Below are 57,671 nucleotides of genomic sequence, written 5' to 3'. Positions count from 1 at the left end.
GCAGATGGCGTTGGTGTTTCAGCCTAATGCAACTGATTTTGCCCAGGCGCCGATGCAGCAATTATTCGGACTATTACCCAGACTTGCGCTTGCCAGCCTGACGGCCTATGCGGTTAGCCAATTGCTGGACGTTCGTCTATACTCATGGATTCGCAAGTTTTTCCCGGAACGCCACCAGCTCTGGATTCGGGGCAATGGCAGTACGATGATTAGCTCGTTTATGGATACGCTCATTTTTTGCAGCATCGCCTTTTACGGCTATGAATGGGGAATATGGCTGGAGCTACTGTTCACCACCTATATCTTAAAATTTGTACTAACCGCGGCGGGTACACCGATATTGTACATCGCACGCAACTTCCGCTTTGCAGAAGAGGAGGGGCAAACGCTCAAGCCGTAATTTGGCTTGGGGTTGCTCCTCCTTTTTTTGTATAACTAATGTACTCGTTCAATGAAGCTTACAGTTGCTTATATTGAAGTATGGTGGTTCTTCTAATCAAACCTTGTACTATAAAGGAGGCTATAGGAAAGATGCAGTTTACCCCATGTATCCGGTGTGAATTTCGTTATGTGACGCAAAGGGCCAGAGAAATTTTTATGGCAGAGAAAATGGCAGGAGAACCCTTGCTATGTCTGCATTGTATCGGTGAGCTTGCAGGTAAACCAATGAATCAATTCGGTAAAAATGTTTATTCTCATGAAGTTGAACAGTCTAATCGGCAGCATATTCCGAGGTCGTCTATTGAGGGGTGTAGACCCTGTATGAAGAAACGAGGACGATGAAGAGATTAAGTACGTCGCTACAGTTAAAACATCCAATACTTCACTTATATTGAGATCGTCAGGAAGGTGGTTTGCTCCAAGGTCAAGTTGTCACGGGTTCAAATCGCCATAAACATTAGAATGGAATAATAAACTGGAGGTTTTTAAGAATGGGAATGACGAAAAACAAAAAAATGTTGATTAAAGGCGCAGGCAAGTTTATGGCTAAAATTCCAAATAGTGATGAACTTATCACGATTGGAACACTGAACAACATGCTTTTGGACATCCAACTGGATATGCAGGATATTGAGGGTGGTGATTCCAGTGTGCCCCTGGATGCATTGCTTCGTAAAAAAACCATTGATATTACAGCTCAAGATGCCAAATTTGACTTAAATCTGGTCCGTCTCGTCCTCGGTTCCAAGCTTCGTGAAGGTGTTAGCGGAGCGTCTTACCGACTGACAACGGAAACCGTGACGGTTCCAGGGGAATCCCCATACCAGGTGCTGCTCACAGAAGCCGCAGCGACAAGTCCTGCTATGAAGGCTTACGAGAATGTAATTACAGGCACAGATGTAACTACGGAAGTTACCGTGATGGGTAATAAGGCAGTGTTCGATACAGCATTGGCCGGAAAAAAAGTAGTGATGGTCTATCCTGTTGCTTTGAGTGGAATTCAGCAGGATGATGATGGATTTGTATGGGAGCTGGAAGAGAAGCACGTTATTCAGGAAGTAAACGGGAAGTGTGAGGCAGAGCTTGTCTTTGGTACCTCGCTGCATACCACGCCTGAAATTTCAGTGCGTACGCTAAATGGAAACAAGCTTCTCAAACGTTCGCTCACCGGAACCCCTACCGAGGAGCAATACCTTGTTGAAGGGGGAAAGCTGATTTTCAATGCAGCGTTGAAGGATGTAGCCATTTATGTAAACTATAAACGCAATGAAGTGGTGGATGTTCTGGATATTTCGAGCAGGGATTTACCGTTGACGGTTCACCTGGTTCATGATGGCCGTTTTGAGCAAAAGGACGGTTCTGTGCAAGGATACCAAACGGAATTGTATCAATGTCGTGTGAAATCCAATTTCACGATTGATGCTCAGCGCCAGCAGGCGTCTACGCATAGTGTAACCTTGACGGTCATTGACCCGGAGCGCTTTGATAACAAGCTCGGCACGATCAAGCGTTATGAGATCGCAACAACATCTGCTAACAACTGATACGTAAGGATGTGTTTTCGAAATGAATGAAAGAGAGTTCACCGTTCCATCTAAAAATGAGCCTTCCAAGTCAGATGCGGTGGTAGAAAGTACAAAGAAGGTTTTGACAGAAGAGGAAGCACAGATCAAAGAAAAAGCTTTCTTTGAAGAGGATGAACAGGTGCGTCTCCGTGACGGTAAAACGTATTATTTGCCTCCGCTTGGGTTAAAGGATGCGCGTAAGCTGATTAAAAAGCTGAACGCTATTGATTCCGGCATTATTATTGCAAATCTGATTCCAGATGACCCGGAAGGTGCGGATCGTTATCATGAGCTGATAGATGTGCTGATGATGGGCTTCAAGCCTTATTATAGCTGGATGACTCCTGAGCATCTGGAGGAGTATGTTGACCTCGAAACGGCCAAGCAAATTATTGATGCCATGATCGGACTGAATGGAATAAAAAAGTCCATGTAGCCACTGAGGATGAGGAGCTGGAGTATGACCGGCAAGCTCCAGTTGACTGGGCGAATCTTTTTTTTAAGCTGGCCCATTATTGTCACCTGGATAAGCATCAGGTTTGGGACCTTACGCTCCCTCAGTTGGGCTACTATCTGGAGCAGTGTCATGACCATATCGAATTTACAATTAAAGTATCCTCCATGTCTGCCGGTGGGCTATGGAACGGGACTGACCCAATGGATCGTTCGGATACCCGCCATACAGGCCGTGAAGAAGTCAGGGAAGACGGCTCATATATGGGCAGCTATAAGATAGCGGACGAAGAAGATATGGCATTTCTGGCTAATATGCTTGGATGAAAGGCACTCCTGCTCTGCTCCGTATGGAGGGGCGGGAGTTTCATTTTATAAAAGGCGGTGAATGTATGGGCAATATAGAGACTGATGTGCTTGTGGAGCTACAGGCATTTATTCAGACACTAAGGCATTCTTCTAATGAAGAGAAGCAGGGGCTGGCTTTCCCCATGAATGAATACATGAGCAAGGTGCAGAGGGATCAAAGCAGAAAGACGCTAAACGCTGAAACAGCAGATATACGAACAGGCTCTATGAAGTATATCCGTATGCGCAGGCACCAAGCTCAGGACTTGCAAAGTGTACTCCGTCATCAGCGTGCATTTCATATGCCAGAAGTCATGACGGAGCTGACCAGAAATGAATATCTGACACATGCAAACATACACCCTTCCTACACGATCAACTCCGGTGACGTCATCGTCCATGTGACATTGCCTAATGTCACGAATAACGTAAGTCCGACCCAACTGGAAGCGATCGGTCACGGACTGGGAAGAGGTCTTAAAAACGGTAGAGCCGGAAGCTTACGGGATCAGCTTCTTATGAATCCGACCACCGCTTATCGTAGCAGTACATCATATTAATCCATACTCCGTTGTACCGGAGTAAACATCATTTTTAATGACAGGAGGTATACATTTGACTCAGCAAAGCCCCAATCAATCAGAAGATGTGATCTACAAAAAGCGACTATTTTACGATAACGGAATTCGTTTTGTCGAGGTTAAGGCCAAGCTAATCAGCGAATACAAGCCACCGGCTCCCCATCTGAAATCTCATGTTCATGAAACGTTTTCCTACTCAGCAGGCTTGGTCAACCGTGGAACCTCACATTATACAGCGAGCCTAACGCTGCTATTCTACAGTAAAAAGGAATACGCGGACTGGCTATCTTTTATAGGCTCAGAGCACAAATACTATGATGAAAAAGGCACGATCTATCTGGGCGTTGTGACAGGTAAACCAGATATTCAAACGGCGGAGCTGGAGACTAAATATATCATCCAGGTCCAAATGTCACTTATTCGTAAGCAAGGTGATGAATATCGCTGCAAAAGTCAATTCATCGACCTCAAGGGCCATTGGGCATCGAGCTATATTGAGGAAATGGAGCAGCGTGGTATGGTGCCCATCCCTGCGGATGAAGGCGAAATCAGTCCTTATTTCAGACCGGACGAGGGTTGTACCCGGGCAGAGGGAATCACCTTTTTGATGAGATCCTACAGGTATGTGGACCGGATTCTAAGGGGGTATTGAGATGAAACGCTGGATTGATGTAGATCCACTGGATTGGTTTTATAGAGATATGTTAGATATGGCACGTTTGGGTCTGGATGCCCGCAACGAGCACAGCTTTATCGAGGGGATGCCCTACGACACTTTTGAACAAGGACATGAACGCATTGTCAAGCGCTTTGTCACATTCGATGGTCAGCAGGAATTTGCCATTCCCGGCTATCAGATGCATATTGACAATCCAGTTTCGGTTTTCGTCGCTGGAGCTCAGATACAGCCTGAAAGAGTGGACAACGGAAAAATAACGATGCCCCAGCCTTTATCCGGCGGACTTGAGGTGGTATGTATTGCTTATGGCAGACCCGCTTATCAGGAGGATGGGTGTGTTCATAGGCCTTATGTTGAGAAGGATGAAAGTGCGATTATCCTGCCATCTGCGACCTTGTCCATGGCGGCTGAATATCAGAGCCCAACGAAATATCAGCCGGAGACGGTCACGGTTCTGGGAACCAAGCTCAAGCGGTTGTCTGTGAAAATCCAATCGGAAGAAAATCCAAAGGAAGTGATTAAGAAAGCATTCGGCTTCAGGCAGGATGGATTTGCGATTCATCAAGGAATTGTGTATCTCCCCTTCAACTATAACGGATTTCCCGCGACTGTCGGATATAACTATCGTGAAGCCGGGAGTGTGCAATTTAAACAGGAGACGGTCGTTGTCAGCACTGCACATGCTCGTTATCATGACCGTTTCTTTCCGAATGTTCGTATGAAAAGAGCACAGTTTCTTGTTCTTCTTCAACAGATGCGGGTGGATATCTATAACAGATATACCGACCGTGGATTGGAGAGCAATACGTATCCACCGAGAACCTTGCAGGATCGAAGCTCTTTCTCAGGCCAATGGTATGAGCAGGCTGTTATGGACTTAATGAGTGAGCAGTTTCTAGACGAAAGCTATGTATTTCCACTCTATGAAAACAATATGCTGGAGCCAGAAAAATGTATTACACGTGCGGAAGCTGTCGTATTTTTAAACCGATTCATAGAATGGGCCCTAGAAAAATTCAGATAGGTGATGAAAAATGACTTTTGAATCCATGAATAAGCACGGACAGGCTCGGGGTCATCAGCCACGCGTCATTGTAGAGCTGGACAAAATGTCCTATGTCCGCAGCTTGCGGCCAAACCAAGACGTTGTTCAATATGTAAAAGATACGGTCGTTAAAGACTTTTTGTCCATTGATGGTGTGACACAACTAACAAGTGAAAAGGAAGCAACAAAGGCTAGCGAGATAGCCCGCCTCTCCAATTTGCCCATGTCCATGCCTATTCTTTCTAGTTCGAAAATGCGTGGGCTTGTTACCGATTCGAATCATATTCAGGGCTTACGGATTACCAGCCGTCACCGTTCAGTGAATCCCAAGCGCCCTCTTCACAAGGGAGTGGACCTGGATTGTGACAAGGAGGATACTATTCATGCCGTATGGGATGGGAGAATTACTGCGGCTGGTGCTGTAAAGGGCTACGGTCACGCTGTATATATTCATCACGGCAACGGCTGGACGACCCGGTATGCTCATTTGAAACCCAATGCGATGATGGTCAAGGTTGGAGATCATGTGAAGGCTGGAGATCCGATTGCTATAGGATGGAACTCGGGTCACAAGCGTAGTAGTGGGGATGGGGATGGAGATGGAGCACATCTTCATTTTGAGGTTCGCAAGGATGGCGAGGATTTGAACCCCGAAGCTTTCCTGCGCGGGGAAAAATCCATACAATTGCCCATTCGATTGCTGGATGCAGCTGTTCAGAATAAAAGCACAGTCACTCCATCGTTGGCAGCTAGCGCCGTCGAATCCTACACGGAATATAGTATGGAAGCGTGGGCTTATTATGTAAATGCTGCAAACTCTGAAGGCATTACAAGAGGCGGAACAGATGTACGGCAGTGGAAGGATTACAAAATTATCGCTGTCGATCCCTCTGTCATTCCGTTGGGAAGTAAGGTTGAGCTGTTGGTAGACGGGAACAATTGGGGCGAATATGTGGCTGATGATACGGCTGGCTCCACGAAGGGCAAACGTATTGAAATTTTAATGGAAAATGCGGAGCAATGCCTCCAGTTTGGACGAAAACCTGTCATTGTGAAAATCAAGCAGTGGGGGGACGGAAGAACTCGCAGCGCAAATTCAGAAGTAGATCAATCCATTCCATCCTACCAGATCGACCGGACCACGGAGAAGGTATCGTATAGCAAGGATTTTACGGCCCAAAAAACAAGTCTGGACCCTTTGAAATACGTGGATATCGTGGGTGCTACACAATTTTTCACCAATGAAACGCCTAATCAGGTCCGTAATGTTTTAGGTTTTCAACGAACAGACGGGGCAGGTCAGGTGAAGAAATTCATGTTTGTGCATGACTGGTTCAAGCCGGGTTGTTTAAGCTGGGCCTATGTGTCGGATATGGATATCCAGGACAGAGTAGAGGTGAAGGTGGACGACCATATAGTTGCCACCATTGAAGGGGTAAATGCCAAAAACGGACTGGCTTATCCTCCCTCTATTCCGGTGCCTGGTGGGCACCACAAAATCGAATTTTCCATGTCCAATCCTTCTAAGGCGTCAAGAGGCAATTTCGGGATCACTTTCCTGAAAGCCAGAGAATTTGATGTGAAATCCGTCTCAGCCAAAACAGTCTGGACGTTCGAAGACCCGATGAGCACAATAAATGATTGGACTCCCGATCAGCAGGTAGTGGTGACGGATCTGGGGGATCAGCAGAAGATATCCACAGCACGGGAAGAGGCTGGTATTGAACGGACAGGGAAGATAAACAAATTTCCATTTACGATGCAGTTCCGAATTAAGGCCGATCAGGGAACACAAGGGAAAATAATAATGTCCAATGGCTCCAAAGCCTTTGTGGTCAAGGTTACAGATCAAGGGGTTTCTACGAATGTCAGCTCCTATAGCCATAACCATATGAGCGAGTACACCGATTATGTAGTAACCTGCCATAACGAAACGGATATGGATGTATATATAAAAAGCATACTGCCGGGGGGAAACGAACAATGGGAAAATACCCGGGTACGCGGCGTATCCGAGGATGATACGACGAACAGACTTCGATTTTCCGTATTCAGCGGTGGTCTGTATATTGCAGAGGTAAAATATGCCTTTCATGATTACTCTATTGAGCAGTTTGCCACCCGTATCGCAGATACGTATAAGGAGAAATGGTATGACGTCGGAGGGTTTCAGTATGAGGATACCGCTTCACTGGAACGGGATGTGATGAACTGGGAGGTTCATTCTCACATGGATATGTCCTCGACGTCAGCCACCGTAACTTTAAATAATGCCAAAGGGATCTACTCCCCATCCTTGGAACGGTACGCTGCATTTTCGGATGGGAGGAAGCAGCCACCTAACGAGTTTACCTATTGGGAGGAGGGGGAGCGACGACATCTGATTAGTGAAGGGACCCCCATCCGTATTTATGCAGGCTACGGCGATGAGCTGGTACGTGTATTTACAGGCATGATCAAGGGTGAAATTGAGGAAAATGCCGAAAGAAGAACGCTTACGTTTCACTGTGCAGACCGTTATGACATGCTGGAGGAATTTATATTTTATAAGGATATGATTTACCCTCCAGAGGAAGCGTATGCCGGGGACGGCGGCGCCTTTGCCTGGATGAAATCCAGTATTGTAAAGGATATGGTGGTCGCAGCCGGCCTTGATTCATGGCGTGTGCACGGTGAAGATTGCCAATATCCCAATTGGGATATAGACGAAACGGTATATGCTGATGTGCAGAAGGGCAAGCACTCCTACATGAGATTTGATCCCAAGTCAGGAGAGCTTCAGACGATTCCCCAAGATCAAGATCGTATGAAAACAGCAGAAGGCTGGGAAAATCCTTTCGTAGCAACGGTTTCCTTCAAGGCGGGAACAAGGGCATCAGATGCTATACAATCGCTCATACAGGATTTGCCCTATGATGTCAGATGCGATCGTTACGGAACGTTTAGATTGAAACGAATGAATTTTCTGGATACTCCGGATTGGGATCAGATAGCGCGTTCCAAGTGGGAATTTACAGAGGATCATTTGCTTGAAATGACGTCTTCTACCGACTACTCGCGTGTTCGCAACCATCTGATGATTTCTGGTTCTGAGGGGTTAACGGAGCATTTTCTGGATAAAAGCCTGATTGTCGCCACCAAAGGGAATATGAGAACCGCCGGATTACAGCTACCGTGGATTGAAGAGCAGGATGGTGCATCCATGCGTGATCTCAAGCAGCAGATAGCGAATAAAGTATTTTTTGATATGAAAAGACAAGCCCGTACCAAAAACATTGTTATTCGCGGTAACCCCCTCATAGAGCTTTTGGATGGGTGTTATGTGTATGACAACCATACCTCTAATGCAGGATATTATCTGATTAAGGGCAACAGGCTGGTGGGTAATGAATGCGGTATGGTCAACTATCTGGAGCTAACCTGGTCCGCTCTGCCTGCAACATCCTGATTTTGGGGGTATGATCCATAACATAATAAAAGGAAATGGCATTACGCAGCCTGCGTTAATTGTCATTTCTTTTTTCTTATATTGAAGGAGAAGGTGAGGTGTGAGCTTTGGAAAACCAGAATTTTACGAACTCCAACGAGGTATTCCCGATTATTGATCTGATCCGACGTGAAGTACGCAAGGAAAGGGTACATGCGGGTCAGACGGACGACTTGTTGGAAAAAAAGGCTCCGGAGGAGCCCAATGTCATGACCATCGACGTGGCCCGTGAAATGCTTCAATATCCTGCATTGGTAACGTCAGTGCTATACACCTATGATAACGGCTTGCTGGAACGGCTAACGCTGTACCGGGACGATCTGTTGCAGGTGACCGGATTTTTCATTGAATTTGAAGCCTCCACAACCCTGAATGCAGAAATGGAAGAAGAGGCTGATATTCCATCGTTAAACGCTATACGTGGAAGCATTATTCGTGAAAATGGTTTGTTCAAAAATCTGACTCTTGATTATGTAAGGGCGGTGTAGTCGTTGTCCAGTGGTGCTAATTTTGCAAGCTATATGGTAGGAGGACGTTTGGACCCGCCTTTTATGCCAACGAAGACCCAACCGTACATTGTGGGCAATCGGATTGAATCCCGAGGAATTGGCAAGGTAGAAAGCACAATGCAAGTCAGCCATGATTGCGAGCTGCTTGCGGTAGCTGTGGGAGCATCCTTTTATGAGTCCAGCGATTATTGGAATCTGTATGTAGGGGATAAGCTGGTATGCCAACGTATCTTCACGAAGGATCTACCTGAGGGGATGTATTTTACAGCCGTTATTCCTTGTCCGACAGGGACGGAATTTCGTTTTGAGTTTTTTAATGAAGGCGGCAGGAACAAGGATATATGGGTGAATTATCAAATGCTCCAATAGAAAGGAGGTGAAACATCATGCCAGAGGATAGTCCTTGGTTGGAAATGCTCGTTAACGAAGATCAGCTATTGAGCCAAATCGTTACCCTGTGCTCTCAAAACGGATGGGATATTGTGGATGAATTTCATAAGGTCGTGTATTCGAGCCGACTGGTCAAACCCACGATTCAGCGATTCTCTCTTCCACTCGTCAACTCCTATGTAGATATTCCCAAGCTTGCGCATAAGGGTGACTACTATGTGTATTTGGATGGCGAGCTTATGCCTTCTTCCTATTATTTGGCAGAAGAGAAGAAGGATGGCGGACAACGTATTCGCTTCGCGTCAGGGGTTTCAGGAGAGGCGGCTGTTTATTACAGTGATCTGAATGGCTCGGAGGAATTTGAATTTGTCGTAGCCAAGCACTACATTTTGCGAAATGTATCAGGGCATCTTTTTGGCATGGCTATGCTGGGCAGTGTGAAGGAAAAGCTGCACAATACAGGCTCAAAAATCCCGTTTGCTGTTTACAGAAACCATGCCGGTTGGGGAACGCAGTTGGAGCCACAATCTGACGGGATATTCTCTTGGGCTGTTCAGAAGATCGAAGAGGACAATCTGTTTGAGCGTCATACGATGTATTTTTATCAATTGGAAAAGTTCGTGAATACGAGCAGAATGATTGTAGGCTGGGATAAATCTGCTGATTTTAAAAGGCTCGCTTTGGATGTAGAGATTCAATCTTCGATGTGGGGGCTGCACGATGAGACCCAAGCGCTTCAATTTATGATTACGCATCAATTCCCTCAATTCTACCAATCTCCTTACGTTGCTTCGCGGACGCGGATTCCGCAAATGGATCGCTATGAACAGGTAGCCTCCATGAATGTGAAATTCACGAACTGGTGGCAGGACAGCAAGGTGCAGCTTAGAGGCTACGTGGATGCAAAGACTGTCATGTTGGTTTTGCTGGCAGATACAGCACCTGCCTGGGAACGTAATGCAGTACCTTCGATCCCGATCTATATGGGCGATTTTGATGTCAAGGGCAATACCCATTCGATAATGAACGAGAGTTGCGTTTTTGAACTGAATGGCGGTGAAGAATCTCGCAAAGCAACCTTTTTCTCCGATAGTCCTATGGTTCATACCAGATCGACGATGAAGGTGTGGTTATCGGGAGATGTGGCTGCGGAATCAAACTATATCTCTCTACGTATTGCAGGTCACGAGCTTGTAAAGCTACGAACGACGGAAGCCCTCACCCCCGCCCGTTCTAAAGATCAGGCAGAGTACCTTGGAGAGTTCTCTGTTTACGGGGTGGATGGTAAAAATTCATTTGACTTGGAAGTGTTCTCTTCTTCCGGAGTTGATGGCTTTAGTCCTGTTTCCGCAAGAGCCTGGGTGGAGCTTCAAATCTATACAGAAAACGCGGGGGCTACAGCCGCTCTATTCGCAGGGACTGCATTTGCAAAAGACGGCTTAAGTTTAGAGAGTGCGCTCAGTCAATCGGCCCGGTTTGACTATGATGATGCAGATCCAAAACGTTATCAGGATACGCTTATGCCGATGTTAAAAGAATATCCTGTTCATCCGAGTAACGGTATTGATTCTGTCATGGTCAAGAGAACAAAGTATGGTGCGCGTTATCAATCGTACTATTTTGCCTGGACTGTTCCGTCAAACAGGATGCCTCCCTTGCGGGAGGACACGACTGGAGCCAAGCACGTCCGAGCCTGGAACAACAGCGATATGAGCAGTGCCTATCAGTATCAGTTTAATCCATCCCGCTACACGGAGCAGGTACATTCTTCGAGAGCTATATTAATACATCCGGAAGATGGTACACACGGAACACTACGAAATGTTATTTTACTGTCGCCCCTAACTATAATGAACGGGGATGAGCTGGAGGCCGTTGATGAACACTGCACCGATGGAGAGGTTCCTAAGCATCAGACGTATTCTTATTATCTGACAGAGGGCATATCACCATTAACCAAGCGGGCAGCGACACCTTATCGTCCAGCGGGCATCGGTATTCTGAAGGCGGGGAATCTTCGGAGGCCAGAAAAAACGTTACCTGTCTCGACGCCTCCGCTCGCTGTATCCCTGACACCTTCCCATATTTCGGTCCATGCCGGGGAGGGAGTGGAATTGATGTCTTCCTATAACAAGCATTCTCCGGTATTGATCTCCAACTGGTTTGCATCAGGTGGTGCGAATCCAGAAGGCCATACGGTGAATAACGCCCGCTTTACTTTTCAGAAAGAGGGGAAGTATACCGTAACCTTTACCTTAACGAATGAGCTGGGACAGACAGGAACGGCGACAGCGGACATTGACGTAGTTAAGTAGCAAAGAACACAATCGTAGTTCAAAGAAAGGGGAGAAACAAATGTCATTCATTGATACGACAGCAGCAGCATTTACTCCAAAAGTAACGGAAGCGGACCTGCAACCCCGTTTGGGAGAGTTGCTGGCTACCGCAGGCTGGAAAGTCGCAGCCAATTATAAAAGGGTCATTTTCGACGCCAATATAACTCATCCCTCAGATGTAGTGAGGAATTATACAAATTTCCGTATTACGGTTGCCGAGCATTTTATATATGCCAATAAGGATAATCAATGCTTTGGTATCGCCATCGCCGGAACATGGTACCCTCGATTGGCTGATTATGTGAAGCGTCCGGATAAAGACACCTACAAGCAGTTTGGGGAATGGGCAACAAATGAATTCCGCAAATACCGACTGTCCCATACTTTATACGTGTACATGCTGGAGGATTTGAAAGGATTGAAGCCAGACGGTTCGGATGTTGTACTGGCCTGGAACGATAATTCTGAAGCTGGACAGCTTCGAGCAGCGTTAGATATCGAGGTAGAGGAATCTGCCTGGAAAACATCGGCTAGCGGTCCTATGTTTACAGTTACCAAAGCAGAAGGTGCGCGTATGCAGTCTCCGATTATGCAAGCAGGTCTGCGCTACAAGCTGATGGAGTCTTATTACAACAACTCTTTTAATTATCCTGTCCAAAACACAAACTGGTGGAGTGATTCTGAAATTTCCGTGAAGGGGACTCTTTCGGACACGAATTTCTTTTTCACCATTCAGTGTGATAATGTACCTGCTCCAGAAAACAATCTGGTTCCGATCATTCCACTCTATTTTGGCAAGCTGGACCCCGTCGAGGAAGGTGATAACGTTTATGCTTTATTTGCAGGAACGGTTCCGATCAGGGATACGGTGAATGGAGTCGCTACGTATGACTTTGACGATACTACCAGCAGACAACCCCATATTATGCCTTTATTAAAATCATATCCTAACTTTCCGGCTAATGGTTTGGATAATATTATGGTAAATCGCGCCAAGCTGGGTGCTAGATATCAAGCCCATTATCTTTCCTGGAATTCGCCACCCAATCTCATGCCGCCAGCCAGAACCTCTGTTGACGGTAAGAAAGATTACCCGCGCGCCTGGAATCATGCTGAAAATCCTTTGTACAAATACACTTTCAATCCTTCTCGTTACAGTGGGAAGGTGCATACCTCCAAGGTATACGTTATTCACCCCGAGGAGGGTGTGCGCGGTACATTAAAAGATACGATCTCTTTGGCTGCCTTTTCGTTTAATGCCAACAAATTAAGAGTCAAGCGGGCCAACTGTCCTGATGAATTTGATGTATACCGTTACTTCTTGATCGAGGGGATTTCCCCACTGACCAAAAAACCCGGTACTCAATTCAGATCCGCGGGCATTGGCTTGTATGTGAACACCGTAGATGATGAAGGAAATGAAATAAAACCAACTACCCTGTAGTGTAGCTTGGCTAATCTAATAGTAGAGGTGATTGATTGTGTCGTGGTTTGATGGAGATGCTACTTTTCAACTGTTTCCGCAGGAATTAGAGAAACAATTCAATGCTCATGGCTGGAACACGTTTATTAAATACCGGGCCGTAACCGGGAACCCTAGAAATACGGCGACCAAATTCGCTGACGTCCGATTGTTCAGGTCCATGGGCAGTGACGGTCAGATACGTAATTTCGGCATGGCTTTTGGTTACGGTGGAACGGTCAAACAGCCCGGGGAGATGGACTTTATCTCACAAAACTCCATGCTTGGAGAAGCACAACGGGTACAAGGTAGTGACACGCAATTGCAGGTTGTCGTACGGCCTGTAGAGGCGGACTCGGAGATGCTGTATAAGAATGGCGTATTCGTTCAGAAGACAGAATATACCTTTGAGCCTTACAGTGGCGTGTTTAAGCTGAACAAAGCTGCACTGGCAAGCGATCAATTTACCGTATCCTATGCACCTGCTGCTAATGCTCCAAGTCTGCCCAAACGTTTATTTTTCTTTACCTTCGATGATGTACGTTCGGAAAAGATCGTAGAAGCTGTAAATAACGGAGTAAGGGTAGGCGATCCTGAATCCCTTCTTCCTGACGGAGATGGAACTCGTCGAGAATTTAAAATACCTGCTGACACGACCATCAAGGCAGGAAGCGTCCGGTTATATATTAATCAGGTAGAGGTTTCTCCTACCGATTTTACGGTTGACTACGATACCAATACGATTAAAATCCCAACCACGGTTAAGGCGCCGGATGCCGGCAGTGAGCTTCACGCTTCTTATATCAGGGTATTGGCGGGTACAGGAACAGAAATGATTAATTTCGGGGATGTAACTACCCGGAATTTTGACCCGGATTCCGGAACAAGCTTAATGGACGCTGTATACTCCTGCATATACTATATCTATCCTTCGTTGCCAACAGCTTTGTCCTTTACTTCACTGGATAACTATACTCGGGGCTGGCAGCGCGATTCCAGCATATATTATTGGGGAAACTTCAACAAAGACCGTATTGTCATGTTTCTGCGTCCTGACCCTACCTCGGGTCCAGAGAACACATACTTTGCACCACTTTACATTGGCAAAATGACCACGCTTGGCAAATCGCCAAGAAAAAATCACGTTCTGATCTCCGGATGCCGGGAAAAGGACGAAGTGAAATGGAAAAAGGATATGAAGCTGGGTGCCACCTACGTAGACTATGGACTGAATACCTCGAATGGTAACAGCTCCGTACAGCTTCAACAGTCTATTGGCGGAACGTATTATCAGCAGCATTATCTCGCCTTCATTACACATGATAAACAGGTGGATGCGGGTGAGTCCCGTTTCAATCCTTCGGTCTACAGCGGAAAATACCATATTTCTCCTATGTATGTGGTTCATCCCAATGACGGTTTTGTCGGTAAGCTGGATGAATGCTACGCTGTTCATCCGAAAAATATCTCTCAGCTCGACGAGCTGGAGGTCGTAGAAACGACAGATCATGAAATTCTGGGCACAGGTAATGGGAAAAATAAGGTGTTCCATTTATCTCATCAGCCTTCATTAAAAGATGATGGTACACCCTTCAATCTGGTGATCAAAGTCAATTGTGTCGAGGCCAAATTTGGCACGGATTACACATTGGATCTGGAAACCAAGCAAATCATGTTCCTGGACGGTAAAGCACCGAAGGCGGATGAAGAGGTTCTGGCCACCTATGAGTACAAACAGATTTACCGTTATACCTTGGCGGATACACCTGTGAGTCCGTTCACGCTGGCTACCATCAGTCCATTCGCTCCGATCGGCTTGGGTATTCTGAAGGAAACGCTTGTTAAGAACAGTTAACCTACAGGGTTAAAGGAGGTCGGCGGTGACATGCTGGACGGTAAAAAATCTTACCTGATCAGTATCACCGCCCTTTTTTCTAAAAAGGGCTATGAACTGTCATTTGGTACAGACATGATCTTGGATACACAGCGGGATACGCGTTACCATCTGTCTGCTCCTGTGAATAGTACGTACCGAACGCTGAGGCAGGATACGTTAAAGAATGCATCCAAAGCTCCCTATTCCGCTACAAGTTTATTCGGGAGCGATTGGAGAGAGGCAGCGATTGCTGGTGAATTCGAGGGTCAAACCGTGGAAGCCGTTCACTCGACCATTGTATCTTACCTATCCGATATTCACAGGCATTTTAGAGGAGAAATCAGACAGAATGCGCAGCAGCCTTCACGTTCCACAGCGTCAGATGCGCGTTGGAAAATGGGTAGCAAGATCCATTCCATGGAACATGCAGATTCTGTACAGCAGGGATATAGGCAGGAGTCCATTCAGGCTGATTCTATTTTTAATGCGGTGCAGGAAGAAGACGCTGTTTCTGAAATGAGGCAGCAGGTAGAGGCTTCAAGTGATGCATATGAATCCGGGAGGGATTTCTTCATCTATGAGGGACTTCTTGATGCAGGCTCTGGATCTGAGCAGCGTCAGGGTAAACGATCGCCTTCTTCAGAATCTGCAATTCACGGAGAAACGGTGAAGCAGGGAGACAACGTTGAACAACAGACGGTTATTCACCAGATATTTCAGGATCGAGAAGTAGTGGTAGAACAGCAAAACGCGGCAGAAAGCCTTGCGATGGAAACTCTCTTCCAGCCAGCAAGTGAGGCGTTGCGCTATCGAACCGATATTCGGGATGCCCTGATTGAGACATCAGAGTCCAGTGTGAAGGAACAGATTTTGGATTCGGACGAAATCAACGATTTAACAAAAGCCGGGAAGCTTGAACAGGTAGTCGGGACTATTCCCGATGATTTGATAGAGACAGAGGCTAGAGCCAAGGATGATAATGCTCCCATGGAAGCTCGTATGGCGAAGTCCGACAAAAGCAAGGATGTCATCATAGATTGGCAGGTGTCTGTCAATCAGCGCCAATTTAAGGATTCCACCGACGATCATAGCACTGCTGCATCGATGCGTTCTGGCACCGATACTGGACATGAACGAATGAGCGCAACGGAGCTGAACCAAGACAAGTCCATGATGATTCAAGAGTCTGCCACAGGTAATCTTATATATCTTCAAGAGGCTACGGAGTCTCAAGGCATGCTGGCTAAAGAGATCCGCTCTGTATATGGCGAACAAGCGATGGGATGGGTTGAAGCGGGAATGGAAAGTAGCCTGCCAGAGGGCTTGCATCAAGTTGACGTACCAGCCACACCAAGCTCGATTGAAAGTGTAATTCATCGAATGCAGGAGACTTTGAACGGCGGCTCACTGGAGGGGGTTCAAGGGCATTCGATGACAGGAAACATGGAATCATCTAATGGCACGATAGGTGTGCAGACAGAAACGGTTACAAGCGGTCTCACATACTCAGGCCGAGACAGTTTGAACGAGCCTGCGAGCGTGGCTAGCTACAATAATGAACAAGTCTATTCTACCAGTCTAGATCAGTATAGAGCAGCTTCTCCATACGACGACTCTAAAGTTCTGCCAGTGGAGCAGAGCAGTACAGCTTATATTCATGCCTCCACAGATGCCGACAATGAACAATTAGGTTCAGCATTATCTGAACATCACGCAACGTTAGACGACTCTCAGCGTGGAGAGCGGATATATGTCAGTGAAGAAGGAGAGTTGGACGATCTTGGTTCTGCCCGTTTTAGTGGCTTGGAGTTGGATGGGCAGCATGGAGAGTTACTTGCAGCTCATGTTCTGAGAGAAATGATTGCGGAATTCCCTGAAATCAGCAAGATGGCTCGAATGCTCCGAATTATGTACGGTGAGCAAGCGATGGAAATGATTGAAGCAGGCATTGAAAATATTGTGGCAGAGGCTGTGAAGGAAGGGACAACTCAGGCTTCGGTTAATCTAATTACAGATAGCGTCATTCATCATTTGGAAACATCATTGGGTGGTGGTTCGCTGGAAGCTATCCAGATTCGTTCGGATCAAGCCAATATTGAGCATACCGAAGGAACGTTACAAACAAACGCTGAACAAGGAAGCAAGTCTTCCGCTGAAAAGGGACAGCTTACGAATTCCGAATCCGGTAACTCCTATTCTTCCAAAGAAGGTGCGTATCATGCGATGGAACATGCAGAAAGACGCATGTCTACCGAAGCTGAAATCCAAGCGTTGGGTAAAGCACTTATTAGCTCGGATTGTGCGAATGTCATGATACAGGGCACGCAAACAGGCAGGACCTTCTCCAGCACTACAGGTGTTACGGATTCCATGGAACAGGGCGTTCTCCAATCGTTTACGGATGGTGAATACAGTCATTTGGAGAGTGCAGCCATGAGCAGTGGAAACTTTGATGCAACGGAGTCAGGGCCGCTGGAAAGTGCACAGTATATTGGCGAAATGGAAGCGGAGAAAGTCGCGTTGGTTCCGTCGGAACGGATAAGCGCAGAAAGCTTGGAAGCGGAGAAAGTTGCACTGGTTCAGTCAGAGCGAATAAGCGTAGAAAGCATGGAAGCAGAGAAAGTTACGTTGGTTCCATCGGAACGTGTAAGCATTGTGAGCGTGGAAGCCGATCGGCATGAGGTTAAAGCTGGCGAGCTTTTAGAACAGATGAAGGAAGCTGACGTGACTTCATTGGAGCACGCTTTGGTCTATCCGGATATTCAAGCGGGCATTATCCATAGCGGCATTTGTGCTGACAATCAAGAGAATAATCAGCTCTCCGATGCTGTTCTCGTTGACGGAGAGCGAGCAGCCTCTATGGAATCCGTTCGCGAGACGATTACAGATGAGATCGATCAGGCAAACAGTATCATGAGAACGAATGAGGCTGTGATCGAGCAGATGCATGGACAAGGTAACAACGTTGAAAATGTACTTGAAGCCATATGGGTTCACGGGGAAGGCTCCAGTGGTGAAAAGCAGACCTACACGAGTATCCGAGACGATTTTGAAATAGCTACGCCAGGAGATATCAGCAGAATGGTGGATATGCAGGAGTTGGTACAAGGCCAAGCCAACGAAAAAACGTTGGAGGCGGTGATGCCTGCTCATACCGATGCAGAGTCTATTTTAAAAATAGAAGAAACCGACCTGCATGCTATATCTGAAGGAACTCGCAAGAAGAAGGTCATGTCTACAAATATTGAGGATGAACACCAACAAGCTAGCAGAAAGAAAAAGGTAATAAAAACACAGATTACAGATGCAGAAGAGGGTACACGTTTGAAAAAAACAGCTACTGTTCGTATCGAAGCTCCAGAGTCAGCCAAGCGGCATAAAACCCTGAAGACGGTGATTGAGACTCCATCCGAAGCTACGAATCAATCGTTACCGGGCATGCCTAAACGAAAAATATGGATGATTATGGGCAAGATCGCTTCTTGGAACATCTGGAACTGGAAGAAGACAAGGTAGGTGATAGAAATCTCATGGGGATTTACAAGAAATGGAGTGGATTGATTTTTGATGATGCGTTCCTAAGTGGAGAAATCCATTCCCGCTACCAATTATCTCCGACAACGGCTTGTACCCTGGATACAGGCTTGCAGCAGTTAATCATGTCCCACACAGAACCGGAAACCATGCTTTTGTTTGATGCACCAAAGGATGAGCCTACCCTGCTGTTAGAAGTTACTGCTGACTATGTTCCTATTGCATATGGTGACGAGGGGGGGATTGTCATCTGGCAGGATGGCTACCATCGGCTGGAATTCCTGGAGAGTAAGGATACGACAACCCGGGAGTATAGCCGATGGCGGGCAGAGAAAAAGGGCAACCGATGGATTTTTTATGCTGATCGCGGATTGGGGTGGGAGCTATTTGACTCGGCTGATCTGTCGGCTGAAAAAATAGGTGTCCTCTTAAAAAATCCACAGCGTGATGAATATGAAAAACTTCGTTTAGACAGGCTTGTGTTATGTAAAAGCAACAAAATAACGATGGGGAATTTGCCGGAGGGCTATTCCGTGTTTTTATGCGATTCCGACGGATATGCTATTGCTTCCTCTAAAGTAGAGCCCACATGGACAGGGGCTCATCTGGAGCTTCCAACGATGCCCTTTAGCGGAATACTGAGGGTTTATGATGAAAATGGAGTTCTTTTATCGAGCCTTGGGGCAATGGATATGTACGGTGGTGATCTGTATCTGTATGGTACCGATCTTCGTGTGCTGTGGAAGGATAAAGAGCTTAGTTTAAGCGGGGAAACCTACCTGGGCACGATGTATGACAATACCATACAGGTTCAGATGGAGCTATATAATCCCTCAAAAAATAAGAAGGCCGAGCAGATCTCCATGGGTATCCTGAAATATCTGGAGGAATTTGGTTATGAATGGGCGGACTTGAGCCATGATGATGGATCAGATCATCCTCAAGGGGATTATATGCAGCGACTCCCTATGGGAACTCTCCCCCCCGACGGCAAGATGAAATTCTGGATGAGGATAGAGCGCAAAAATGAGCACTTTGGCATCAAGCCTCTTCATTTTATTTTGGATATTACTCATATATAAGGAGGTGTTGGATTTTGGCTGGTACGAAGATGACGTTGCGCAGATATGGAAATGAACTAATCTATTGGAACGAGCAGGAGATTATTGTGGATCAGGCCTACCTGGACAAGAATAAAGACTTGTACATCCGTCTGACACATCCTTATATATTGGGTACAAAGATGCTGGACGTATATCTGAATGGGCAGCATTTGCTGGTTCAGGGTGGATATGAGGAAGTGGACGAAAACACGATTCGTCTCGATTTGGGTACTTATCCGCTGGAGCATCCCTTGGCAGGACAGCACATTCCTCTCGTGATTAATGATGAAATATATATCCGCACCTGGAAGCCTGAGTATCGTCAAGGGGGCGGAAGCGGTATTGATGATCTCAGGTTCAAAAGACTGGAGGAAGAAATTGCATCGGCCCGTAAATATACGGAGCGTGATGTCCAGTTTCACCGCCTAGATGACAGGCTGGATTATATTCAGGAGCGGGCAGAGGTCAAAACGATGGTATTTGTGCTGGAACGAATTCCGCTGGGTCCCTGTAAATATGAAATGAGGTTCCCCTTCGAAGGTAAGATCAGAGAAATATATGCTTCTTGCGGAGTGTACGGGACGAGTAAAAGTGAGTTTTCCATTGAAAAATGCTCACAGTATGACTATGAAACATTGCCGCGATGGACTAATATTTTCAGCCGCAACCTGACCATTCATGCAGGTGAGAAGTCTAGTAATACGAGCAACTTACCCTATGTTCTGTCCGATCCTCTGATTCAAAAAAATGATCATTTTCGTATTTACACTCATGTGGCAGGCGAAGGCTTAAGAGGCCTGACCCTAGAAATTGTCGTTACTATATAAAATAGAAAATAAGGTAAAAATTAATGATTTAAAATAAAATATGACTACAATATCGGATAAGAAGGCATCAAGCAAACTTATACTGCATTCGTAACAAAACATAAAAGAGGATTTTGTAAAATCCCGACAAGGAGAGGTATGTTATGGCAGAAACAAGAGGTATTGCGAGATTTCGTGGTGAACAGTTGAATAACAAGCTGTTGCGGAATCAACATTTTGACGAAGCGAACAAGATTGCAGAGAAGTACATTGACCTCCAGTTTCATAATCACCGTGAAATTTTGGAAGACACCAAGATTGATGTATTTGTACAGGTTAATGAAAAAGCGGTTGCTGGCAGCACACAACTGGATGTATCGGGCGATATCGGTACAAGAGCTGTCTCGACCGGAGCCAAGGTGGAGGGTGTCGTACTGACCGAGAAGGTGCAGCTTCGCGCCGCTGGTACAGATAGCCCGATTGGAGACAGCGATTCTGACGTGGTATACGGTCGTCTTGAAGAAAGTAAAGGCAGCTACCTTTTGAAATTTTATAGTGTAGAAGGGGGCAAAGAGCAGCCTTATACATTTGATGCAAAAGCGGGCAAGATTGATTATCGTTTCGTGATTCGCACGAATTTGTCTGTCATTCCTTCGGATGCGATCATTCAAGGTGGTAGCGGATTCGTGGAAGGGGCCACCGATGCCAAGGCCTATATGAACCTGATTCAGCTGATGAAGGATGTATATGGTTCGACGGGAACGCTGGATAATGACGGTAATTCGAATCTGGGCGTTTCAATTCAAGACCAGATTCGCCAGGAGGTACAAGATCGCATAGATGCGGATCAGGCTATCCGGGATCGGTTGGCGTCTGCTACGGGCGGACAATTGATTGGGGTTGCGACAGATCCGAACTATAGCGGAGTGACTTTACAGTTGGCTCTCAGCCATTTGGCGCAGCGCTTGAAATCTTCTGAGGATTTGATGAATGGAATGAATGACCGGGATGCAGATTCTTCAAATGGTTACTTCAAAGCAGGTGCTTTTGGTCATGCGGAAGGTCGTATTCTTGATTTGGAGAAGGCGGCAGATGCTGCGTTCAAAGCATTAAGTGTGAAAGTGGGCACGATCGAAGCTGCGGATGAAGAAGAGGTATTTGAAGCAGTTGGGGGCGAGACGGAATACACTCTAAAAAAGGGAAAAGCCAAAGACAAAACGGTACGTCTGGCCATCAATGGGCAGCTCCAAACACCAGGTATTAACTTTACCTATATCAAGGATGTCAGCGGATTGATTACAGGCTTTAACTTTACGCCGGATACGTTGAAGGTTGTCGGAGATGTACCGGATGTCTTGTTCATTCAGTATAAAAAGGCTGAATAAGTAATAGCAGCACCCCTTAGAAGCGTGAACGAGTATATGCTCATTCGCAGCAGCTAAGGGGTGTATTTATGTCTACCTCTAAAGAGTTTGTAGGTTTTATTTCCGCAGAATGTTAGTTTTCGATTCTAGTTACTTATATTGAGTATGCCATGAAGAACGTGGCGAAGAGTTTTATTTTATCTTTTCTAAAATGAAGGAGGAAAAAACATGCCAGCACCAGCAGTATCATGGCTTAAAACAGACAACGTAACAACATTGTCAAAATGGGAGATCGGGACGATAGACGCAGGATCTTCTTCTCCATCCCTGGGTGTACTTATTTGGAACAACCGGGGAAATGTAAACACTGACTTCTCTACGATGACCAATTGCACCATTACGACCAAGGATAGCTCAGGTGGGGATAGTGGTGAGCTGGTCCTGAATACATGGATTCAGGTACGTGTGGATAGTATGGCAGAATCCAGCTTTACTTCAATTGGCGGGACAGCGACGAAGGTCATTCAGGCGGGCGGGAACACGGTCAATTCCAAGGGAACCTTTTCGCCGGGAAACAAGGAAATTCTGGGCGTTATCAACGATGGCTCCGTAGGGAACTCCAAAGGCAATTACACACAAGTGACACTACAAGCAAGCGTTCCAGCTACAGCTACGGCAGGAAACGTTAACTTTCTGACACGTGTGGCCTATCAATACGTCTAACAACTGATATCCGATACAATGGGAGGAAGAATATCTATGTTTGCACAATGTAACGGATATTCTCCTGTGTCACAGGATTTTATTTGGCTAGGTGAGTACACGGACGGTACTCACCTTTCTGAGTATGATTTTGTCACTCAGGCAGAAAACAGCTTTTACGCCATTCAAAGAGATAATTTGATTCGCTTTGGCATGGTAGGGCATGGCCAAACCTTTTTTTTTGAAAGTGACGGTATTTTCAAATTAGCTGGCAGGATGGTGGAACTGGTATATTCAACGCCGGACAAAGACTATAACCTGACGGGTAATGTGTTTCAATCCTACAGAGACATTATTTCATATAAGGATGCGGAGGCATCTGGATTACCCAACTACAGTCCTGCCGCCGCTGGAGAAAAAGGTGTAATGAGCAGTACGATTACCCAATTTAATTTTGGATATAAGGCGGCACTTCTGATTGACCATGTTGAATTTCATGTCAAAGCGATCTGTAAGATTCCATTCAACGCACCCGTTCATATGGCATTGAGACTCGTATCCAATACGGAACTGAATGGTAAATTACAGATCAAGGTAAACGGCCTGGTTACACAGGAATTCAGTGCTCCATTAAAACCCGATATCGGAGGTGAATTGAATTGGCTGGTTCAGTAATTCGTAATTATACGATTGAAGTGGATAACATCAATAAAAAGTCAGTTTTCAGTATATACCCATATCCTGTAGAAGTTCTCACTCCAAATGGTTGGGAAAGTATTAAAGAAGAATTTGAAGAGCTGCAGGAAAAAAAGCTGGATGTCAATGATACATTAACACCTGATGAAGAGCAGATGTATCAGGAATATAAGGAATTGGCTGATTCCTTTTACGAGAATAAAATAGCTTCCACGATTATTTTGGATACCGTCGATCCGACGGGAATTGACATCGTAGGCAGAGATCGGGTGCAGCATGTATTGGATGCGGAAACCCGTGAACAGATTCCGTTTGGCCGTGAGTTCGCTTATGTGCATGGAGCCTCCAACCTTAGCGGAACGATTATTTTACCCTATGATGATTATTCGGATGTGTATGTGGTCAGTGATACGGATGAAGACGGTATTGCTGAGTTGGCCTATGTGAAGACGAAGGAAGAGACGGACGGCGTAAGACCCTATTATGAAAAGGTCGATGGTCAGACCTATATTTATGTCGATCATTTCTCCGGTGGTGGTGGTACGCAGGCAGATCCTTATATTGTTTCTACCGAACAGGATTTGGATGATGTACGAAAGAAGCCTGGAGCCTGGTATATGCAGGACAGGGATATTGTCATGGGCAGCTTTCAAACCGGAGAGGGATTTACGCCAATCGGTAGTGGCAGTTCCAATCTCATGTTTACAGGTGTGTATGATGGAAATGGGTATTCAATAAAAAGCTTGTTTATGAATCAGGATAGAAATTATGTTGGTTTATTTGGATATACCAGGTCTGCAACAATACGTAATGTAAGAATGATTGATCCTAGCATCACTAACAAAAAGGGATATACAGGAGCTTTAATAGGCTGTGCAACTGATACTTCAATATATAACTGTAATGTTATTTCAGGAGTAGTAGAAGGTCAGAATGGATATGTTGGTGGGTTAATCGGTTATCTATATCAAGATATCCGTAGTTATTCAGGAAGCTCAATCATTAATTACTCATATAATTATAAGTGTAACGTTCGATCAGCAGGCAATATTGCCGGAGGGTTCATTGGAGATGTAACCCACCAATCTGGATCACTTTCGATAGGATATTGTTACTCTACAGGCACGGTTGAGGATATCACATTAGCTCGGGAAAGAAGCAGTATTGGAGGCTTTATAGGTAATACTAATATTTCTTCTGCAATAACAAATTGTTACTGGGATATAGAAACCTCCGGAATTCAAACAAGTGCAGCAGGCGTAGGGAAATTCACGTTCGAATTAAAGACTATCTCCACATTTGAGAATTGGGATTTCACTATTTATTGGTACATGAGCCAAGATTACAATGGAGGGTATCCTGAGCATCGTCAGTTCATTCGATATCAAAGTGGAGCAGGTACAAAGGCGGATCCTTTCATTATCCTGACGGAGTTTGATCTTTCCCAAATGCGTTGGTTCCGTAATGGATTTTATTTTAAATTTGAAGATGATATCAAAATGACACAATTCCAGGCGGACGCCGGATTTTACCCTATTGGCTTTAATCTTGTGGGGAAAGAGTCATACTTCAAAGGGTATGTTGATGGTGGAGGGCGCTGTGTTGCTAACTTATTCATCTATCGTCCCAATGATCAATTTGTAAGTCTGTTTGGCTACATGATGGGCGGATGGATCAAGAATCTGGATATTATTGATTGTAATGTTACAGGTAATCATTATACGTCGGCATTAGTTGGTCAGCTTTCCAAATCTACTATTAGCAATTGCCATGTCGATACCTTTTCATATTGCAAAGTTACAAGTACAGGAAGTCATGGAGCCGGTTTGGTAGGACAAATAACTACGGATGGAATCGTAGAGGACTGTAGTGTAAATGTAACTGCTACAGGAGTAGATTATTGTGGAGTGTTTGCAGGTTATATAACGGGTAATGGAATGATACGCAGATGCTATGCTTCTGGTAAAGGCGAAAGTACAGGGGATTACTTGGGTGGATTTCTAGGTTACGGTATTAGTTCTTCTATAGTGGAGGATTGCTGTACAGTTGCGGAGTTAAATGGAAAAACGGTGGGTGGATTTGGTGGAAATACGGCTACCCTCTCGATCAGACGGTGCATCGCGTTAGGCAAGGCATTTGCTTCCTCCGGATTGAATGGATTTATTTACACAGGAAGTGGAGTCTTTTCACATAATTACTTTGATAAGGAATTGTATAAGACTACTTCCGGTACAGGGGGATCAGGTCTGACCACCCGTGAAATGAAGTACAGGGGAACCTACTCCAATACGGCCTGGAATTTTGATGATATATGGATCATGGACCCTAAATACAATGACGGTTATCCCGCATTAAGGAAGCTCCTGCCTCTTGATCTACCGTTGCTCGGCTTCCGTAATGAATTTGGTAAATACTATACGGATAATGCAGGAGAGCGGCTGCGTTACCTGGAGTTCGGTACATTAATCGCAAGCCAAACCTCTTCCCCCAAACCAGTATGGTTGCAAAATAATGCTGATTTCCCGGTGAATCAACTTAAAACATGGGTAGATAGTACGACAGTAGCTAAAGGGATGGAAATTGACTTAAGTATGTCGGATACCCCATTTTTGCCTGTTCAGGAATTAGCCTTTAACGGCACATTGGCAAGGGGGAGCGCTGAAAAGCTCTATGTAAGAATCAAGTCGGATATTGCAGTGAAGACGGGTGGAACGTTTGATCTAAGGGCGAAGGCAAGCCCCATGTAATGATGTTCCAATACAATGGAATAGGGCGTGATGTTCATGTTTAGTAAGAGAGGATTAATCCTTTCCCTTCACGCTTCCCTTGCCGATCAAGGTTTGGAGGTTGGCTCCAACTCAAAACCCACTTCGCAATGGTATGATTTGAGTGGTAAAGGAAATCACGGCATACTGAAGGGCTTCCATTTTACGAAAGATGATGGTTGGGGAGGCAGAAACACTCTCGCCGATCCCTATGCCCTGTTTTTTAACGGGACGAGCCATTATATCCAATGTACAGGCGCGGATACCTCTAGGACTGTCGCCAGTGTTACCTTTGAAGTGTGGATATATTATATCGGGGGCAACGTTGTTTTGTCTTCCGGGGGATGGTTGAACGATACCCAGGGCATTTTGGTCATGTTTAACCCTGTGGGGGAATTGGAGCTTCAGGTTGCGACCCGTACGAGAAAAGCATATGCCAACTTAGGGAAGTTACCCAGAAATGAATGGTATCATATTGTTGGCGCATATGACGAAATTACAGGCAATCTATCTACTTTTCTGAACGGCGCTCCTCAGGGAAACGTGCAAGCTGAAATTACTGAACATACCAAACAGCCAGATGGACTTTTTATTGGTAAACACAGTATAGAGGATAGCCAAGGGTTTCGTGGATATATTCCTGTTGTACGGATGTACAATGCTGCGTTAACGATGGATGAAATCGTTACAAACTATATGTCTGGTTACCTTTTGGGGACAGGGCATTCTGACATGCAGATTTATATGAGAGTACCAGAAAGGAAAAATCTCACTGCATCCCTGCAAGTGGGAATTAGCGGGGAAGTTCAAGGGAAGCAGACCATTATTCCTACCGACATGGCTGACATGTCTTCACATATAACCGTTAAAAAGCCTAGTCATATAGTAAGCAATATGCATATTAATACTCATGTTTCTGTAAAAGCGCACTATGCGACCCGCCCTGCGGATCATGATGATGTACAGAGTACTATTGAAGTTAAAGTAGCGGATCATCTTGCAGCCGTGCTGGGTGTTAATACGTCAGGGAAAGCAGCAGTAAAGGCTCGCTACGGTATCCTACCTGCGGATAACAGCGATGTCCAAGGTAGGCTGGCAGTTAAGGTATCCGATCATCTTATTGCCATGCTGAGTGTTAGTTCATCAGCTATAGCAGTAGCCACATACGATGTGAAGCGGCTCATGCCAAATGATTTGCTTTCCAGCCTGAATGTTGTGCAACAGGGATTACCTTCCCGTATATCGGTTCAAGCAAGTACTACCTTAGCCGCCAAATATGATATTCATGCTGCTCAGGAGCAAAACCTCAAAGCTGCAATAGAGGTCCAAAAGCCTAATCATATCACCGGCAGCTTAAAAGTTAAAGCTCAAGCAAGAGTCAGCGGAAGATATCAGGTGCGGGGGATCGAGCCTGCTGACCTCAGCTCCAGCCTGCAAATTAAGTCTATTCATCAAATATATTCATCATTGTCTGTACGAACTCATACTCACTTGGCCGTGAAATATGGTATAGAGTCTCTTGGAGCCGAAGACTTAATCTCCTTCCTGACGGTACCAAGAATATCTGATCTACACAGTAGCATTCTGGTAGGTATCCATACCCGATTAATAGGGCATTACCATATTCGTAAAAGTCATGTTATAGAGCTTTATTCCAGTCTGGAAATTAAGAAAACGGAGAATCTACCTTCATTCTTATCTATTGCGTCCTTTACCCAGTCTACCGGCAGATACCGGATAACTTCTCGGAGTTATGATGATCTTCCGTCTGTAATGACGGTTCGGGAAGTTTCAGATATGACTTCATCTATAGGAGTTGCACCCTATACCTGGATGAAAGGCAGATATGATGTTATCGAGCCTCCAACGTACACGACGATCATGTATTCTAATAAAGATGCTTTTGTTCGTGAGTCTCAGCCCAGATTAAACTATGGTGTTGAGGAACAAATGTATGTCGGATATTCTGCCTCGGCTCAGGAGAGATACAGATCTTATGTTGGCTTTGATTTGAATACAGCTTCTATTCCCAAGAAAAATACGACGATTAAATCTGCCGAGCTCAAAGTATATTTCGATGGTCGCAACGTACCCCTGAAGGGGATACAGCTCATTGAAGCATCCAGGGAATGGACAGAATATGGAGTTACCTGGAAAAACCAACCGTTTCCGTTTGGCTTTAGCAGTCCTAATTCACCCTATGACGGTATAAACATCGTTCATGACGTAGGTGGAGATTCAGGATACATTTCTTTTGATGTGACTGATTCCATTCGTGCATGGCATGAAGGAACAAGACAGAATTTTGGCTATATCCTTAAAGCTCTGGATGAATTTGAAAATGGAAGTATTCGTTTTTTTACCAAGGAGCAAAAATCGTACCGTCCTATATTGAATATTACCTACTATGATACTCGTATCTATAGCTTGGGCAGGAATAGCATAGAAGGTGGCCTTGCTTCTCGTGTAAGTAAGATGTCTCATCTTCCTGCTTCGTTTCGCATCAAACAGTCCTATGGAGCAACGGTTTGGAAGGGAAGCTTGTTTGTCCATAACCAAAGGGAGATCCTGGGCGATATCACAGTGACGGTACCTAACTTTAACGGTAAAGTGTCCGTACGCCGCAAGGATAATCAATCTTTGGAGGCCCGGCTTGTTATTGCTGTTGCACGTGAGAATTCAGTAGACAGTACCCTATCGGTGAATAGAAAAATCGTACCTTCGAATATGTATGTTCTTTACAGGGAGAACCTTGCTTCCGAACTGAGCGTTACCCGCTGGGCAGCTCCGTTTCCCGAGCTTACGGCAACGATTCTTGTCAATCGTAAGGAAACGCTTGGGTCGATCCGTGTAAGAAGGACAGAGCATCAGGATATCTCTTCCGGTATGGAACTGAGTATCCCTAATATATTAGGGAGCATAACCGTCTTTCAGGGAGCAGTAAAGAAAAGCTCTATTGCAGTCCGTAGATCTCGTGAAGCGGATCTGATGGTGGAGGGGCGTATACTTGATAGGCAAGATATGTCTGCGGATATGAATATCCACAATCCTGATTTTTACGGCAGGCTACAAATTGTGTTTAGTAACCTGCTCATATCCGATTTGTCTGTAAGAACAAAAGTGCATTCCAGGCTACCTTCAACGGTCACAATACCGCATTATACTTCTTTGAGATCAAGTATAGCGATCTGGCCGAAAAAAGATGTGCCTTCAAGTCTTACTGTACTTTCAGGGAATTTATGGGCCTCTATATCCATTCCGTACCATAAAAGAATGGATATGCAGTCAAGAATTACAGTGCGGGTTAAGCTCATTTCTGATCTGGAAATTGCAGTAGGAGTAAGATCCGGTAATCTGGGCTCTAACCTAAAGGTTCGAGTGGACAGCCATACGGATCAGTCTTCTCATCTGCGAATCAGACGTAGTCATTTGGACTCTATCTCGAGTGAGCTTTACGTAAAAACTTGGGAGAAATCTGAACTTAAAGGCAGGATTAGTGCACGGAAAAGCCGTGAATCGGATAGATGGTCTCGAATCTCGGTGCGCCTTTCCGATCAGCAGGACTGGGATACCGAACTATCGGTTCGTGTGATAGAACACCATGATCTGAATGCTGAAGTGGGGATTAGGCGGGACGCAGCGTATGATAAATATGGTCGCGTTACCGTTCGACATTCAGAGCAAACAGAGCTTCTATCAGATTTGGGGATTCGGGAACATAGTCACATTACAGGCGATCTAACTGTGAGAAGGACAGCCCAAATAAGCTTGCGAAGTGATATGAGTGTGTGGGAGAAATCCATTGTCACTGGCTTAGTGGTGGTCAGACAGTATCGACAAAATGATCTTCATGGTTCTATGGACATTTGGAAAAGATCTATACTAAAAGGCCAAATTTCCGTGTGGCAGAAATCATTACTACCTGGGGCTATACAGGTTCAGGTGTATGATGAGATGGCTTCCAGCATAGATGTGGCTACAGAATACGGATACTGCTTTATCATGTAAGCTTAACCCCTGCTATTCGTAGCAGGGGTTAAGTTTTACTGATTTTTACTTATATTGAACCTGTGAGGGAAGAAAATAGGCAAAAGGCAGGTGACATGGGCTGGATATAAATGTAATAACCGCAGTTATTGGAGTCATGGGTACGGGCATTTCAGGAGTCATCGGCTACGCCAGCGGTCGTAGCAATAATAAGGTTAAAGAACGAGAGCTATTGTCCAAAGATGAGCAGGCTTTTCGGGTTACTTTAATGGATGCCTTGTCAAGTCATAAGGAGGAAATCCATCGCTTAAGTGAAGAGATAGCTGTACTTCAGACCGAAAATTTAAGCTTGCTTGCAGAAAACAGATCCTTGAATGCGAAGGTAGAGGCATTGGTAGCCAGACTTGAAGGTGGATAGGAAATAGATTTATAGGGAAAGCAAACGGACGTTTGAAATGAAGTACTAATGGAGGCTATCGAGAAACTTCGACAGTTTCCAAAGGGATGTTGGAATAGGTCTTAAGAAACATGTTCAAATTGATTCAAAAGACTTGCTTTTAAAGATGTATACACAAAAAAATGAAACAATATAACCAGATGAAAATAACATCAATCAATGTTAGGAATTGACAAGGTTATATATACCTATTAGAATGAGAACATAAGTTCGTATTTTTAAAAAGAAATATATAAATTGCAACTCTTCTGATAGATATGACGACTAATAGAGTAGAATCCTAAAAAATATATATTCAATTAGGTAAATGGAACTGATTCAAATGTATTACGTATTAAAAAAAGAGCAGGGTAAGATAAAGAAAAAAGTGGAAACTAATTGTCGAATATCGAAATTTGGAAAGGAGTTGTGATACCAGTTTTAAGGAGGGAACAGAGTGAATTGGAACCTATTGAATTAAAATAAACTATTAAATAGGAGAACCGCAATGATAACAACAAATGTTAGCACATTTAACCCAGATACCTTAAATCATATTTTTAACTTTATACTTCGTGGTGTTAACGAGGAGGATCGAGAAGATGTGAAACAGGATTCGATCGTTCAAATTCTGACAGCGATTCACAAAGGGAATATAAAAAAGGATATATCTACGTTTTCGCATACGGTCATTAAACGTTCTGTGGTTGACTATTATCGTAAAAAAAAACGTAAAATTACACAGTTCAGTACAACCGTTAACTTTTGCGATGGCACAGATGAAGAAGGCTCAATGGCCAATTATTACTCGGTTCAAGTGAATGATTACGGATTTAAATTAGCAGACGTGAAAGTAGACTACTTAAGCAGCCGTAACAGATTCACAAAACAGGAGCAACGAATCATAAATTTCATGCTATTCACTGAAGAAGGAATGGATATGAAACCTACAGAAATCGCCCATTATCTTAATATTCATAAATCCCATGCTTGTCGAGCCGTGAAAAAACTAAGAGATCTCTATAAAACAGAGATTGACAAATAAACATTCTGATATACCAGTATCAGAATAAAATCAAATCCAAAAGGAAATAGAAAGGCACTACGCACTGCCCCTTACTATACATTTTTAGTATACATATCTGGCCGAGGCATTGCAAGTGAATGATTCTGAAAATTGAATGAAAATTGTTAAAAAGGAAGGTAGTTTACATGTTGAGTCGCTATATAGTTGGTGGAAGATTAGATCCACCTTTCTATCCTACCAAAACAAGGCCCTGCATAGCAAGTCGCAGGGTTGATATAGATGGTTTAAGAGCTTTAGAAGGTAAAAGAAAGGTAACAGACACCTTTAAGATATCTAATGATCTGGAGTTTTTCGCTATTTCAATAAAGGCGGATGTTATTACCCCTGCCGATTATTGGTCCTTAGTGGTTGATGAAAATGTAATTGTTAACCACGTATATTGTAAAGATTATAGTGAAGGTCTCTATTTTCAGGTAGCTCATCCTGTAAAGGGTGGGCGAGAATTTTGTTTTGAATTTTACACGGAGAGTGCTGACCGCAAAAGAATAGAAGTATCCTATTATTTTTTGACAGACCCGAAGGTTACCCTTCGTCTAAACGGTATAGCGAACCCAAGCTATGATCCTGTTTCTCTACCTGCTGGGTTTAAGGAACAGCAACAGGAACGAGGTTATAGAACATGATCGGTTATATGAATAAATGCCCCCATTGTGGGGCGGAATCTTCTTTTGTTCCTGAAGAAATGGAATGCGATCAATCCCTTGTTCTTTGGTGTAAGCACTGTGGGGATTATATCAATCAGACCCTAACAATGGAATCCCTGAGGAAGTGGTGGGCGAGATACGATGCAGGTGAAGACACATGTAAGCCGCCTGTGAGCAAAGGGATACTGCTTATGTTTGAAAGGCTGGAACAAACGCTAGCAGATGAACCAGACTGTAACCTGAATCGGGTGGAAATCCATCTTAAGGATTTTACAGACTATCGCTATAAATAAACTCTGGAGGAAATGATATGAATCGTGATGATTCCGGCCATACGTATCTCATTAACTATTCAGATAGATAAATTCTAAAAAGGCAGACCGACTACTGGAGTGTGAGTGTGATCAATGTAGAAGGAAATTTATTATGCTGGTATCGTCAGAAAGACGGGGTGAACGGATTGCTCAGTGATACGTATGTACAATTAAGAAAATCTGCTGTGAAGGATATGCATAATATAAAGCTGATCTGTGCGTGTAAAGAGGACAAAGACCTTCTTGGGGAGTTTCTTCAAGAGAATCGGAAATTTATGTTTTCAATTATTATGCGATATAAGGGAAGTATAGAAGAGATAAAAATGAAATTCAAGGTTACTGAAGATGACTTATACCAACATGCATGTATAGGATTGCTAACGGCACTCAAGGATTTCGATATTCATCGAGGAATTAAATTTACAACGTATGTAGTAAGGCCAATTTTATGGGAGGTTAATCAGTTATTATATAGCAACTCTCAAGAGGTAAGACTTAGTCGGGGAGCTATTGATATGATCCGAAGGATGGTAGAAATAGAAGATACACTAGGCTACAGGCCGACAGAGCAAAAAATGGCAAAGCTACTTCAAGTTTCTATAGAACGTTACAGAGAAGTTGCCCAATTCAGTGATGCAATGGAACATTTTGATTCAATAGATAACTTTGAAGCTATAGACAACTCACAAAATAACATGGATGAACATGTAACTAATAAGGTTTATGTTCAACAACTGTTATGTAGTCCTCTATTTACCGAACATGAAAAAACGGTGATGCATTTAATTATGAAAGGAGCTAATAACTCCCGGATCTCTGAAATACTCCACGTATACCCCATGACAATCAGCAGGACGTTAGCACGCATCAGAAAAAAAATAGATAAACACAAACAGGATACTGAGAATATCCCAATTGAAGCTCAATCAAAATACAGAGAAGAAATTAACTTAATTGTAGAGATGAGTAAAGAACATAAACAGGTCTTGAATGTAACAGACATTACTGATGTACTTAAAATATCCGGCTATGATATTTCAAAGTATTCAAAACGTGTTCTTTACTATATCCGCAAAAAAGCAAAATTAGCTATATAAAGTATAGCAAAGTTAAACGAAAATCACAACTGCTCTCGAACGGTATTAGAAAGGAGGGTAAAAAAGCCCATGCAGTTTTCAGCATGAGCTTTAAAGTGAAACAAGATATCAAACTTATCCCAGTACCGTTAGCTCTTTCGGAAAAGAGGTCAGTACTTCTACTCCGTCAGAGGTGACCAGAACGTCATCTTCAATCCGCACACCGCCGAGGTCTGGCACGTAGATGCCGGGTTCTATGGTGAACACGAAGCCCTCATGAAGCAGGTCTTCATTGCCGCCATGCACAGACGGATATTCGTGAACGCTCATGCCAAGGCCGTGTCCAACCCGATGGTTAAAGGCGGGACCATACCCGGCAGCGTCTACAACTGCACGAGCTGCCTGGTCTACCGACGCGCAGGATACACCCGGACGAATGGCGGCAATACCAGCCTCGTTTGAGCGGAGTACCGTCTGATAGATCGTCTCCAGCTCAGCTGACAGCTTGCCGAAAGCAAAAGTGCGCGTAATGTCTGAGGCGTAGCCATCTGAATATACGCCCATATCAAACATGAGCAAATCGCCGTGTTGCAGCTTGCGTGTGCCTGGAACGCCATGAGGCAGCGCTGTTTTGGGTCCGGACAGCACCGTAGTGTCAAAGGACGGGCCATCTGCGCCGATTTTCTTCATCTGGTATTCAATTTCGGCTACCAGCTCGACTTCTGTCACGCCTTCACGCACATGGGTCAGGCCGTGGCGAAGCGCGTCCTCCACCAATTGTGCGGCATGTTTCAGACGTCGTACTTCCTCAGGTGTTTTTCTTACGCGCATGTCCTGGAGCACAGGGCCCAGATCCACATATTGAGCCGCACCAATGGCCGTATGTAGCTGCTCGTAGCGGAGTACAGAGACGTGTTCCTTTTCCAAGGCAAACACCTTCACCCCAGTACCTACGCGCTGGCGCAGCAGATCATATGGATTGTCTGTATCTGTGTGGGTGGAGATGCGAGTCACGGAAGAAGCAGCGTGGGCCGCTTCTGCATCCAGTGCAGGCACGATTAGTTCAGGCTCCTCATCCCGAAGCAGTACCAGGCCAAGAAATCGCTCATGCGGCTCACTGGCAAAGCCAGTCAGGTAGTAGATATGCTTGGGATCGGTGACGAGCAATCCGTCCCATGACTGTGACTTCAATTCATCATACAGCCGGGTTATTTTATCATTCATGCAGATTCAACCCTTTCTATTCATGGATTCATTATAACGCTTATTACATATTTGTTTATAGATCTGACTACTTTAGTCTCGTTCCTGACTTAATGTCTGTAGACGTGCCTGTACATTTTGATCATAAAAACCTCCATGGTAGCACAGCACCTTCTCGACATCCAATACAGTCAGTTTAACGAGGCTTTCCAAGGCCAGTGGCATATCCGGTGTAGCCGATTCAGCAGGCCCGACCAGTTCGCCTTCAACTACACGCAGCTCGTCCGCCGCCAAAAGCAGCTTTTGCGCCGGCGCATACAAGCTGATATGCCCCGGCGTGTGACCAGGTGTATGGATAATCTGTATTCCCCCACCGTAAGGAAGATGCTCACTGTCTTCAAGGGCATGGGCAAAGCGCAAGTCCGGCAGGCGGCGAATCATATCCTCGGCTTGCCCCTTGAGCACAGTATCCATCTGATTGATTCGTTCCGGTGTCAGCTTCACAAACGGCCGATCCCCTGTCATATAAGGAATATCATCCTTATGAGCCAAAAGAGCGGTATTCGGCAGCAAGTCCAGCAGTGCATGAACATTTCCGATATGATCCATGTCCTGATGCGTTAAAATAATTCGCTTCAGGTGGCTGATATCCTCTCCCACATCTGCAATAGCCTTGCGCAATGGTTCCAATTGGCCTAGCATCCCCGTGTCAATGAGTGTAAGCCCGTCCTCATCCTTAAGCAGTACAGGATAAATCGTCGTCTTTCCAAAGAAGGATTCCATAGGTACTTCCAAAATCAAAATCTGGGTTCCAATATTCATATAAGCTGCTTCAGAATCCTGTGAACTCCGAAGCCCACCTCCTGTCTCTTATTGTTTAATGGGTCGACCAACCTTTGAGGCTTTTGCTTTTCATCAAGCTCTATTATAGAACCCTTTACATCCGAACCGCAAAAAACAACTCCATATGGCTGTTCGGGCGCTTGTCTTGTACAATGAAATAAATTAACAGAGCAGGAGGCGGGTACAAACGATGAATAGGGACCAATCTTTTTCCATTGAATTTGCGCGCAGGAAGGATCTTCCGGCTATTGTGGGCATTTATAATTCCACTATTGCAGGACGAATGGTAACGGCAGATTTGGAGCCCGTGACAGTGGAGAGCCGTATCCCATGGTTTGAGGCTCATGAAGAAGACCATCGACCTTTGTGGGTTCTGAGACATAAAGAGGAGATTATAGGGTGGGCCAGCCTTCAGTCTTTTTACGGACGTCCAGCTTATAACGGTACGGCGGAAATCAGTATTTATGTCCATGAAGATTCTCGTGGAACTGGTGCAGGAAGCCGTATGGTGCAGCACGTACTGAATGCATGCCCTGGGCTTGGAATTACGACGCTGTTGGGATTTGTATTCGGTCACAACAAGCCAAGTATCGGCTTGCTGCAGAAATTCGGTTTTGAGCAATGGGGTTATTATCCGCGTGTTGCGGTGCTAGACAGCATAGAGCGGGATTTGGCTATTCTGGGTAAACGAGTGGATGTTGAGGATAAATAGACGAACAAACATTGTTATAAAGTGGAGCATGAAAAAAAGATGTTGCCTATCCCCATTGCTTAACGCTGTGGTTTAAAACGGATGTTGCGAAAAATTTGATTGAGCACCTCAGACAGCACCAAGCCGACAGCAATGGCACCTGCGATCATCAGCGTACTCATAGCAAGCTCCAGGGCCTTAGGATAATTATGTTGTACAAACTGTCGCATCGCATTGTAGGCCATTCCCCCCGGGACGAGCGGAATCATGCCTGCCACGCTGAAAATAATAACGGGCATTTTGTACAGTCTGGCCAAGCTCTGGCTGATGATCCCGATCAGAACCGTTGCCAACAGGCTGGCGATCACAGGTCCCATGCTGTCTGTCGTCCAATAATAGACGAGCCAGCCCAACATGCCGACGAAGCCGCATTGTAGCAGTGAATGTCGGGGAGCATGGAAAAGAATGCCGAAAGCAGCGGTAGCAATAAAGCTTGTGAATAATTGTGCAAGCATAAGCTTGGATCTCCCCCGAATCACATATATGAAATGATAACCGCAACGCCAGCCCCAATGCCAAAGGACGTCAAGCAAGCGTCAGCGCCCTTGGAAATACCCGAAACGAGGTGTCCGGCCATCAAATCCCGAATGGCATTAGTAATTAATAAGCCCGGCACCAACGGCATAACGGAGCCAATAATGATTTTGTCCATCATCTGGCCCCAGCCTGCAACTGTCAGTAAGGCCGCCAGCAAGCCGATTAGAAAAGATGCCGAAAATTCTGAGAAAAACTTAACCTTAACGAGTCTGTGAAAATATTGCACGGCTGCTAAGCCAGCCCCGCCACAGAGAATGGCTGCAGGGAAGTCTCGCCAGACCCCGCCAAACATAATCATGAAGCAGCCGCTCGCCAAGGCCGCAGCCATCAGCTGCACGCGATTGGAATAGCGGAGAGGACCACGTTCAATCTTGGACAGCTCCGTAACTGCTGCGCGGGGTGACAGGTCACCCCGACTTATTTGACGTGAAATCGCGTTAACCTCTACTACCTTGTGCAAATCGGTGGTCCGCTCCGCAATCCGGATCAGCTTGGCAGGCTCCGAGTCGTTAATGGCAAAAAAAATCCCGGTCGGTGTCACATAGCTATGGGACTGGGATATGCCGTAGGCTAAGGCAATGCGGGACATCGTATCTTCGACACGATAGGTTTCGGCTCCATTTTGCATCATGAGCTTGCCTGCCAGCAGACAAACCTCGATGATCTCAGGGGTAGGATGGGAATGATTATTCATGCTCGCTCTCTTTCATTCGTACCGGGCCGTCTGGCCGTATTATTTGTTTATATTGTAGCACAAAAACCCGCCCTTTCAGAGGCGGTTGTGTGGGAAATAAGAAGGAATCCGTCAAGATTCCATCGTATCGGGAATAACTGTATAGTAGGACTCTTCCAAATGTGTTGCAGCCTCAGACAAGCCCATGGATCTAAGCTGTCCTGCTACAAAAACACGAAGGGCAGAATGGGTGAACAGATGGCGTGTTTGAGCATCCCGAATAAAGGCCAATCTCGCTTCACGCGAAGCGTTGCGGAATAAATCACGAACCGTTTCACCTTGTTTATCCCAATGAAAGGGCTCTGCCACGCTTAAAAGAGCACTCTTCATATAGGAACGCTGTTTTGTGGAAGAAGGAAATGCCGGAATGCCCAAGCCGTTCAATGTAGGGGCAGCTTCGTTTTGCTTGCGCTCGGTTCGCAAACTGTCGATGTAGGCAGCCATATCCTGAATCGGTTGAACACCGAAGCGCTCCCGAAAGGATTCCCGCACAAACGCAGTGCGTTCATCTACGGCCTGAGGCGGCCGTTGTCCTGTATGTCCTGTATAATCCTGTCCACTAGCGTAGTAGCGCTTTAATGAACTATTGTCTGTATAAACAACACTTAAAAAATCCTGCAAGTGGCGGGCAACCACCCATACACCTGTCCAGTCAACAGGGGATATGCACACAATGGGAGCCTGCGAAAGATCCTTTACAAGTCCAAAATCCGTTAAAAAGCCGTAATGTATTCCGTCCACGCCTGCGTGGGCAAAAGGAATCACATCCGGTGGTGTAGCCATATATCGTGGCGCGCGGCCATGCTCCATAATTAATCCCAAATCGAAACTCAGAGAATGCCGGTTCGCTTCAAGCTCCTGTTCAAATTTTATAATTGCCTCAATCAAAGGTGTAGCTGATCCGTAGGCAGGGTTAGAACCGGGAATCATCGTGTATGCCTCCTTATCCAAGTACATCCATAAAGCGTTCATCCCTAAAAGGTACGTGATTTTACACGAAATGTAAACCTGTATGCTGAATCTTTTCAAAAATGTGACCTTTTACCCGTGTGCTATGGAATAAACCGCCTTTCGGGGTAAAACAGGGCGAGATACCTATTTTGATACGTACAGAAGTAAAGTGAGTTTATGGAAAAGATGTATTTTCAGTTTATGACCGCCACGGTGAAGTGTGAATGCGGGAATGGATTCGAGCTATGGATGACCAAGGAGTAAGGTGCAACGTATCGGGTCAGTGGGTATAATATCAGGACAAGGTGAGGATGGACGTCATCCAATGATTATTACAGAAAGAAGTGGGTATATGAACTTGCACAAGAAGGCCGTATTTTTTGATGTGGATGATACAATGTACGATCATTTGCACCCTACTCGCGATGCGTTGCGTACAGTATTAGGATTGAGTGAGCGTTTTCCTTATGAAGAGGCCTATCATCGAATTCGCTATTACAGTGATGTGTTATCAGCCAAAGGAGGACTATTGGAGGGGAAAGCGGGGCAGGATGAGCTGGAGGATATGAGGCAAGGCCGTTTTGTCTTGGCTTTACAGGAATTTGGGGTGAATATTACCCGTGAGCAGGCAGTGGATATCCAAAAAGAGTACCTGGATCGTCAGTATCGGATTGAGCCTTTCGAGGGAGCTACATCGTTAATGGACGAGTTGAGCTCAGCTGGATATCTGGTAGGCTTGATTACGAATGGTCTCGAAGATCACCAGATGAGCAAAATCAGGGCGATGGCGCTGGAAAATCATATTGCGGCAGAGCATATTTTTGTATCCGGAACGGTTGGCTATGCCAAGCCTGATCCACGTATTTTCCAAGTAGTGAACGAACGGACAGGGACGCTGGCGGAGCATTGCTGCTATATCGGGGATTCCTGGCGTAATGACGTGGCGGGAGCTGTAGCGGCGGATTGGCGGGTCATCTGGTTCAACCACAGGAAGGCTGCCCCGGAGTCGAAGGTAGCGGGAGCCTATGAAACAGCGGCAAGCTATTCAGAGCTGAAAAAATTACTGCTGTATCCGACAGATGTCTAACTTCATTCCAATGGTTTAGAACAGAGAAGGAAGGGATCGCACATGGTTGAACAATGGAGGCAGGCAGACGAAATTATAAGTCAAGTGACTGTTTACAGTACGGAGGATAATGATCCGGTCACGATTAAAACAGTCTCCCAAGACGTCCGTTGTATTGGCATCGGGACGGATGCGGCCGTATTTACGCTCGATACGTTGCCCGGCTACGCGTTCAAGGTGTACTCAGACATGGCGATCAAGAAGAAGGATGCGGAGGCCGACGTATATGAGCGTTTGCGGGGCTCCGATTTTTTTCCACATTATTACGGGAAAGGTGACAAGTATATTGTCATAACCTATGAATCAGGTATTACGCTGCTGGATTGTCTGCTGCAAGGCATTCCGGTGCCAGAGCAAGTCATTCTGAACGTGGAAGAGGCGAGGGAGTTTGTCCGATCCAAGGGGCTGAATCCCCGTGATATTCATCTCAAAAATGTACTGATGCAAGATGGACGCGCCAAGGTATTGGACGTATCCGAATACGTGAAGGAGGGCGATGACAAGCGCTGGGAGCATCTGGTGTGGGCGTATCATACGTTTTACTCAGGTATCTCGGAGGTTAAAGTTCCGTCATGGATTCTGGATACGATTAAAAAATGGTACTACAAGCTGGACAACTCCAGCTTTAATCTGGAGGAGTTCGCTCAACGCGTCAGCCAGTTGTTTTCCAAATGGAAGTCATAATGGCAGTAAACATTGTTTATTATAAAAAAAGGATTGCACCCGTATTAGGGAGCAATCCTTTTTGGCACGTTACCAGACATGTCTTACGGAATAGGCAGATTCTCTTTTACCTGAAATCGCGAGGTACTCTTCTGGCGGTTCCGCTCTCAATCGCAGCTTGAATGACCTTCTCACGCACCCGCTGAACGGCATTCTCATTAAATACGCCGGGGATGATATACAGCTTATTTAATTCTTCGGGGCGGATCGTACTCGCAATGGCTTCTGCTGCCGCAAGCTTCATCTCTTCGTTAATTTCACGGGCGCGACAGTCGAGTGCCGCGCGGAATATGCCGGGAAAGCAAAGCACGTTGTTGATCTGGTTAGGATAGTCTGAACGTCCGGTGGCAATGACACCTGCAATGTCTTCGATATCCTCGGGGGCAATTTCGGGAACCGGGTTAGCCATGGTGAACACCACCGGAGCCTCGTTCATGCGTTTTACGTCTTCCCGTTGCAGTAGCCCGCCAGCCGATAGACCGATAAACACGTCAGCGCCTTTCAGAACCTCGGACAGCGTGCCTGACAGCCGCTCGGGATTGGTATGCTGTGCATACCAGTTCCACACCGGATGATCGTACGTTTCATCGGCTGTAATGGCCCCGTGGCGATCTACACCAATGATGTTAACTGCACCCGCAGACAGCAAAATTTTAGTGCAGGCTACACCTGCAGCTCCGATACCGCAGACGACGATTTTCACATCAGACAGCGCTTTGCCGACGACCTTCAGTGCATTGATCAGCCCTGCGTACAAGACAACAGCGGTACCGTGCTGATCATCATGAAAAACAGGAATGTCCAGCTCCTGACGCAGTCGTTGCTCAATCTCAAAGCAGCGGGGTGATGAAATATCCTCCAGATTAATACCGCCGAAAGCTGGAGCGATTTGCTTGATCGCCTTGATGATTTCCTCAGTGTCCTGTGTGTCCAAACAAATCGGGAAAGCATCGACGGACCCGAGCTGCTTGAATAGCATGGCTTTGCCTTCCATGACCGGCATAGCCGCATAGGGGCCGATATTGCCCAAGCCGAGGACAGCGCTTCCGTCCGAGACGACAGCAACGGTGTTACGTTTGATCGTCAAACGGAAGGCTTTGTCCGGCTCCTCATGAATCGCCATGCACACGCGTGCTACATCTGGAGTGTACACCCGGGACAAGTCGTCGCGATTCTGAATCGGAACCTTAGGCTGCATTTCAATTTTACCTCCAAGGTGCAGCAGAAAGGTACGGTCAGAGATGGACAGTACCTTTACGCCTTGCGCTTTTTTAATCCGGGCAATCATTCGGTCGATTTCGACCGGGTCGGCAATGGTAACCGTAATATCCCGCACAGTGACCTTTTCAGAGGTACGAATGACGTCAATCGCAATAACATCCCCACCATGTTCGTTGACCAGCGTAATCAATTGACCAAATTGGATGTGCTCAGTGGAAATTTCCAGTCGTAAAATGATATTTTTACCGCCAATACCGCCTTGCATACAAATTCCTCCTTTAGTGTTCCATACAAAATAAGTAAGATCAATTGATTGCGCTTACAATCGAAAACGTACCTAAGAGGTGAAATTAATATTTCAAATTAGTGGATTCTTTCCCTATCATAGTGAACAATCCCCCACTTGTACAGATAAAGCTGGATCTAATCTCTCATTTTGTATCAAAAAAGGACAAAAGCCCGCCTCTGTTTCACGTGTGTATACTTTATTTCACATTTAGCTAATCTTTAGTAACAGGATTTATAATGACAAAGCAGATGATGAATAGAACGCTTTGTGGACATTTGGCGCACAGTCAGCAGGACATGGAAAATGAAGGCGGTGAAACGCACATATTTGGGGTTAATACGAATATCTGAACGGACTTTATTTTAATCGGTTTTTTTCAGCCAGAAAGCACATGTCACCTTCAAAATACCGCAAGCTTAACCGAATATGATTATAGACTTGCAAGGAAAGTGACTTTGGGCATTGCGTAAAATGAGAAAAGAAACTTCAGCTAATAATAAGCGTATAATAAAATAAACGTAAGAAGCTAAGAATTATGAAGTTAAAATGAATTTGATAGCGAAAAGAATTTCACAATCCCACCCCATGCTACACTGAAAGTAAAACGGTGAAAGGAGTTTCAAGATGCTGGCTTTGTCCGATCCGGCCTGGGCTTTGCTCCAAGGCCCCTATGGTTCCTCTCAATACGTCCCGGAAATGTTGAAGCAGCTCCAAGCCGGGTATGACGGCGAAATGGCTGACACCTTGTATTGGGAGGAACTGTATCACCAAAATACCTTATATACTTGTACCTTCGCTGCTGTACCGTACCTCGTAGATATGGCGTTAAACACTTCTGATATAAGTATTCGAGCGGATATTTATAATATTTGCGGAATATTCGAAGCCAAAAATGTTAATCCATTACATACAAAAGTTCCGTTGGAATTTGCAAGGGATCAGGTAGAATTGGATGCAGATCTGGCTGAATATATATATGAACAATACCAGCAAGCCATTGTCCGGCTTACAGGATTGACCGAAGAAATGGTGTTGTATGCCAAGGACCACGAAGGAGATGTTGGCAAGCGTTATGTTTTGGCTGCAGGGGCTGCCTTTCAGGGTTATCGCTGTGTAGCTTTTATGCTGCAAAGCTTTGATACTGGTGATGAATATACGCTGGATTGTCCGCATTGCGGAACTCCGCTCTATATTTGGCCTGTTGAACAAAGTGATGTCCTGGTGGCTTACGATAAAGATCCGGTAAACTCAAACAACCTGGTTCCCTATTCGATCCAACCTGGCTCATTGGACCATAAAGACTCTAATCTACAGTGGCTGTATCAATATGCCCAAAAAATTGAAGAGAACAACCTTTTGGCCCATTTACCCTATTTAAACGGTCGGCTGAATTGCCCCATTTGCAATACACCGATCTCCATTTGGGACGAGCTAATGAAAACAGCTAATGGTGTCCGAAAGCACACCGCTTAATGAATAAAAAAGGGAGCTGTATCATACAGCTCCCTGATTTCCCAGTAGATTTTTTTTCGCTCCAATTAGTCCTGCTTGTCTTACATAAGTCTACTCTCGAAACGGATTTAAAAAGGTTTTAGGAATGTCGGATTCAAACCGCAGCAATACTCCAGTGACGGGATGAATAAATGACAACACCTTCGCATGGAGACCGAGGCGACCGATAGATTTGGCTTTGGAGCCGTATTTTTTATCTCCCACAATCGGATGGCCGATATCCTCCATATGAACGCGAATCTGGTTCTTGCGTCCGGTTTCCAAACGTACTTCCAGCAAAGAAAAATGCCGATTGGCCTGAAGCAGGTTGTAATGAGTAACCGCGTGCTGTCCGTCATTCGGATATGGGCTGGAATACATTTTCAGCGTCTTGCTTTCCTTCAGCCATGAGGTGATAGTGCCCGCAGCCTTTTTAACCTGTCCTTCTACGAGAGCGATGTATGTTCGTTCATACACGACTTCCTTCCACGCTTGTTGCATTTCCTGCTGTATGGCTTCGCTTTTCGCAAACATCATGACTCCAGATGTATCACGATCCAGACGATGCAGCACAAAAATACGATTGTATGGATGTTCACGTCGCACATGTGCCGTAAGCTGACGGTATGCCGTTACTTCCTGTTCCTGCGCAGAGGCGACGGACAGCAGCCCGGTATCCTTGTGAATGACAATAATGGCCTCATCCTCATGCAAAATACGCAGCCCAGTCAGCGGCACCACGGGAGTGATCTTTTCCTTGGAGAGGGCCACTGTCTGACCTTGCTCCAGCGGAAAATTGAACACGGTACGAGGAATGCCGTTCACGGACACCTGTCCACGGGCCAGCGCTGATTTAATGGAATTGCGGCCCATGCCAGACACATGCTCTACCAAAAAATTCAACAGCTCGGCAGGCTCCTGCACGATGTATGTTTTTGCAACGCTTTTTTCCGGTTTACCATGCTCTCGGGCAGCAGTTTTATTAAAAACCCCCGTTTTGCCCCGTGCTTCGGGTCTATGTGAGCCGGATTTTCCGGCGGGTTTATGGCTGCGTTTGGCGTTGCCTGTGTTGGGCGTGGATTTTGTATGATTTTTTCGATTGGGTTTACGATTGTTCATGGGTTCTTTCTCCTTCTTGGTACCGTGCCTCATCATAGTAATGGACAAACTTGCGGCACCGTGTCCACTATATCATGAGAAAACAGCGAACGCCATGGGAGAAGGGTTCGATAAGAATTTCATTATACATCATGCCTATGGACTTCCAGCGGTTGAACATTACCCTGAACCCCGGTAAACTAAAGGTAACGAAAGATAAGCCGATATGCGTCGAGGGACGCCAGAAATATGAGGAGTTTTGAAACTATGAGTGTACAAGCACCAACATTGGAACGGGCGCAGGATTTACTGCAAAAATTTTATGGCTATCCCGATTTCCGGGAGGGTCAAAAGAAAATTGTCGCCAGTATGCTGGAGGGCAACGATACGCTAGGCATTATGCCGACAGGCGGCGGGAAATCCATATGCTACCAGATTCCTGCACTGCTGCATGATGGGTTGACGATTGTTGTGTCACCGCTGATCTCACTGATGAAGGATCAGGTGGATGCGCTGACCACGATGGGAATTGCGGCTGCCTATATCAATAGTACGCTGAGTGGAAGAGAAGTGAACGACCGCATACGTGCCGCACGGAATGGAGATTTGAAGCTGCTATATGTTGCACCGGAGCGGCTGGAGCTGGACTGGTTCCGCGATGAGATGGCGCAGCTACCGATTGCCTGCGTTGCGGTCGACGAGGCGCACTGTGTATCCCAGTGGGGACATGACTTTCGCACCAGTTATCTGGCGGTGGCTCCGTTCGTGGATGGGCTGTACGAGCGCCCGATTGTAGCGGCATTTACAGCAACGGCGACACCGCAGGTCATGGACGACATCGTGCGGCTGCTTCGCCTGCGTGAGCCGGAGACATTCGTCACGGGCCTGGGACGGCCGAATTTGGCGTTTAGCGTGCTGCGTGGGGAGGACAAGCGCAGCTTTCTGCTGAATTATGCGCGTGAGCATGACGGCGAATCGGGCATAATTTATGCGGCGACACGCAAGGACGTGGACGATCTGTACCAACGGCTGCGGGATGCGGGAATGGCGGCTGGGCGTTATCATGCCGGGATGACCGATCAGGAACGGGCAGACAGCCAGGAGGGCTTCCTGTACGACGATATTCGTGTCATTGTAGCGACCAACGCCTTCGGCATGGGGATCGACAAATCGAACGTGCGCTACGTCATTCACTACAATATGCCTAAAAATATGGAGGCTTACGTACAAGAGGCGGGACGCGCAGGACGTGACGGCGATCCGAGTCAATGTATTTTGCTGTTCGGACCGCAGGATATTGTGACCCAGAAATTCCTGATCGAGCAAAATCCGCAGGATGAGGACCGCAAGCGCAACGACTATCGCAAGCTCCAGCAGATGGTTGATTATTGCTACACGACTCGCTGCTTGCGTACGGCGCAGCTGGAGTATTTTGGTGAGGCAGAGGAGCATGAGGCTTGCGGCACATGCAGCTCATGTACGGATGAGCGGGAACTGGTAGACATGACCATTGATGCGCAAAAGATTTTTTCGTGTATTCATCGCATGCGGGAACGTTTTGGTGTTTCGATGGTAGCCTCGGTATTGAAGGGCTCGCGTAACAAAAAAGTGCTACAGTATGGCTTTGACAGCCTGCCAACCTATGGTGTAATGGGCAATCGGACGGAAAAGGAAATTTCTGAAATTATTAACGTCCTTGTATCGGAAGGCTATCTGCTGCTGTCTGAGGGACAATATCCGGTTGTCCGTTTGCAGCAGCCTGCGGCTGAAGTGCTGAAGGGCCAGCGCGAGGTCATGCAGCGTGTGGTGCGACATGCCACAGCTTTTGCAGGTGGGACAGGCTCACGTGGACGACAGGGACGCGATGCGTACCCGGCGGCAGTCAACGAAACGGTGTTCGAGCAGCTGCGCCTGATTCGCCGCGATTTGGCCGCGCAGGAGCATGTGCCGTCCTATATCATTTTTAACGATGCTACGCTGCGTGAGATGAGTGTAGCGAACCCGCAATCCGAGGCAGACATGCTGCGGATCAAGGGTGTCGGCGAAGTGAAGTTCAGCAAGTACGGCAAGCTGTTCCTTGATTTTTTTCAAAATCAGGGGAATGCCGGAGGAACAGTGAACGAGGATGAAATTTATGCGGATGATGTGTACGAGGATTTTGAATAGCCATACTAAAAGATATGAGGCGTCATGCAAACTATAAAAGGTTGTGACCTATGAAAGTCATTTTATCAACGTTAAACGCAAAATATATTCATACCTCGCTGGCGATCCGGTGTCTCAAAGCCTACAGTGAAAAGGATTTTGACATCGAGCTGGCGGAGTATACGATCAAGGACCCTGTGATGAACATCGTATCCGACCTGTTTCAGCGGGGAGCGGATGTCATCGGCTTTTCCTGTTACATTTGGAATATTGAAGAGACGATTAAAGTCATTGATGTATTGAAAAAGATTATGCCGGAGGTCAAAATCATTCTCGGTGGCCCGGAGGTCTCTTACGATACCGAACATTGGATGAAGCGTCTGCCGAATGTGGATTTTATCGTTGTCGGTGAGGGAGAGGAAACCTTTCACCAACTGCTTCAGGAGATTGAAAGTACGCAAAAGTACCATTTCGTCTATGGACTGGCCTACCGCAAGGGAGAAGAGATCATTCAGATGCCGGGCCGTCCAAAGGCGAACTTGAGCGAGCTGCCGTCACCGTACCGCTTTGCAGAGGATATACCGGAATTAGGCAAACGGGTTGTTTATTTTGAAACCAGTCGGGGTTGCCCGTTCAGTTGTCAGTTTTGTCTGTCCAGTATTGAGGTAGGGGTGCGTTATTACGATATTGAGCGTACGAAGTCGGATATTCTGTATCTGATCGACAACGGAGCCAACCTGATCAAGTTCGTGGATCGAACCTTTAACATTAAACGCGATTATGCGCTGGAAATGTTCAAATTTCTCATCGAAAACCATCGTGGATGTGTCTTCCAGTTTGAGATAACGGCAGATATTATGCGTCCCGAGGTGTTGGATTATTTGGCAGAAAACGCGCCGCCGGGCGTATTCCGCTTTGAAATCGGCGTCCAATCGACGAACGATCCGACCAATGAATTGGTCAAGCGTCGCCAGAACTTTGCCAAGCTTTCCCGTACCGTTACGAAGGTCAAACAAAGCGGGAAAATCGACCAGCATCTCGATTTGATCGCCGGCCTGCCTTTGGAGGATTACAACACGTTTCGTAAAACGTTTAATGACGTTTTTGCGCTCGGCCCGGAAGAGCTTCAGCTCGGCTTCCTCAAAATGCTGCGCGGCACTGGACTGCGTATCGACGCAGATAAGTACAACTACACGTACATGGACGTCGCACCTTATGAAATGCTGAGCAATGACGTCCTTTCCTTTGCCGATATCGTTCGGCTCAAACGTTTGGAAGATGTGCTGGAGAAATACTGGAACTCTCATCGTATGGATCATACGGTGAATTATCTAATCGAGCGCGAATTTGCGTCTGCCTTCGATTTCTTTCAGGAGTTCGGGGACTATTGGGAGGGACAAGGCTGGCAAAAAATCGGTCACCAGCTCGAAGACCTGTTTACGCGTCTCCAGTCCTTTCTTGAATCACGCGGAACGAAGCGAATGGATATGGTGCTCGGACTGATGAAGCTCGACTATTTCCTGAACCATAAATACAAACCGCGTAAAATTTGGTGGGAACACGCCTTGGAGAAGGACGATTGGTCCAGCTATATGAAAATGGCTCTCCAGCACCCGGATGCGCTGTTGTCACCTGTGGTTGCAGACTTTGTGGCAGAGAAGCAAACTGCTGCACCTGCTTCTCATGCTACAGATAGCCATTCCGTTTCGGACAGTCCGCAGCCGCAGCCGCAGCCATACCGCGAAGTGATTCCGTCTTTCGCTTCCTTGAAGCTGGGTGAAAAGGAACTGCAAAAGCACGCTGTGCTGGATGTTCTACCGTTCCGGCTGGATCATATCCTGAGTGGCGGCAGCCCTTTGACCGCCGAAGGCCGCACGCTGCTACTCGTAGTCTACCAGCAAAACGAACAGCAAAAGCCGCTCTACTACACTATGCCGATTGGCAAGGAAATTGCTGCGATTTAAGTGGAATAAGGTAACAAATAACCCTGCTTTCAAAAAAACTCGGGATGAAATGCCGTCATCTGATATTTGAATAGAGTATGTTAGTGGGAAATCCTGCATTTGGGTGCCTGAATAAAGGATTTTTCATATTGGCAATATGGTTTTTCCTGTGATAAACTATAGCCAAAAGGTATATACTAAAAAAGAGTAAGGATGCTACCAACATCCTCACTCTTTGACAACAGCCGCTTACAAGGGCGGTGGCTGTTCAAAAAGTTTTAGTCATAGAAATATGACCGCATTCCTTTTCCAGAGGGCGGTCTATTTCTTTTTGTTGAAGGAAATAATCAAGATCACCAACGTTGCAAACTGAATCATCAACATCAGCGTATCTTTAACCTCCACAGGCATCACCTCCTTTGCAGGAGACTAGCCGACCGCCCATCTAAGCCATTCTGTTGTTAGTTTATAGTATATCATATGGATAGTCTTGCTAAAAAGGACAAAAATGAAAACGCCTGTTTCTAGATTCTAGGTTAACTTGTTCACCAACGATTGTGCAGGATGGACAGAAAAGTTTTAACCTATCATTTCGTGAAATCAAAGTGTGGTTTTTGGATAAGCTATTAATTGTAGCTTTATCCTTTTAGCAAGTGAAAAGAGAAAATTATTCACCAAGCAACATTTGGTTTAGGCTTACGCCATCTTTTAAGCCTTGTTCATACATAATAGATTCAGCCATGCCTTGGAGTAAGGTAGTATTGGTTTCGTAGTCGTAAAGTGCTTGTATGTATTCCTTTGGCAAGCAATCATGTAGAATAGAAAAGAGTTGATTACAGTTTTTCATTAAATCTTCGTATCCTGGGGATGTAGCCAATATGGAACTTGCAACATGCTCCATGCGAATAGAAATGAACTGGTTAAGGCCATCTTGTATAGCATTCATTTATCTTCCTCCGTTAAGGTGACATCAAAGTGAAATCATAATTTCATTTTAAAGTGACATCACTATGATGTCAATAGGTAGAGTTAAATGGTTATTTCACAGTGCTATAATAATGAAATCACTATGGTGAGGAGTTTAAACGATGACAACAAATAAAAAAGCGTTCACACTACGATTAAATCCAGAAAATTTTGAGAAAATCAAAATTATAGCTGAGCATGATAAGCGGTCAATCGCAAAACAGATTGAATATCTAATTGAACAACATATTGAAGAATTTGAGAATAAGAAAGCTAAAGAGCTTGAAGAGGAAAAAGCTAAAGAGCTAGAAGATAAAAAAAATGAAGAGCTGGAAAATGAAAAACTGGATAATGAAATAGTTGAAGATAATAATTCTGACTCCGCTAAACAAGAGTAATTCAGGACTGCTCTGCTTTGCTTTGTAATAGATTAAATAATGCCTAAGGAGTGCAGTCATGAACTCCATACTAATAAACTTGGCTCAAACCTTCTTTTATATGGATTTAAGACGTTTTTTGAATCCATAAACAATATTCAAACGGAATATAATTGGTTACCTACCGGGTTAGAATTGAATTGGATGCCGGATGATTTTTTTGAATATGTAGAGCAGAATCTGGATTTTGAAGAAAATGGGTATGGAAAATATAAGTTGAATTAAAAAAATGTACATAGAAAACGGAGTAGGCGGAATGGTGCTGTACAAGCGAAGCGTTCGCTTTCAAAGCTTTCCGTAGGAAAGCTCGCTTCAGAAGCATCACCTCCCCGGATTTCTACCCTTATAAAAGGCTTTATTCAAGAAATCCGGGGGCGGTGGCGATGGGAAGCACCATCCGACTGCGCAGTGGCGCATTAGGTAACTTTTAAACTCAGCTTATATAGAAGAAGATAAATTGATCGGATTTACACAATTGTATCCTTCGTTTTCTTCTATCTAACTGGAGTCAAAGGAATGGGTTTAACAACAGGAAGGGATAATAAGACGACTCAAAGGATTTATGAAAAAAACAGCTTATATCAGAGACAAGGAATTTTTTATTATGATTTGACTTTATAGCTGTAATCACGTTATAAAATCGGTTATAATGAGGTAAGAATAAGTAAGGAGCCGTGCGCTAACACGGCTCCAGCATACAACAACTGCATAAAGAGCAGTCGGCCGCGTAAGATAAGGTCGGAAATAGACCGTTTTCCTTAGTCAGGGCGGTCTATTTCTTTTTCATGTAGGTAAGTAACGCCAGAATGAACATGCCGAACATGATCATTAAAGAGATAGCATCTTTGACCTCCATGGGCATCACCTCCCTTCTGGGAGACTAGCCGACCGCCCTCTATAGCCGTATATTGTACTAAAAAAGTATACCATAAATAAAGGATAATTAAAGCAATAAAACACTTAAAAACGTCTTATTAAATTTAATAGAGCTATCCTTCATTATACTCTATCTTTACTCCTCAGTTGTTTTCTTCCCCCAAACATATTTCAATATAAAAAATAGTATGGCCAGTACCATAAGAAGCAATGCAATCTGTAAGCCATAACGATGTATAAGTTCTCCTGCTGTTTGTACATGATCGCCGAAGAAATGTCCGAGCAAAAAGAAGATTAGCGTCCAGATCAAGCCTGTTGAATAAGAGAACAAAGCATAACGCCTGAAGCTCATTTTATTGATTCCGACAATATAAGGGATGATGTGACGGACAATCGGCAGGAAATAACTGATGCAAATGGTGAAATTGCCATACTTATGGACCAAATTTTCCGAAAATGTAATGTACTTGTCCATTTTCTTTTTTCGTCGTAAACGATCCAGAACGGTTGTGCCCAAGAATCTTCCCAATACGTAGCCTAAGGACAAGCCCGATATAACCCCTAGATATACGATGAAAAAGGCGAGTAACGGTTGAAGTATTCCCATGCTGGTTACAGCCCCGCCAGTCATCACAATTACTTCGTCTGGAATGGGTAGCCCAACGATCCCGAGCCATAGGGAAAAAAATAATGCCGCATAGCCATACTGTTCGATGATGGAAATTAAATGTTCAACGTCCATAATCACTCCCCCTAATCATGCTTTCTTCCGGCATACATAGACGAACGCAGGTGGAATGTTCATAGGCACAAACTTGATTTCCTCAATATCAAACCATTCCTCTAACTGCTGCTTCATTTGTTTAGAATATTGAAAGGCGACAAACATTCCCTGATCCTTGAGCGATAGGTGAATCTGTTCTACAATTTGATCTCGCATCGCTTGGGGGAAATTAAAAAATGGCAGCCCGCTTATAATGCAGTCAAGCTGTTCAATTTCTGCATTTTGTATAGCACGTTGAAGCTCACGGGAGTCGGAGTAACAAAGATAATTCGGAAATCTCTTTTTTAAATCTCGTCGCATTGTCTGATCCTTCTCAAAAAGCAGTACCTTGGTTTGTTCCCTTGCAGCAGATGGAATGTATTGAGTGATTGCCCCGGTACCAGCACCAAGCTCGGCAACGCTATGAATTTCACTCCATGGAATGGATTCGATCATTTTTTTAGCTAGAAATCTGGAGCTTGGTGTTACACTGCCCACATAGGCTGGCGAATGCAAAAATTTAAATAAGAACAAAAATCTCTCGTGAATCAAATGACTAATACGGATCATGAACCGTTCCCCTACTTTCGATTTTCTGAATACGTTCGTTTATTCTCTGCTAAGAGTAACAAATTATACCTTTGCTTGCTCCTGTCTGGAGTAGGGTTCATATCCCCGTCCTGAGGCGGGGATTTTCCTTGACTATAGTCCAGGAAGCAGTGGGGAAATTATTCTGTTATCATTCAGCGTATCCTCAGGTTGCATTCAGTTTCGCTACCGATGAAAAAGAGGTGGGCAACTAAAAAATGATGTACACTGAGAGGAGATCTACTTAGTCATTATCCATTAACAGGCATCTGATCACAACTTCCTATTACAGCCCAGCAGTACGTCAACTCAAAAATGGCATCAGCCAGCTTCTAGTTGAATCTATAAAAAAGATTGTGTTAAAATAGCTAAATCCCATGTTGGATTCTTCCGTGCATGGGCTTATTTTACATAACCATATATATTTGCAGGAACAGGAGATTAACAATATTGACTCAAGTACAAGCACAACCAAATGAGAACGCATGGATTGCGAAATGGGAGTCAACTCAGCCGTTAACAGATAAATGGCTTACCATAGGAGAAATACATTATTTTCTTAGCCATGCACTGATTCTCATTACAGACGGGCAAGCGGTTTGGAATATTAATGGGCAGCATGTCCATGTTGCATTTGGGCAATTGATTGCAATCGAACAGGGATCGTTGATTGAGGTTCTAGAGGGTGGGAATCTTGATCTGGCAGGCTGGAAAATTCAGTTTGATACGTATTCTTTCCACCAGGATCGGGAAATCATAAAATTTGAATGGCATGTACCTACCGGGGAAACCTATCAAAAGGTGCAGTTAACCCGTGGTTTTTTAGCGAGTATACGTGACCGTTTGAGTGAAGAACAAGTTTGTGATGGAATGAGTGAGATGCTGGTTGAGAATCAACATCTTTTGTATGGATTATTGAAGAATTTATATCATAAACAGCCAACTGACCAGCAGACCACTGAAAATGGAATTATACGTTCAATCACCTACATGCAAGAGCATTACGATGAAGTGATTACACGTGAGCAATTAGCACAGATGGCAGGCATAAGTCAGTGGCATTATTCTCGGAAATTTAGTGAATTATGTGGCCAGCCTCCTCTAGAGTATCTAGCGAAATACAGGATTTATCGCGCACAAGAAGAGCTGTTATTAACTTCAGCGAAATCTCAAGAGATTGCTAAAAAAGTAGGTTTTGAGGATGCTCATTATTTTAGCCGCCGCTTCAAACATTTTACAGGTGTGTCGCCAAAAAATTATGTTCGAACCTTGGAGCAACGCAAAATTTTATCGGTATCTCCGCTTTGTGCTGACGTTTTAATTGAATTAGGCATCATACCCTATGCGGTTATGGTCACCCCCCTGCTATTACCACAGCATCAACGGCAATTATTTGAGAAGCATCAGGTAGAATTGCTGGAAGTACCACAATACGATATGAATATAACTTTAATTCAACAAAAGAAGCCGGAGCTGATTATTGGACATCTGTTAACGGAAGATATAAAGAAGCAATTGCGCACAATCGCACCCATTATCACAGGGCTTACCCTCCATTTGGATGTTCTGCTTGATCAATTTGCAGCCTTATTTAACAAAAAGGCAGCAGCAGAAAAGCTCCAGGCTCAAATGGAAGAAGTAGTGAGAGCAGCAAGAAAACAATTAAAAAGGATAGTAGAATCCTCTGCTACAGTCATGGTTCTAAGAGTAGAACCCTTTGGATATCGATATCTTGGGGGATATTCAAGCGAGGTATCTCAATTGCTGTATCAGAAGTTAGGACTATCACTCCCAGAACCGCTAAAGGCGGGAGAAGCATGGTTTAATCCATGTTCCCTTGAGCAGCTGCTTATGGCTAATCCTGACTATCTATTTGTGGAGAAACGTGTGATGGAGAATTTCAGCGCAGAGGAAAATATGAAGAAACTCATGGAGAGCAGTCAGTGGGAACATGTAAGAGCAGTTAAAGATCATCGGGTGTTCTATATAGATACGAGTCTGTGGGTGTATGGTAGTGGAGTTGTTGGGTATACGATGATTATAGACCAAATCGTGAGCAGTTTAATGGATTCACCAAATAACAGAGCACAATAATCCACTTCAATACGCACGGTTAGCTATGGAAGGATATCTTCTTATTTGATAATCTTTGATAATGATAATTATTATCAACAGAAGAGAGGGCCATCATGTCAAAACGGGCGATGATACGATTGGGAACCGTACTGTTAGCTTTTACCTTCGTATTAGCAGCGTGTTCCAATGCATCAAATCAGAAGGAAGCGGCTTCTTCCGCAGAGAATCAAGAGAGCAGTGGAACAAGAGTGGTGAAGGATGCTTTTGGAGATGTGACGATCCCAACTCATCCCAAAAATATGCTTGTCATGAGTTCCAAATATGCAGAGTATTTAATTGAAATGGGAATTACGCCACAAATGGTTTCATTTGTTCCCGAAATAGAACCGGCTTATCGTCTTTCATATTTTGAAAAGCATGGAGTTAAAATGATTCAAGAGCAACAGTATCAAATGAATTATGAAGAATTGCTTCGTTTATCGCCGGATTTGATTATCACACAAGGAGAGGGGATGGATGCACAAGTATATGAAAAGGTATCCAGGATTGCTCCAACCATTGCTTTACAGGCAGGGAGTGGCATGTATGACGCAATGCCCAAATTAGCAGACCTCTTCGATAAGAAGACAGAATCTGAAAAGGTATTAGCTGAATTTGGTGAGAAGGCGACAAGGGCGAGAGAAAAAATTCATCAAGCTATTGAGAATAAGACGGTGCTTATTCTTCGAGTAGACCCAAAACAATATCGTTATTTAGGATCACAAGCTGGCGAGAGCAGTGAATTCTTTTATAAAACACTTGGGCTAAAAATCCCTGAAATATTTAAAGACTCGAAAGACTGGTTTACACCATTTTCACTAGAGATTTTACCTGAAATCAAACCGGATTTTATTTTCCTTGAGAAAAGAATGATACAAAATTATAATAGTGCAGATTCACTGAAAAGTTTGGAAGAAAGTCCGTTATGGAAGAACATGGACGCTGTTAAAAATAATCATGTGTTTCCACTAAAAACAAGTGATTTTGTTGAAGGTGAAGGCCCCATTGGATCAAGTTTGCTTATTGACTATGTCGTAGAAAAGTTGGTGCCTTAAATGAATACAGAGCAACGGGATATTTACGATATTACCATTGTTGGCGGCGGCCCTGCGGGTATGTATGCTGCTTTTTATAGTGGCATGAGAGCGATGCGTACCAAATTAATTGACGCTAAACAGGAGCTAGGCGGATTTATGCGTACATATCCTGAGAAATTAATCTGGGATGTGGGCGGAGTAGAACCGATACGATGTGAAAGATTAATTGATGCTTTGGAGAGACAAGCGAAAACATTTGATCCCAGCATTGTACTAGGTCAGGAAATCGCACATTTGGAACGTCATGATGATGTCTTTGTACTGACATCAAAAACGGGTGAATGCCACTACACACGTACTATATTATTATGTGCTGGAAGAGGAATGACACAAGTTCAAAAGCTGGATGTTGAAGGGGCCAATCGTTATGAATTGACGAACCTTCATTACGTAATTACAGATTTGTCCAGATTTAAAGATAAGCGTGTTCTGATTTCAGGGGGCGGAGATTCTGCGGTGGATTGGGCAAATGAAATAGTAAAGCTGGCCAAAGAGGTTATTGTGGCTCATAGACGAGATGAATTTACTGCACATGAACTTCCCGTAGCCCAAATGAGAGCATCCGCTAAGGTCATGACACCGTACATGATAGATTGCTTATATGGTGCGGGGGATTCTATTCAAAGAGTGGCTCTCAAGCATATCAAGACCGGTGCTATCAAGCGGGTTGAAGTAGATGAAGTTGTAGTCAGTCATGGATTTGATCGTGATTTCGGTGATGTATTGAAATGGGGGCTAGACAGGGAGGATTATGGTGTCTCTGTTGATGCTCGAATGCGTACAAGCATTCCGGGAATTTTTGGGGCTGGAGACTTTATCACCTATGGCAGTAAGGTTCGTTTAATTGCAGGAGCATTTAATGATGCCGTACTAGCCGTAAATAGTGCTAAGCTCTATCTGGAACCAACCGCTTCAGATATGGCTGGTGTTTCGTCTCATCATTCTGCCTTCTTTGAAAAAAATAAAGAGATCTTACAAGGTTGATAAGAGATCACAGTAATTGACGAGATTTTTCTCGAATCATTACTGTGATCTTTTTGGTGTAAGAGAAAAATAAGAAGGTGACTTTACATGGGAATATTTATACAATATAAAACAGTAACTACGATGAAAGGTATGATCGGATTGACCACAGAAGTAATACACAAAATATATACCATGTGCATGATTCAGGACGGAACCAAGGTATTGCTCCTCAACAGACCGGATAAAAAGGGCTTTCCAGGTTACATCGCGCCAGGAGGGAAAGTAGAATTTCCAGAGAGCATTGTCAATGGAGCCATTCGTGAAGTGAAGGAAGAAACGGGATTAACCGTTACGGAAATTGTATTTAAAGGAATTGACGAATTTTGTGACCCTAGCAAAGGGTTAAGATACATGGTATTTAACTATTTGGCTACTGCGAGTGAGGGGGAGCTGCTAGAAAATCCTCCAGAAGGAGAACTGCTATGGGTGGATATGGAGGAAGCGCTCAATCTGCCCATGCAGGATTGGTTTAAGCAGAGATTCCCATTGTTTTTCGCTCCCGGAACCTTTGAGGTGAGCCAGGTGTGGATACAGGAAACGAATGAAACTTTGGAAGCAACGGTCAAAAACTATGGGGTGTAGAGTGGCATCCATGTGAAAGGCAGTGATCTGGATATTATTTGTGAAGATTGTGTTAATTCCTAAACCCAGTAAAATAGAAGTAACAGAAGGTTGGAAGAACACACGGACATTTTTATTTTAGAGGGTGTCGCACTTCATATTACAATCCGTCATTGAACGGTGGCCACCGAGTCAACCAATTTCTCAAACGTTTAAACGATGAATCACTTTGGACTACTTCGAAGAATTTCGGATGTATCGTTAGCTCTAATTGTTTGATTGATTTATCTCTTTCCGCTCAATTGTAGCACTTAAAATGGAATTTTGTTGGAATATATGTTAAATGTATTAAAATATATGTAAATAACTATGGCCGAATAATTGAGTGTGAAATTAAGTATGAAAAAATTCAAGTATGAAAGGATATAAAATCAAAACCTTTAAAAAAGAGTTGGTATGGATAATTTGTAAATTAAGATAAAATAGCACGCCTGTTGAATAA

At 44.9% G+C, this 57,671-nt stretch carries 49 protein-coding genes (1 of these 49 running past the window's edge); 37 read left to right on the top strand and 12 right to left on the bottom strand.

From position 1 onward, the window contains the following. From ACIFO6_RS07665 to ACIFO6_RS07540, 26 genes are all read left to right on the top strand, one after another. Window positions 1-400, top strand: the 3' portion of a protein-coding gene (locus ACIFO6_RS07665; RefSeq protein WP_430039655.1) for a queuosine precursor transporter. Its footprint begins 299 nt before the window's first position; 400 of the gene's 699 nt are visible here — the last part of the coding sequence; its start codon lies beyond the left edge, outside the window; it ends in the stop codon at window positions 398-400. A gap of 532 nt (window positions 401-932) precedes the next feature. After that, window positions 933-1,985: a hypothetical protein gene (locus ACIFO6_RS07660; RefSeq protein ID WP_430039652.1), complete on the top strand. Its 1,053-nt coding sequence runs from the start codon at window positions 933-935 to the stop codon at window positions 1,983-1,985. A 22-nt stretch (window positions 1,986-2,007) separates the two neighbouring features. Continuing rightward, window positions 2,008-2,442 (top strand): DNA polymerase III subunit gamma/tau, encoded by a 435-nt coding sequence (locus tag ACIFO6_RS07655; protein WP_430039650.1) that lies wholly within the window; start codon window positions 2,008-2,010, stop codon window positions 2,440-2,442. Window positions 2,443-2,567: 125 nt separating this feature from the next. Continuing rightward, on the top strand, window positions 2,568-2,786 hold the full coding sequence (locus tag ACIFO6_RS07650) for a hypothetical protein (protein ID WP_430039648.1): 219 nt from the start codon (window positions 2,568-2,570) through the stop codon (window positions 2,784-2,786). Window positions 2,787-2,851: 65 nt separating this feature from the next. Continuing rightward, window positions 2,852-3,367, top strand: a complete 516-nt coding sequence (locus ACIFO6_RS07645) for a hypothetical protein (RefSeq protein WP_430039645.1) — start codon at window positions 2,852-2,854, stop codon at window positions 3,365-3,367. Window positions 3,368-3,422: 55 nt separating this feature from the next. Then, the gene (locus tag ACIFO6_RS07640) at window positions 3,423-4,040 is read left to right on the top strand and encodes an S-layer homology domain-containing protein (protein WP_430039642.1); all 618 of its coding nucleotides are present in this window, start codon (window positions 3,423-3,425) and stop codon (window positions 4,038-4,040) included. Window position 4,041: 1 nt separating this feature from the next. After that, window positions 4,042-5,091, top strand: a complete 1,050-nt coding sequence (locus tag ACIFO6_RS07635) for a hypothetical protein (protein WP_430039640.1) — start codon at window positions 4,042-4,044, stop codon at window positions 5,089-5,091. Window positions 5,092-5,116: 25 nt separating this feature from the next. Further along, complete coding sequence (locus ACIFO6_RS07630; RefSeq protein ID WP_430039637.1) at window positions 5,117-8,560, top strand: peptidoglycan DD-metalloendopeptidase family protein; 3,444 nt, start codon at window positions 5,117-5,119, stop codon at window positions 8,558-8,560. Between the two features lie 107 nt (window positions 8,561-8,667). After that, window positions 8,668-9,087, top strand: coding sequence for a hypothetical protein (locus ACIFO6_RS07625; protein WP_044644656.1), 420 nt, complete (start codon window positions 8,668-8,670; stop codon window positions 9,085-9,087). Window positions 9,088-9,090: 3 nt separating this feature from the next. Continuing rightward, window positions 9,091-9,477 (top strand): hypothetical protein, encoded by a 387-nt coding sequence (locus ACIFO6_RS07620; protein ID WP_025682897.1) that lies wholly within the window; start codon window positions 9,091-9,093, stop codon window positions 9,475-9,477. A gap of 17 nt (window positions 9,478-9,494) precedes the next feature. Continuing rightward, a complete protein-coding gene (locus ACIFO6_RS07615; RefSeq protein WP_430039634.1) occupies window positions 9,495-11,813 on the top strand; it encodes a PKD domain-containing protein in 2,319 nt (772 codons plus the stop codon). Between the two features lie 40 nt (window positions 11,814-11,853). Then, the gene (locus ACIFO6_RS07610; RefSeq protein ID WP_430039631.1) at window positions 11,854-13,278 is read left to right on the top strand and encodes a hypothetical protein; all 1,425 of its coding nucleotides are present in this window, start codon (window positions 11,854-11,856) and stop codon (window positions 13,276-13,278) included. A 37-nt stretch (window positions 13,279-13,315) separates the two neighbouring features. Continuing rightward, entirely contained in the window at window positions 13,316-15,151 is a 1,836-nt protein-coding gene (locus ACIFO6_RS07605) for a hypothetical protein (RefSeq protein ID WP_430039628.1), read from the top strand. Between the two features lie 30 nt (window positions 15,152-15,181). Further along, on the top strand, window positions 15,182-18,688 hold the full coding sequence (locus tag ACIFO6_RS07600) for a hypothetical protein (RefSeq protein ID WP_430039625.1): 3,507 nt from the start codon (window positions 15,182-15,184) through the stop codon (window positions 18,686-18,688). A gap of 14 nt (window positions 18,689-18,702) precedes the next feature. Further along, a complete protein-coding gene (locus ACIFO6_RS07595; protein WP_430039745.1) occupies window positions 18,703-19,788 on the top strand; it encodes a cell adhesion protein in 1,086 nt (361 codons plus the stop codon). Window positions 19,789-19,802: 14 nt separating this feature from the next. Beyond that, window positions 19,803-20,636 carry a hypothetical protein gene (locus tag ACIFO6_RS07590; protein ID WP_430039622.1) on the top strand — a complete coding sequence of 278 codons (834 nt, stop codon included), beginning with the start codon at window positions 19,803-19,805 and terminating at the stop codon, window positions 20,634-20,636. A 143-nt stretch (window positions 20,637-20,779) separates the two neighbouring features. After that, entirely contained in the window at window positions 20,780-22,000 is a 1,221-nt protein-coding gene (locus ACIFO6_RS07585; protein WP_430039620.1) for a hypothetical protein, read from the top strand. A 207-nt stretch (window positions 22,001-22,207) separates the two neighbouring features. Continuing rightward, the gene (locus ACIFO6_RS07580) at window positions 22,208-22,702 is read left to right on the top strand and encodes a hypothetical protein (protein WP_025682889.1); all 495 of its coding nucleotides are present in this window, start codon (window positions 22,208-22,210) and stop codon (window positions 22,700-22,702) included. A 36-nt stretch (window positions 22,703-22,738) separates the two neighbouring features. Beyond that, window positions 22,739-23,356: a hypothetical protein gene (locus ACIFO6_RS07575; protein ID WP_430039617.1), complete on the top strand. Its 618-nt coding sequence runs from the start codon at window positions 22,739-22,741 to the stop codon at window positions 23,354-23,356. Beyond that, complete coding sequence (locus ACIFO6_RS07570) at window positions 23,341-26,124, top strand: filamentous hemagglutinin (protein ID WP_430039615.1); 2,784 nt, start codon at window positions 23,341-23,343, stop codon at window positions 26,122-26,124. The genes ACIFO6_RS07575 and ACIFO6_RS07570 overlap by 16 nt, the downstream gene beginning before the upstream one ends. A 36-nt stretch (window positions 26,125-26,160) precedes the next feature. After that, window positions 26,161-30,150 carry a DNRLRE domain-containing protein gene (locus ACIFO6_RS07565; protein ID WP_430039612.1) on the top strand — a complete coding sequence of 1,330 codons (3,990 nt, stop codon included), beginning with the start codon at window positions 26,161-26,163 and terminating at the stop codon, window positions 30,148-30,150. A gap of 136 nt (window positions 30,151-30,286) precedes the next feature. Continuing rightward, entirely contained in the window at window positions 30,287-30,547 is a 261-nt protein-coding gene (locus tag ACIFO6_RS07560; protein ID WP_430039609.1) for a hypothetical protein, read from the top strand. A 526-nt stretch (window positions 30,548-31,073) separates the two neighbouring features. Beyond that, window positions 31,074-31,610, top strand: a complete 537-nt coding sequence (locus ACIFO6_RS07555) for a sigma-70 family RNA polymerase sigma factor (protein WP_430039606.1) — start codon at window positions 31,074-31,076, stop codon at window positions 31,608-31,610. 167 nt (window positions 31,611-31,777) lie between these two features. Further along, window positions 31,778-32,275: a hypothetical protein gene (locus ACIFO6_RS07550; RefSeq protein ID WP_430039603.1), complete on the top strand. Its 498-nt coding sequence runs from the start codon at window positions 31,778-31,780 to the stop codon at window positions 32,273-32,275. Between the two features lie 191 nt (window positions 32,276-32,466). Then, the gene (locus tag ACIFO6_RS07545) at window positions 32,467-32,589 is read left to right on the top strand and encodes a hypothetical protein (protein ID WP_430039601.1); all 123 of its coding nucleotides are present in this window, start codon (window positions 32,467-32,469) and stop codon (window positions 32,587-32,589) included. 107 nt (window positions 32,590-32,696) lie between these two features. Continuing rightward, window positions 32,697-33,707 (top strand): sigma-70 family RNA polymerase sigma factor, encoded by a 1,011-nt coding sequence (locus ACIFO6_RS07540; RefSeq protein WP_430039599.1) that lies wholly within the window; start codon window positions 32,697-32,699, stop codon window positions 33,705-33,707. Window positions 33,708-33,821: 114 nt separating this feature from the next. Here the strand turns inward: ACIFO6_RS07540 and ACIFO6_RS07535 are convergent, their stop codons facing one another. Together ACIFO6_RS07535 and ACIFO6_RS07530 are read right to left on the bottom strand one after the other, a co-directional pair. Next, the gene (locus ACIFO6_RS07535; protein ID WP_430039597.1) at window positions 33,822-34,910 is read right to left on the bottom strand and encodes a M24 family metallopeptidase; all 1,089 of its coding nucleotides are present in this window, start codon (window positions 34,908-34,910) and stop codon (window positions 33,822-33,824) included. A 72-nt stretch (window positions 34,911-34,982) separates the two neighbouring features. Next, window positions 34,983-35,711, bottom strand: coding sequence for an MBL fold metallo-hydrolase (locus ACIFO6_RS07530; protein ID WP_430039594.1), 729 nt, complete (start codon window positions 35,709-35,711; stop codon window positions 34,983-34,985). Window positions 35,712-35,922: 211 nt separating this feature from the next. Between ACIFO6_RS07530 and ACIFO6_RS07525 the strand changes: the two genes are divergently transcribed. Next, window positions 35,923-36,444, top strand: coding sequence for an N-acetyltransferase family protein (locus tag ACIFO6_RS07525; RefSeq protein WP_430039591.1), 522 nt, complete (start codon window positions 35,923-35,925; stop codon window positions 36,442-36,444). Between the two features lie 59 nt (window positions 36,445-36,503). On the opposite strand, the gene ACIFO6_RS07520 is transcribed toward ACIFO6_RS07525, so the two are convergent. From ACIFO6_RS07520 to ACIFO6_RS07510, 3 genes are all read right to left on the bottom strand, one after another. After that, a complete protein-coding gene (locus tag ACIFO6_RS07520) occupies window positions 36,504-36,938 on the bottom strand; it encodes a threonine/serine exporter family protein (RefSeq protein ID WP_430039588.1) in 435 nt (144 codons plus the stop codon). A 20-nt stretch (window positions 36,939-36,958) separates the two neighbouring features. After that, the gene (locus ACIFO6_RS07515; protein ID WP_430039586.1) at window positions 36,959-37,714 is read right to left on the bottom strand and encodes a threonine/serine exporter family protein; all 756 of its coding nucleotides are present in this window, start codon (window positions 37,712-37,714) and stop codon (window positions 36,959-36,961) included. A gap of 111 nt (window positions 37,715-37,825) precedes the next feature. Beyond that, entirely contained in the window at window positions 37,826-38,683 is an 858-nt protein-coding gene (locus ACIFO6_RS07510; protein WP_430039584.1) for a hypothetical protein, read from the bottom strand. A 373-nt stretch (window positions 38,684-39,056) separates the two neighbouring features. On the opposite strand from ACIFO6_RS07510, the gene ACIFO6_RS07505 reads away from it, so the two are divergent. Next, on the top strand, window positions 39,057-39,791 hold the full coding sequence (locus ACIFO6_RS07505) for an HAD family hydrolase (RefSeq protein ID WP_430039742.1): 735 nt from the start codon (window positions 39,057-39,059) through the stop codon (window positions 39,789-39,791). A gap of 42 nt (window positions 39,792-39,833) precedes the next feature. Further along, window positions 39,834-40,514, top strand: a complete 681-nt coding sequence (locus ACIFO6_RS07500; RefSeq protein ID WP_430039582.1) for a serine/threonine protein kinase — start codon at window positions 39,834-39,836, stop codon at window positions 40,512-40,514. Between the two features lie 106 nt (window positions 40,515-40,620). On the opposite strand, the gene ACIFO6_RS07495 is transcribed toward ACIFO6_RS07500, so the two are convergent. After that, window positions 40,621-42,039, bottom strand: a complete 1,419-nt coding sequence (locus ACIFO6_RS07495; protein WP_430039580.1) for an NAD-dependent malic enzyme — start codon at window positions 42,037-42,039, stop codon at window positions 40,621-40,623. A gap of 648 nt (window positions 42,040-42,687) precedes the next feature. Between ACIFO6_RS07495 and ACIFO6_RS07490 the strand changes: the two genes are divergently transcribed. Continuing rightward, window positions 42,688-43,536, top strand: a complete 849-nt coding sequence (locus tag ACIFO6_RS07490) for a hypothetical protein (protein WP_430039578.1) — start codon at window positions 42,688-42,690, stop codon at window positions 43,534-43,536. A 90-nt stretch (window positions 43,537-43,626) separates the two neighbouring features. Here the strand turns inward: ACIFO6_RS07490 and ACIFO6_RS07485 are convergent, their stop codons facing one another. Then, window positions 43,627-44,673 carry an RluA family pseudouridine synthase gene (locus ACIFO6_RS07485; protein WP_430039576.1) on the bottom strand — a complete coding sequence of 349 codons (1,047 nt, stop codon included), beginning with the start codon at window positions 44,671-44,673 and terminating at the stop codon, window positions 43,627-43,629. A gap of 246 nt (window positions 44,674-44,919) precedes the next feature. Between ACIFO6_RS07485 and recQ the strand changes: the two genes are divergently transcribed. Both recQ and ACIFO6_RS07475 read left to right on the top strand, forming a co-directional pair. Further along, on the top strand, window positions 44,920-46,818 hold the full coding sequence (gene recQ / locus ACIFO6_RS07480) for a DNA helicase RecQ (protein WP_430039574.1): 1,899 nt from the start codon (window positions 44,920-44,922) through the stop codon (window positions 46,816-46,818). Between the two features lie 50 nt (window positions 46,819-46,868). Then, window positions 46,869-48,761 (top strand): B12-binding domain-containing radical SAM protein, encoded by a 1,893-nt coding sequence (locus ACIFO6_RS07475; protein ID WP_430039573.1) that lies wholly within the window; start codon window positions 46,869-46,871, stop codon window positions 48,759-48,761. A gap of 300 nt (window positions 48,762-49,061) precedes the next feature. Here the strand turns inward: ACIFO6_RS07475 and ACIFO6_RS07470 are convergent, their stop codons facing one another. Continuing rightward, entirely contained in the window at window positions 49,062-49,151 is a 90-nt protein-coding gene (locus ACIFO6_RS07470) for a putative holin-like toxin (protein ID WP_007429455.1), read from the bottom strand. Between the two features lie 256 nt (window positions 49,152-49,407). Continuing rightward, window positions 49,408-49,686: a hypothetical protein gene (locus tag ACIFO6_RS07465; RefSeq protein WP_430039570.1), complete on the bottom strand. Its 279-nt coding sequence runs from the start codon at window positions 49,684-49,686 to the stop codon at window positions 49,408-49,410. Window positions 49,687-49,828: 142 nt separating this feature from the next. Between ACIFO6_RS07465 and ACIFO6_RS07460 the strand changes: the two genes are divergently transcribed. Next, window positions 49,829-50,104 carry a hypothetical protein gene (locus ACIFO6_RS07460; protein WP_430039567.1) on the top strand — a complete coding sequence of 92 codons (276 nt, stop codon included), beginning with the start codon at window positions 49,829-49,831 and terminating at the stop codon, window positions 50,102-50,104. 811 nt (window positions 50,105-50,915) lie between these two features. Here the strand turns inward: ACIFO6_RS07460 and ACIFO6_RS07455 are convergent. The 3 genes from ACIFO6_RS07455 to ACIFO6_RS07445 all read right to left on the bottom strand — a co-directional run bounded on the left by ACIFO6_RS07455 (window position 50,916) and on the right by ACIFO6_RS07445 (window position 52,352). Further along, window positions 50,916-50,966 (bottom strand): putative holin-like toxin, encoded by a 51-nt coding sequence (locus ACIFO6_RS07455; RefSeq protein ID WP_229716897.1) that lies wholly within the window; start codon window positions 50,964-50,966, stop codon window positions 50,916-50,918. 189 nt (window positions 50,967-51,155) lie between these two features. Then, on the bottom strand, window positions 51,156-51,761 hold the full coding sequence (locus ACIFO6_RS07450; RefSeq protein WP_430039564.1) for a DedA family protein: 606 nt from the start codon (window positions 51,759-51,761) through the stop codon (window positions 51,156-51,158). Between the two features lie 15 nt (window positions 51,762-51,776). Beyond that, window positions 51,777-52,352 (bottom strand): class I SAM-dependent methyltransferase, encoded by a 576-nt coding sequence (locus ACIFO6_RS07445; RefSeq protein ID WP_430039562.1) that lies wholly within the window; start codon window positions 52,350-52,352, stop codon window positions 51,777-51,779. Between the two features lie 468 nt (window positions 52,353-52,820). Here ACIFO6_RS07445 and ACIFO6_RS07440 point away from each other — a divergent pair, with 468 nt between their 5' ends. The 4 genes from ACIFO6_RS07440 (at window position 52,821) to ACIFO6_RS07425 (ending at window position 57,190) form a co-directional block, all read left to right on the top strand. Then, on the top strand, window positions 52,821-54,464 hold the full coding sequence (locus tag ACIFO6_RS07440; RefSeq protein ID WP_430039559.1) for a helix-turn-helix domain-containing protein: 1,644 nt from the start codon (window positions 52,821-52,823) through the stop codon (window positions 54,462-54,464). Window positions 54,465-54,559: 95 nt separating this feature from the next. Further along, window positions 54,560-55,540: an ABC transporter substrate-binding protein gene (locus ACIFO6_RS07435; RefSeq protein ID WP_430039557.1), complete on the top strand. Its 981-nt coding sequence runs from the start codon at window positions 54,560-54,562 to the stop codon at window positions 55,538-55,540. Then, the gene (locus ACIFO6_RS07430) at window positions 55,541-56,566 is read left to right on the top strand and encodes an NAD(P)/FAD-dependent oxidoreductase (RefSeq protein ID WP_430039554.1); all 1,026 of its coding nucleotides are present in this window, start codon (window positions 55,541-55,543) and stop codon (window positions 56,564-56,566) included. Between the two features lie 132 nt (window positions 56,567-56,698). Next, window positions 56,699-57,190, top strand: a complete 492-nt coding sequence (locus ACIFO6_RS07425; protein ID WP_430039739.1) for an 8-oxo-dGTP diphosphatase — start codon at window positions 56,699-56,701, stop codon at window positions 57,188-57,190. Window positions 57,191-57,671 lie beyond the last annotated feature (481 nt).

Source organism: Paenibacillus sp. NRS-1781 (genome assembly GCF_050467745.1).
Classification (GTDB): Bacteria; Bacillota; Bacilli; order Paenibacillales; family Paenibacillaceae; genus Paenibacillus; species Paenibacillus terrae_A.
Note: the sequence above shows the minus strand (reverse complement) of the source record. Positions and strands in the feature narration are given on the sequence as shown.

What these genes read in the sequence shown, in the direction of transcription:
- ACIFO6_RS07580 (WP_025682889.1), top strand. Translation starts at nt 22,208, where the DNA reads ATGCCAGCACCAGCAGTATCATGGCTTAAAACAGACAACGTAACAACA.
- ACIFO6_RS07595 (WP_430039745.1), top strand. Translation starts at nt 18,703, where the DNA reads ATGGGGATTTACAAGAAATGGAGTGGATTGATTTTTGATGATGCGTTC.
- ACIFO6_RS07560 (WP_430039609.1), top strand. Translation starts at nt 30,287, where the DNA reads ATGGGTACGGGCATTTCAGGAGTCATCGGCTACGCCAGCGGTCGTAGC.
- ACIFO6_RS07435 (WP_430039557.1), top strand. Translation starts at nt 54,560, where the DNA reads ATGTCAAAACGGGCGATGATACGATTGGGAACCGTACTGTTAGCTTTT.
- ACIFO6_RS07475 (WP_430039573.1), top strand. Translation starts at nt 46,869, where the DNA reads ATGAAAGTCATTTTATCAACGTTAAACGCAAAATATATTCATACCTCG.
- ACIFO6_RS07430 (WP_430039554.1), top strand. Translation starts at nt 55,541, where the DNA reads ATGAATACAGAGCAACGGGATATTTACGATATTACCATTGTTGGCGGC.
- ACIFO6_RS07660 (WP_430039652.1), top strand. Translation starts at nt 933, where the DNA reads ATGGGAATGACGAAAAACAAAAAAATGTTGATTAAAGGCGCAGGCAAG.
- ACIFO6_RS07525 (WP_430039591.1), top strand. Translation starts at nt 35,923, where the DNA reads ATGAATAGGGACCAATCTTTTTCCATTGAATTTGCGCGCAGGAAGGAT.
- ACIFO6_RS07555 (WP_430039606.1), top strand. Translation starts at nt 31,074, where the DNA reads ATGATAACAACAAATGTTAGCACATTTAACCCAGATACCTTAAATCAT.
- ACIFO6_RS07530 (WP_430039594.1), bottom strand. Translation starts at nt 35,711, where the DNA reads ATGAATATTGGAACCCAGATTTTGATTTTGGAAGTACCTATGGAATCC.
- ACIFO6_RS07515 (WP_430039586.1), bottom strand. Translation starts at nt 37,714, where the DNA reads ATGAATAATCATTCCCATCCTACCCCTGAGATCATCGAGGTTTGTCTG.
- ACIFO6_RS07490 (WP_430039578.1), top strand. Translation starts at nt 42,688, where the DNA reads ATGCTGGCTTTGTCCGATCCGGCCTGGGCTTTGCTCCAAGGCCCCTAT.
- ACIFO6_RS07645 (WP_430039645.1), top strand. Translation starts at nt 2,852, where the DNA reads ATGGGCAATATAGAGACTGATGTGCTTGTGGAGCTACAGGCATTTATT.
- ACIFO6_RS07550 (WP_430039603.1), top strand. Translation starts at nt 31,778, where the DNA reads ATGTTGAGTCGCTATATAGTTGGTGGAAGATTAGATCCACCTTTCTAT.
- ACIFO6_RS07445 (WP_430039562.1), bottom strand. Translation starts at nt 52,352, where the DNA reads ATGATCCGTATTAGTCATTTGATTCACGAGAGATTTTTGTTCTTATTT.
- ACIFO6_RS07655 (WP_430039650.1), top strand. Translation starts at nt 2,008, where the DNA reads ATGAATGAAAGAGAGTTCACCGTTCCATCTAAAAATGAGCCTTCCAAG.
- ACIFO6_RS07610 (WP_430039631.1), top strand. Translation starts at nt 11,854, where the DNA reads ATGTCATTCATTGATACGACAGCAGCAGCATTTACTCCAAAAGTAACG.
- ACIFO6_RS07635 (WP_430039640.1), top strand. Translation starts at nt 4,042, where the DNA reads ATGAAACGCTGGATTGATGTAGATCCACTGGATTGGTTTTATAGAGAT.
- ACIFO6_RS07575 (WP_430039617.1), top strand. Translation starts at nt 22,739, where the DNA reads ATGTTTGCACAATGTAACGGATATTCTCCTGTGTCACAGGATTTTATT.
- ACIFO6_RS07630 (WP_430039637.1), top strand. Translation starts at nt 5,117, where the DNA reads ATGAATAAGCACGGACAGGCTCGGGGTCATCAGCCACGCGTCATTGTA.
- ACIFO6_RS07500 (WP_430039582.1), top strand. Translation starts at nt 39,834, where the DNA reads ATGGTTGAACAATGGAGGCAGGCAGACGAAATTATAAGTCAAGTGACT.
- recQ (WP_430039574.1), top strand. Translation starts at nt 44,920, where the DNA reads ATGAGTGTACAAGCACCAACATTGGAACGGGCGCAGGATTTACTGCAA.
- ACIFO6_RS07470 (WP_007429455.1), bottom strand. Translation starts at nt 49,151, where the DNA reads ATGCCTGTGGAGGTTAAAGATACGCTGATGTTGATGATTCAGTTTGCA.
- ACIFO6_RS07510 (WP_430039584.1), bottom strand. Translation starts at nt 38,683, where the DNA reads ATGATTCCCGGTTCTAACCCTGCCTACGGATCAGCTACACCTTTGATT.
- ACIFO6_RS07465 (WP_430039570.1), bottom strand. Translation starts at nt 49,686, where the DNA reads ATGAATGCTATACAAGATGGCCTTAACCAGTTCATTTCTATTCGCATG.
- ACIFO6_RS07505 (WP_430039742.1), top strand. Translation starts at nt 39,057, where the DNA reads ATGAACTTGCACAAGAAGGCCGTATTTTTTGATGTGGATGATACAATG.
- ACIFO6_RS07450 (WP_430039564.1), bottom strand. Translation starts at nt 51,761, where the DNA reads ATGGACGTTGAACATTTAATTTCCATCATCGAACAGTATGGCTATGCG.
- ACIFO6_RS07495 (WP_430039580.1), bottom strand. Translation starts at nt 42,039, where the DNA reads ATGCAAGGCGGTATTGGCGGTAAAAATATCATTTTACGACTGGAAATT.
- ACIFO6_RS07600 (WP_430039625.1), top strand. Translation starts at nt 15,182, where the DNA reads ATGCTGGACGGTAAAAAATCTTACCTGATCAGTATCACCGCCCTTTTT.
- ACIFO6_RS07425 (WP_430039739.1), top strand. Translation starts at nt 56,699, where the DNA reads ATGATCGGATTGACCACAGAAGTAATACACAAAATATATACCATGTGC.
- ACIFO6_RS07615 (WP_430039634.1), top strand. Translation starts at nt 9,495, where the DNA reads ATGCCAGAGGATAGTCCTTGGTTGGAAATGCTCGTTAACGAAGATCAG.
- ACIFO6_RS07520 (WP_430039588.1), bottom strand. Translation starts at nt 36,938, where the DNA reads ATGCTTGCACAATTATTCACAAGCTTTATTGCTACCGCTGCTTTCGGC.
- ACIFO6_RS07535 (WP_430039597.1), bottom strand. Translation starts at nt 34,910, where the DNA reads ATGAATGATAAAATAACCCGGCTGTATGATGAATTGAAGTCACAGTCA.
- ACIFO6_RS07565 (WP_430039612.1), top strand. Translation starts at nt 26,161, where the DNA reads ATGTTTAGTAAGAGAGGATTAATCCTTTCCCTTCACGCTTCCCTTGCC.
- ACIFO6_RS07585 (WP_430039620.1), top strand. Translation starts at nt 20,780, where the DNA reads ATGGCAGAAACAAGAGGTATTGCGAGATTTCGTGGTGAACAGTTGAAT.
- ACIFO6_RS07485 (WP_430039576.1), bottom strand. Translation starts at nt 44,673, where the DNA reads ATGAACAATCGTAAACCCAATCGAAAAAATCATACAAAATCCACGCCC.
- ACIFO6_RS07460 (WP_430039567.1), top strand. Translation starts at nt 49,829, where the DNA reads ATGACAACAAATAAAAAAGCGTTCACACTACGATTAAATCCAGAAAAT.